This window comes from Bartonella sp. AP3QHHD (genome assembly GCF_042195765.1).
GTDB lineage: Bacteria > Pseudomonadota > Alphaproteobacteria > Rhizobiales > Rhizobiaceae > Bartonella.
Map to the genome: position 1 here is coordinate 1 of NZ_JBHIPC010000103.1, position 42,202 is coordinate 42,202.

A 42,202-nucleotide genomic window follows, 5' to 3' on the forward strand; every position below is an offset into this window, starting at 1 on the left:
TATCATAGCCGGTGTTGAACGGCGCAAAGAAACACCAGCAATGGCTAGAGACTTTCTACAATCCCTAAATGGGCTTTTTAAATGGGCAATTGAACAAGGACTTTTGGAAAGCAACCCTACTTTAGGTATCACAAGTCCTCCTCTTAAAAATAAAGAGGGCTTTCCCGTTTGGACAGAAGAAGATGTTGAAAAATATTACCAACGCTGGTCACATGGTACCCATGAACGTGTTTGGATTGATGTTCTTCTTTACACGGGTCTGCGTCGTGGTGATGCGGTCCGCATTGGCTGGAAAGACGTCAAAGATAATATCATTCACATCAAAACAGAAAAGAGCCAATTTAAAACAGATATCTTTCTACCTATTTTACCGGAATTAGCCAAAACGCTTGAAGTTGGTCCTATTGGAGAAGAAACATTCATTTGTGGTAAACGCGGGAAAAAAATACCCAAAAAAAGCTTCGGAATTACATTTTATAATGTGTGTACCAAAGCAGGTATCAAAAAATCGGCGCATGAATTGAGAAAATTAGCAGCAAAACGTGGCCGCTAATTCTGGTGCAACAGTATCACAACTCAAAGCAATTTTTGGCTGGACAAATGATGCTATGGCATCTCTTTACACAAAGAGCACAGACCGTAAAAAACTCGCTCTTGCAACCATAAAAAAGCTTCAAAAAGATGAGGGATAGAGGCAAAAAAACTCAATAGAATCAAGATTCACCTATTCCCTTATATTAGACATAAATATTTTATTTTACTTGCTTTTTATTTGCCTAATGAATACACTAACAACTTCATAACATTGGTAAAATTATCCGGCGGGCTATTATTAAAAGAATCAGAAAGTTTTTTGTAAAATTCTTTCCACAAACATTTATTTTCAATAAAGCCACCTAATTCATCAGCCTTAACTTTAGCAAAGATATAACCAAAGTCTTCTAAAGCTTTAATGCAATAAAGAGTGAGATTATAAAATACATGCGTTTCATTTATTAAAGCAAATTCTTTTCTTTAAAAAGGTTATAGCCTTCTATCTAACAGCGTTTTTGCTGTAAAATTCAAATTATCGATCTGCTCAACTAAAGAACTTTCATTGTTTAGCTTTTGTGCTTTTTTCAAAGAGATGTGGGCTTTCAAGAATAAGCTTTTCTCGTGCTTTTTGTAACTGTTTAATGACTTCATCAATCTTTGATGGAGAACAAAAAGATTCTTGGCTATTCAACAAATGCAGCCTCTCCTTTCCCTCATACAAACATTGCATCTGAGACTGAAGTATTCTAACTTCTTGGAAAAAAAGACGTCCTGTTTCCTTAAAACCATTATTAAGTGCAAAAAGTTGATCGGAAATGGATAGCAGAATTTGTTTTAAAAAACGCTCATTTTCTTGGCGTTTACGATATTCTAAAATAAGAGCATGGCTTATCTCATCTAACTGTTTTTTTGTAGAATCAATTTGACGCAATAAATTTGGTTTTTCCCCCATATCACCTTTTCTCACCTTCACAAGCATAGCATGAATGTCTAATAACTTAATTGCGGAATGAGATAAATAATCAACAACTGTAGGCGTATTAACATAGCGTTTCCGTGCAATCATCACAAACTCACCTAATGACTGTTTTTTACATTCATCCCGCCATTTATTTTTCATTTTACAAGACCATTCTAAAGAAAGTGCTAAAAAATATTACCTCCAATACATTATTCGATGGAGCCTCTTCTCTCTTTTCACGATCAACGTGGAATCCGTGGAGAGAGAAAACGTACAGGTGTATAAAGGATAAGATGTGTTGTTTTTTCCAACACACTACTACCATCAGCAAGAAGGGCTTGACTAGGTGACAATTCTGTACCTTGCATAATTGTGGAAGCCAAAGAACCTTCTCGAGAAAGAGCCATCAATGTTGGCGAAGATGCAAAGACATTGTGTGCCCCCCCATCCACATGAGAGAAATCAAGAACAGCTATTCCATTTTTACGCAACATTTCAATATCTGAGCCATCGCCCACACGATGATGTCCACCCGTAAGACGTCCTGAAACCGCAAGAGCTTTATCCGCTCTGGATACTAAAATAGCGGTTGGCTGCGGGAGTTTTTTTATATCATTAAGTTGGCGCTCAAATACATCAACATCAATATCTGGTGCAGCCATTAATAAACTTGTAATACGACGAATAGGCCTATATTTTCCCTGTAACGCTAACGTTCTAAATGCTTCCATTATAACAAAATTGCCCATAGAATGTGCAATAACCGAAATTTGATCAGCATTGGTTTCACTAATAAGTGTTAAAAGCTCTATCAATCCGTCACGGGCAAAATTAGCACTGTCACGATCATAAATATAAAGAGGAACTGATCCGGCCGAAGGCCAAGAATAATGCACAGCGACAACATTTAAAGAATAATCGTGTGTAAACTGTGCTGTACGAAATGTACCATCTGCAAAATTATTATTATACCCATGGATAAAAAGAAAAATTTCTCTTTTTCCTTTTGGCTTTTTTGCTAAAGCAGCATTTAATCGCTGTTTAAACTGTTCTTTATTATCGTATTTTTGCAATGCTACTGCTGCAAAATACTTATCATGCGTAGGTTTATAGGCATTTATTTCAACAACTCCCTTTACATGTTGCTGAGGAATTCCTACGTCAACACGATTATAATGAACTTTATTTGATCGCTCTGCACCATAAGGTTGAGCGTAATTATTTTGCATCATACGACTCGTTGCAACATACACTGGAACGATGGCTTTTGGAGAAACTGGTTTCCCTTCAACTTCCCTTTCTACGGCAGTCATAGAAGGTGTTGCATGCACCCCATGCCAAAGTACAGCACGTGAATCACTACACGCTGATAATAAAGAAATACAAATAAGAAGTGTTAAATATCTCAGAATCATTATACTTCTCACTGCAACTTCACCCCACCTTATAAAAATATAACATTTCAAATGCATAGATAAAGTAATAAAAACGAAACATTATTGGCAACACACCAACAAATAACATACAAAAAAGATTTTTCTATAATGCCTATAAATCCCCTCTCTCTAACATAACTTCATCTCATTATGGAGAGACTCACTGCTAACTGGTGCGGTCGAGAAGACTCGAACTTCCACGGGTTGCCCCACAGCGACCTCAACGCTGCGCGTCTACCAATTCCGCCACGACCGCACGTGGAAAGAAAAAATCTCGGTTTTTAGCCTTTAACAAATCATAAAGAAAGGTACAAGCCAATTTTCTTTTTCTCATAATTTATTTTATCCGGATGCTTTATAACTTAATAAAGATTACGAGAAATATGGGCTTTACTATGACCTTTGAACCATCATCATAAAATGTGCTTGTGCCGCTTGATCTTTTTCATAATAACCATGAAAGTTTTTTGTAATTGTTGTAGAGCCCTGTTTTTGGATTCCTCTCATAGCCATACACATGTGCTCAGCCTCAATCAATACTGCTACACCATGAGGCTTCAGATACGTTTTTAACGCGTGAGCCACTTGCGCTGTCATAGCTTCTTGAGTTTGTAAACGACGAGAAAAAATATCTACAACACGTACAATTTTTGAAAGACCAACAATTTTTGCATTAGGAAGATATGCTATATGTGCTTTCCCAATAATTGGGATCATGTGATGCTCACAGTGTGAATAAAAAGGTATATTCTTTACGATTACGGCTTCATTGTATCCTGAAACCTCTTCAAAAACTGTACCTAAGGTTTCTTTAACCGATTGACTATAACCATTAAAAAGCTCGCGATATGCCTTGGCTATACGTTTTGGAGTATCTAAAAGCCCTTCTCTATTTGGATTTTCCCCTATCCATAAGAGTAATGTACGAATCGCCTCTTCCACCTCTTCAATACTCGGACGCTTTTCTTCAGATAAATTTGTGTCTTCTTTAACAACATTACGCATTCAAAAACTCCAAGCTTACTCTATACAAAGCATTTGCTCCATACCTATCTCATTTTGTATAATCTCTATATAAGCGAATTAAAAGTTTAAACAATCACGACTCTCAAAATTTCAGGCAATAGCGCATGATTGATAATATCTATAATGATAAAATACTTAAATATGCTGCACATATAGGCAAAATTGGGCGTCTTAATAATCCTGATGCAACATCAAGAAAACATGCACACCTTTGTGGTTCGACAATCACTGTAGATTTAAAAGTGGAAAATGGTATTATTACCGATTTTGCTCACGAAATACATGTATGTGTGCTAGGGCAAGCTTCAGCTTCACTTTTAGCATCTCATATCATCGGACAAACAACTCAAGATCTTAAAATATTGCGTGAAGTTATCTACCAAATGCTAACGCAAAATGGTCCTTCTCCTCAAGCTCCATTTGAGGATTTTTCTTGCTTACAGCCCATTAAAGACTATAAAGTGCGCCATGCAGCAACACTACTACCCTTTGATGCAACGATAGACTGCATTCAAAAAATTGAAGAAAAATAAATGTTCAAATCACAATCTAGACAAAAAAAGTTGACTCGGAATTACACAGGCACTTGGCAAAAAACGCCCGGACGATTATTGGGTGTTTTCTTAATACGTTTCTATCAAATAACACTTTCGAGCCTTATAGGTAATCAGTGCCGCCATGCCCCGACTTGTTCAGAATATACATATGAAGCGATTGCACGCCATGGGCTTTGGGCTGGTGCATGGATGGGACTCTTTCGTATCATGCGTTGTGGACCCTTTGGAACAGATGGCTTTGATCCAGTCCCTCCATCGCTTGGAAATTCTTGCTGTTTTTATAAACCTTGGTGTTACTGGAAAATTTCTGACAAACACAACAAATAATCCTTTTCTTTTTTCACATGTATTGATAAAAAAATTAGTCTATAAGCTTTTTACTCAATTTTCACGAAACCATCCGCAATCGTTAGCGGAATTGGATTAAAAGGGTGTTTTTATGTCTTGCTCTATTTCTCTTTTTTTTCCCGATGGTTCAAAACGTAATTACCCCGCCGAAATGACAGGCTTGGAATTAGCAGAATCTATTTCTAAATCACTTGCAAAAAAAGCAGTCGCCTATAGTCTTGATGGTATCACGCGAGACTTATCGGATCCATTGGGACAATCTGGTCAAGTAGAGATTATTACCCGAGAAGATTCACGCGCTCTTGAGCTCATAAGGCATGATTGCGCCCATGTCCTTGCTGAAGCAGTGCAAGAGCTCTTTCCTGAAACGCAAGTAACAATAGGTCCTGTCATTGAGAATGGATTCTATTATGATTTTGCACGCCAACAACCTTTTACATTAGATGATCTCACCGTCATTGAACAGAAAATGCGTGAAATTATCCAACGCAATAAACCTTTTAGAAAAGAAATTTGGTCTCGTGAAAAAGCAAGAAAAGTTTTTTCTGAGAAAAAAGAATTTTATAAAGTTGAACTTATTGATAGCATTCCTGAAAATCAAGATTTAAAAGTTTATTATCAAGGGGAGTGGTTTGATCTTTGTCGCGGACCGCACATGCAATCTACAGGGCAAATTGGGAATGCTTTCAAATTAATGAAAGTTGCAGGAGCTTATTGGCGTGGCGATGCCAATAATCCAATGCTCACGAGAATTTATGGAACAGCATTTGCAAATGAAAATGACTTAAAAGCCTACCTCCATATGCTAGAAGAAGCTGAAAAACGTGATCATCGCCGCTTGGGACGTGAAATGGACTTATTTCACTTTCAAGAAGAAGGGCCAGGAATGATTTTTTGGCACAAAAAAGGTTGGAAAATGTTCCAAAATTTGATCAGCTATATGCGTAGACGCCTTGATGATCATCAATATGCTGAAGTTAATGCACCACAAGTTCTCGATAGGTCACTCTGGGAAATATCTGGCCATTGGGGTTGGTATAAGGAGAATATGTTCAAAGTAATTTCAGCAGCAGAAGATTCAGATCATGGGAATGTTTATGCCCTTAAACCAATGAATTGCCCTGGTCATGTGCAAATTTTTAAACATGGTTTAAAATCTTATCGTGATTTGCCTATTAGACTTGCTGAATTTGGACTTGTTCATCGTTATGAGCCTTCAGGCTCTTTACATGGTCTTATGCGTGTGCGTGGTTTTACACAAGATGATGCGCATATTTTTTGTACTGATGAACAATTAGCCGATGAATGTCTCAGTATTAATGATCTTATTTTATCAACTTATGCTGATTTTGGTTTTAAAGAAATTAGTCTTAAGCTTTCAACACGTCCAGAAAAACGAGTTGGATCTGATGCATTATGGGATCATGCAGAAAGTATCATGGAATCTGTCCTTAAAACGATTGAAACAAAATTTGCAGGACAAATCAAAACAAGCATCCTTCCAGGTGAAGGAGCATTTTATGGTCCAAAATTTGAATATACATTAAAGGATGCTATCGGTCGTGAATGGCAATGTGGAACAACACAAATAGACTTTAATCTCCCTGAACGTTTTGGTGCATTCTATATTGATAAAGATTCAGAAAAACGTCAACCTGTTATGATCCACCGTGCTATTTTGGGATCAATGGAGCGTTTTTTTGGTATATTAATCGAAAATTTTGCTGGACATATGCCACTTTGGCTTGCTCCTGAACAAATTGTTGTTGTAACAATTACATCCGAAGCAAATGAATATGCCCAAAAAATAACAGCAAAACTTAAAGCTGTTGGGCTTTCCGCAACAATAGATCTCCGCAATGAAAAAATTAACTATAAAATACGAGAACATTCTTTACAAAAAGTCCCCGTAATTTTGGTATGTGGCAAACGTGAAGCTGAAACAAACAGCGTAAATATACGCCGCTTAGGAAGTACAAATCAAACCCTTTTATCTGTAGAAGATGTGATTAAACAACTCTCAAATGAAGCAACACCTCCAGATTTGCAACGTGTCATAAATGCATAATATCACAGAAGATGGTAATACGTTAATTTTTTACTATAAATCTTCAGTTTTTGTACAAAATGAAATAATTTGATATTGTAGTGTGTTTTTGTTTCATGCACAATGACCTATCATCAGAAAGAGTAACGTGCTCTCTCTCTACAAGGTGGATTGGTGAAAAAGTTGAATGTAAGCTATGAGCTGTTTAAATGCAAAAATCATAGACAATTGAATATTAATAATAACATTAATCTTTTACCTTTATAATGAAAAGATTCTGCTACTATCATGGATAGATCATTACAATAATTATAGCAACATCAAGCAAGAAAACTGAAAACAAGATTATATTTATTAATAAAAAATATGTAAAATTAGCTGAACAATGATATTTCTTATTCGTAAGATAAGCCCTTATAAAAAAGGACAAGATATTGATTTATAATGATAATATATCGTTATTCATATTAAATAAGGTTTCGAATATCATAGGCTTCTCTTATTTTTAATATGTTTATGTTGAATCTATCAAAATCATTTGCTTGCACGAAACAAGCGGAATGAGTGTATGGATAAAAATTATTGAGAAAGGACTTTTAAAATGCCTACAATGAGCCGCCTAAAGTGCTAAGGATTGTTGCAGTCATTGAGAACAGGCTATAACTATAATGATGATGCCGACTTGAACCTTCATAAGTATAAAAATAGCGGTACTCAACGAGTTTACCATTAATCATTCACGAGGCATTATGGTAAAATAAGATTAAGAAGCCTTAAGAAACATCTCTTTAAAACAAGCACATGAATTGGTAAGCTAATGGCATTCTACATCCCGCAATCTACACTGATGAGATATTGCCTTAATTTTTATAAAGCCAAATCAAAAAAATGGCAAAACTCAGCGTTTATTCTTTCTCTTCTTCATGTTTTACCAAATGAAAAACTCTTATAAAAAACTCGTTAAATATACACATACGATATATGACTACTCGTTGAACGTATAAAATTCTGGGCACATCCATAAAACATCTAAATATCTACGAAACACATATAAAACAAAAAAATATTATTATCGTGCTCTATCAAGAACACGCTTACATTCAATGAGTTCAAACAGAATTTCTTGTAACAATGCTTTATCAGTTTTATCTTTGTAAAGATTCACAGAACCGACAGATGTTTCTCCTTCACTCCTCATGAAACTCAAAAGCCCAAAAGAAGATTTCTTAGGCTTATTGCTAGCATTTTCAGAAGTTTGTCCTGCATGTTTCTTCTCTATGACCACATTCATAGCATCAAGATCACCATTACCCAATGCAGTTACAAAAGCAACACCATTTTCTTTCAAAAGGCGTTGCACACCTTTTATCGTATAACCTTGATCATATAGTAACTGCTTAATACCATTGAGCAAATCAACATCGACCGGACGATAATAGCGCCTTCCTCCCCCACGTTTCATTGGTTTAATCTGCCTAAAACGTGTTTCCCAAAATCTTAAGACATGCTGCGGAAGCTCCAATAACTCCGCTACTTCGCTAATTGTGCGAAAAGCATCAGAGCTTTTATCCATTTTGTAACACCTTATTTAAAACAAAATAAATTACTTTACAATGACTCATTCTGTCTCAATTTCTCAACAAGATTAGTCAAAAATAAGACCATCATTGACACCTTACTCACCAGTCTTTTTCTAAAAAACAAAGACCCTTATTTTATACATTTCTTTAACAAATACCAAACATACCATGGCATTTATTTATGAGATATCATTTTTTCTGTTTTGCACGATACGAATCTAAAATTCTCTGTTTAAGAACATTGGCAGCCTTAAACGTCACAACACGTCGCGGCGGAATAGGTGCTTCAACACCTGTTTTTGGATTGCGTCCAACACGTTCATTTTTACTGCGAACCTGAAAAGTTGCAAAAGAAGATAATTTAACCGCTTCACCTCTTACAAGTGAGTTGCAAATCTCATCCAAAACCAATTCGACTAAAGCTGCTGATTCAGTATGTGACAAGCCCACTCTTTTACAAACTACGCTCGCTAAATCTGCACGCGTTACTGTCTTACTTGTCATTATAACCACCTATTAAAATATTAAAAATTACAAAATGACTTATACGTTTTCTTGAAATATGGTCAAGTAGCCATAATTTACCAACGAATAAGAATTGCTCCCCATGTAAATCCACCTCCCATGGCTTCTAACATGATAAGATCTCCTTCTTTTATTTTTCCATCGCAAACAGCTGTTGTTAAAGCCAACGGAACTGATGCAGCAGACGTATTACCATGTTGATCAACGGTAATCACAACTTTATCTAGTGAAATTCCTAGCTTTTTAGCAGATGCTTCAATAATGCGCTTATTAGCCTGATGAGGTACAAACCAATCTAGTTGTGAAGAATCCATACCTGCAGCTGCAAAACAATCATCAACCACATCCGTTATCATACCAACAGCATATTTAAAAACTTCTCGTCCTTCCATACGCAAATAGCCTGTCGTTTGTGTTGTTGAAGGTCCACCATCAACATATAGCTTATCTATATAAGCACCATTAGAGCGCAATTTCGCAGACAATATACCACGCTCAAAAGCAATATCCCCCTCAGTTTCTTGTGCTTCCAAAATAACAGCACCCGCACCATCACCAAACAAAACACATGTCGTACGATCTTCCCAATCTAAAATTCGAGAAAATGTATCGGATCCAATAACTAAAATTCTTTTAGCTCCCCCACACCGTAAATAAGAATCTCCTGTTGTTAAAGCAAAAATAAAACCAGAGCAAACAGCTTGAATATCAAAAGCAAATCCATGGCTCATTCCCAAAGCATGCTGAATTTCAACAGCAGAAGCAGGAAAAGTACGATTCGGGGTAGACGTTGCTAAAATAATACAATCGATGTCTTTTATTGTTAAACCAGCATTTGTAAGTGCTGCTTGCGCAGCCTCAACTCCTAAAGAAACAGTTGTTTCATTTTCACTGGCAATATAACGTTGGCGTATTCCTGTACGCTGAACAATCCATGAATCTGACGTTTCAACAAACTTTGCAATCTCATCATTTGATAAACTTCTTTTCGGCAAAGCACTTCCTACACCACGTATAATTGACCGAATCATTCAGCTCTTACCTTTTCTTCAAATTTTTCATTTCTATTATAAGAGCTTATCATAAGGACTCTCCATTCATCACCGCTTCATCTTCTTGGTCAAAAAGTGTTTCTTTATTTTCATGAAATCGCCGTAAATCAGCCGTTATTTTTTGTAAAAGTCCATTATTAACCATTTTATAACCAACGCGGATAGCAGAAGCAAAGCCATTAGCATTAGCACTGCCATGACTTTTTATAACAACACCATTCAAACCTAAAAGCACTCCTCCATTCACCCTATCAGGATCCATTTTATGTTTCAGTATACGAAAAGCACCCCGTGATAAAAAATAACCAAGAGATGTTAAAAAAGAACTGCGCATTGCAGAGTTTAAAATCTCTCCTATCTGTCGCGCGGTTCCTTCTGCGGTTTTTAAAGCAATATTACCAGAAAACCCCTCTGTCACAACAACATCGACTGTTCCTTTTCCAATGTCATTGCCCTCAACAAATCCTTTATATTCCAATCCTTCTAATTGCACTTCACGCAATATCATTCCTGCTTTTTTTATTTCATAAAGTCCTTTAACCTCTTCCACCCCCACATTTAAAAGCCCAACACTTGGTCTTTCAGTGTGATATAAAGCGCGAAACATACCTGCTCCCATAACCGCCAAATCAACCAACTGACTAGCAGAGGCACCAATTGTTGCTCCAATATCTAAAACAATACTCTCACTGCGCAGTGTTGGCCAGATACCCGCAATACCAGGACGTTCAGCCTCTGCAAGCATTTTCAAACAAAAATAAGACATGGCCATGAGTGCACCCGTATTACCAGCAGAAATGCAAGCATCAGCTTCACCATTTTTTACCGCTTCAATGGCGTACCACATTGATGATTTACCACGTCCATTACGAAGTGCTTGGCTTGGCTTTTCATCCATGCGTGTATAACTTTCTGTAGGGCAAAAGCGCGATACAGAATCCAAACAGGGATATTTTTTTAAAACCGGACGAACAGCCTCCTCTACTCCATAAAATAGAAAATAAATATTTGATAAATATTTTTGTACAATTGCTGCTCCTGCAATAGCTGCTTCTGGACCGTAATCACCGCCCATGACATCCACAGAAATTCTAATCACGCTTGCATATCCCACATCTTTTCATTTACATCTTTAAATACATATTATGATTTTTGGCTCCTGAATACTCACACAGCACATCTTGCGAAAATCGCTTCGCAGAAAATACCGTTTAGCATACAATAGATATTTTTTGTATGTTTTTACAATCACTTCCAATTTTTCAAAACAGAAAATGGAGAGAATTTTCGCTCTGCTTCTTCTAAATTTTCACCCATATTCATCTTTATCCCTTCTTTACGTGGATAATGATTAATAGACAACTCAAAAAACTCTTCCATGATTGCGCCAATATCAATTTTATCATCATAAAATACTTCAGGAGTATCAAGCCCCTCCACATCTAAAAACAATTCCCCTGTATCCTCTGATATTTTGGGCTTCATCAAATTTGAATCTTCAGGAACAAAAACAACCTCAATATTTTCACAAAGGATATTTTCTAATGGTTCTAATGTAACAACACATAACTGTAGTATACGCGCTTGCAACAGACCTTTTATACGCACTCCGCGTTTTTTCCACGGGAAAATATGGAATTTTCCCTCACAAGATTTTACTTCAATTAAATCATGGTTCTGGGCTAAATGTGTACATTCTTTTTTGTTTGCACAAAAATGAACCCTTATACCTTTAGCAGGTAGAGAACGTACAGATATTGGATAAGCCAAAGCAAATGTCATTTGAGGAACATTTTGAACATTCATTGACAACTCCCAAACATAAAAACGCGTAAAGCACTATGTTTTTATTTATCTCAAGTATTTATGCATTTTTTTCTTTTCTAAAGAAATTCTATATGGCATAATTTGCTTTATAACAGGGAAACTCAGTGTAAGCTACGGTAGATTAAGTTAAAATTAGAAAAAACTTGAGGTTGCCTTCTTGTCCTACATCTCAGTATAAAAAGGAGATACTATTGTTTCAAATGCCTCACATAATAGCCTTAATCAAACGTAAATTATTGATTGGTCTATCAATAGCAAGCATAGGAATGCTTTCTGGGTGTAGCCTTCTTGATTCTTCAGGTTCGAGCCAAATTTATAGAGAAGGCTATGTTCTTGATAAAAATGCTCTAAGTTCTATCTCTATTGGCTCAAGTCAAGAGCAAGTTCTTTTAACTTTAGGGACCCCCTCATTAAAAACAAAATATGATAATGAAGTTTTTTATTACATCTCACAGACACGTTATCGTGGGATGCAGTTTATGAAAACAAAGATTATTGATCGCAAAGTTTTAGCCATTTACTTCAATAAAAATAATCAGGTTGCAAAAGTTGCAAATTACGGATTACAAGACGGTCAAGTGTTTGATTTTATTACACAAACAACGCCAACTGTAACAAAAGAACATCCTTTCTTAATTCAAATTATAAAAGGCCCTGCGAATTTGCCACCCCATAACTGAATTATATAGTCTGCATACCGTTTCAATATTATAGGTCTGATAATATCAGATCTATAATAGGGGGATTTGTAACTCTTAGAGGCGAACTTTTTTTGCCATACTGTCAAGAACTGCATTAACAAGTTTTGGCTCATCACCTTCAAAAAACGCCTTTGCTATGTCAACATACTCATTCATGACAACCGCAACGGGAACATCTTTACGGTTGATCAACTCCCATAAACCTGCTCGTAAAATTGCTCGCAATATAGAATCAAGACGTGAAAGAGACCACTCTGCAGAAAGCTGTTGATGAAGCAGAGGATCAAGCTGCTTTTGATCTTTTACAACACCCGTTATAATAGCCAAAAACCATTGAAAATCAGCTTCAAGATATTGGTCTCCATCAATATCTTTTCCCAAACGATAAGCCTCATACTCAGCTGCCGTTTCCATCACCCCCGAACCCACGATATCCATTTGATAGAGTGCTTGAACTGCAGCGAGTCTTGCTGCTCCACGTTTATTGGCTGAACGCGGAAAATGTCTGCTTTTTATATCAGCCATATTTAACGATTATCTCCAAATCTCTTTTTTAGAGCGATCATACATAAAGCAGCTTCAGCCGCAAAACCACCTTTATTTTTGTCATCTAATTTTGCACGCACCCATGCTTGTTCTTCGTTTTCAACAGTCAAAATACCATTTCCAATAGCCAAGTGCTGATGAACAGTTAAATCCATCAATGCACGACAAGAATCATTAGCAACAATTTCAAAGTGATATGTTTCACCTCGAATAACACAACCAAGAGCAACATAACCATCATACGATATCTTGTTTTGTTCAGCAAAAGCTATTGCACTTGGTATTTCTAATGCTCCAGGAACCGTTACAACATCATAACTTGCTTCAGCTTTTTGCAAAGTATTCACTGCACCTCTCAAAAGTGCATCAGAAATCCCCTCATAAAAACGTGCCTCAACAATCAATACGTGAGGCTTTTTACCTATCTCTTTCATCATAATGGAATTCCACAAAAAACGAATCAAAAAAATCAAAGTTATAAAGCATAAAATTCTGAAAACGATCAATAGAGTGTTGGCTTATTCATCTTCTCTTTTTAAAGCAAAAAGTTTTGCAGCATAACGAGCAAGTTGATCAATTTCCAAATTGACCCGATCTCCAATTTTAGCTTGTCCCCACGTTGTCATTTCAAGTGTATGGCGAATAATAAGAACATCAAAAACACAATCCTCAACACCATTAACAGTCAAAGATGTCCCATTAAGTGCAATAGATCCCTTATTAACAATGAAAGGCATAAATTGTCTTGAAACTTTTAAATAAAAACGAATTGCATCCCCTTCATTTTTTTGATCAATGATTTCAGCCAAACCATCAATATGACCAGAAACTAAATGTCCTCCCATTTCATCACCCAATCGAAGCGAACGTTCCAAATTAACAAAAGTTCCTTTTATCCATTGTGCAAGATTCGTTAAACGTAATGTTTCTTCCCACGCCTCAACAACAAACCAATTGGTATCTTCTTGCTTTAATCCTCGCTCTACAATTGTCAGACAAATTCCTGAACAAGCAATTGACGCGCCAATTGCTAAGCTTTCTATAGCATAGCGGGTAGAAATCTTTAAACGCATCCCCTGCTTTAAAGGTTGAACATCTTCAACACAACCAATATCCGTTATAATTCCTGTGAACATAATGTCTTACGTCTCCACTTATAAAAACGGTCATTTCCAAACATTCTTGTCTCAATCTCATGAAACTGCGAGAGATAATTTCCAAAATGAGGGGCTTCAATACGATTTTTGCCTAAAACAATAGGGGTATGAAAACATATCAAATGATCAACACAACCAGCATTCAAAAATTTTTCCCCTGTCTTGACGCCCCCTTCCAATAAAACACTATTAATCCCATGTTTATAAAGCATCTGTAAAAGAGCAAAGGGTTCTACACAACCATTGTTCATCTCGACCGAATAAACAGACACACCATATTGCTCCAATGCATTTTTTTTGCTTTTCTTTGAAAGATCCACATCACAAATAACCCATGTAGGAATTTTTATGGCTGTTTGGACAACTTTTGCATCAAGGGGGATAGATAAATCTGCATCCAAAATAATACGAATTGGTGAGCGCATTTCCATCCCTGGCAAGCGGCAATTGAGTTGTGGATCATCTGCTAATATAGTACCAATACCAACGAGGATAGCATTATTTTGAGCACGTAGAATATGCGTATGAGCATGAGAAAGTGTTCCACTAATTTTTACGCTGCCCTTCTCTCTTTTTCCAACACCATTATCGGCAGAAATTGCCATTTTAAAAGTGACCGCACAGCGTTGTATCTTCCTTATGCACCAATGCGTCCATAAGGATTCAAAAGCCTCTTCAGCTAAAATGCCCTCAACCACTTCAATACCCGCTGCTCGCAAAAGAGCAATACCATGACCATCAACACGCTTGTCACAATCAGTCAGCGCAACAACAACTCGAGAAACACCTGAATCAATAAGCGCATTCACACACGGCGAAGTTTTTCCATAATGCGCACAAGGTTCTAAAGTAACATAAGCAGTCGCTCCTTGAGCCAAAGAACCTGCCATGTGTAAAGCTTGCACTTCCGCATGAGGACTCCCATGAATAGCTGTTACGCCATAGCCAACAATAAAAGCCCCCACAGCACCATTATCGTTTCGCACAATTAACGTACCAACGGAAGGATTCTCACCTGTAAGACCGACATGACGTTCTGCTAAACGAATAGCTGCAGCCATAAACCGTTCATCTTGCACTTTTTTATTCATCAAAACGAGATTCTGTATCCGCGATACCCTTTGACAATTCATCTATAACATCGTGAAAATCGCTTGCATTACGAAAATCTCGATACACAGAAGCAAAACGAATATAAGCAATATCATCAATTCTTTTCAATGCTTCCATCACAAGATGCCCAATTTTTTCTGAAGCAATCTCTGGTTCTCCCAAACTTTCAAGCTGGCGTACAATGCCAGAAATTGCTCGTTCAATATGATCAGGATCAATATTGCGCTTACGTACAGCCACATCAACTGATCGCATTAACTTATCACGATCGAAGAGTTCACATCGTCCACTTTTTTTAGCAACCAAGAGCTCACGCAACTGAACACGTTCAAAAGTTGTAAAACGACCACCACAAACGGAACACACACGGCGGCGGCGAATCACTGCCCCCTCTTCTGCTGGACGTGAGTCTTTGACCTGTGTATCCTCATATTGGCAGTAAGGACAGCGCATCCTTTGTATCCTTAACGAGTGGTAAGATAAGAGTAAAGAGGAAATTGATTCGTTATATCTTTTACCTTTTTCTCAACAGCCATTTCAACGACATGATTATCTTCATCACTTTTTGCACTCCGAAGACCATCAAGAACTTCTGAAATCAGATGACCAACTTGAATAAACTCTTTTTCTAAAAAACCACGCGTCGTGGCAGCAGGTGATCCCAAACGAATTCCTGATGTTATAGATGGCGTTTCAGAATCAAAAGGAATGCCATTTTTATTGCAGGTAATATGAGCGCGTCCCAAAGCCAATTCAGCACGTTTACCTGTTAGATTTTTGGAACGTAAATCAACCAACAACAAATGATTATCTGTACCACCAGAAACAATATTAAAACCATTACCCTGTAATGTTTTTGCTAAAGTTTTCGCATTAGCGACAACATTAGCACTATAACTCTTGAAAGAGGGACGCAAAGCCTCCTCAAACGCAACAGCCTTTGCGGCAATCACATGCATTAAAGGACCACCTTGAAGACCAGGAAAAATTGCAGAATTAATTTTTCTGGATAAAGCCTCATCATTTGTCAATATTAAACCACCACGTGGACCTCGAAGCGATTTATGTGTTGTTGTTGTTACAATATGCGCATGTGGAACAGGTGAAGGATGCACGCCACCAGCAACAAGACCAGCAATATGAGACATATCAACGAGTAAATGAGCACCGATTTCATCTGCAATTTCACGGAATCTTTCCCAATCCCATAGCCGTGGATAAGATGAGCCCCCTGCTATAATAAGTTTTGGCTTACGTTCTTTTGCAAGCTGCTCAACCTCATCCATATCAATAATCTGATCTTCTTGACGCACACCATAGGAAACAACATCAAACCATTTTCCTGACATATTAACAGGTGAACCATGCGTAAGGTGACCACCAGCATTTAAATCCAACCCCATAAATGTATCACCAGGCTGAAGTAAAGCTAAAAAGACAGCTTGATTCATTTGGCTACCAGAATTAGGCTGTACATTCGCAAACGCAGCACCGAAAAGCTGTTTTGCCCTTTCAATAGCTAAATCTTCAACGACATCAACAAATTGACACCCACCATAGTAGCGCTTTCTTGGATAACCTTCTGCATACTTATTGGTTAAAACAGACCCCTGCGCTTCAAGGACCGCTCTTGAAACAATATTCTCTGAAGCAATCAGCTCAATTTCATGTTGTTGACGCTCAAACTCCCCTCTAATTGCGTCAAAAATTGCACCATCAACAGTTTGTAAATTATCATTAAAAAAGCGCTTTTGTGCGTCATTTTCTTGCTGAGTCATAAAACACATTCCTAACATAAAAAAATAAAGTCAAGGAACGATAACACAGCAAACCATGCAAACCAAACATTTTAAACTACTTACACTCAAAAATAATGAGGTAAATATTTATCTTAGTTCTTTGTTATAAAAACAACGAAAAACTTCCCTCTCGAGAATGGTAAAAAATGAGATTACATTTCTTTTTTTACACTCTTATTTGTTTACACCTTTTACAAAAGGTATCTATAATCTAAAGAAATTCAATAATTTAATGATTAAAAATAATTTATAATGTGAAAAGCTGAATATAATAGGCAAAGTTAATACGAAGGCAAATAAGAATGCTAACCAAAGTTTTTATTGATGGTGAACATGGCACAACCGGACTACAAATACAAAAACGCTTAGAAAGGCGTACAGATTTAAAACTACTCTCTCTTGCTCATAAAGATCGCCATAATGTTCATCTGCGACAAGACTATCTTAATCAAGCCGATATTGCTATTTTGTGTCTTCCAGATGATACTGCACGCGAAACAGTTCATTGGCTTAAAAAAAATAAAAACATTAGGATTATTGATAGCTCGACAGCCCACCGTGTTGCACCAGACTGGGTTTACGGTTTTCCTGAAATGACAGCAGGACAAAGAAAGCGCATCCAAGCAGCACATTATATAACCAATCCCGGATGCTATCCTACCGGTGCCATTAGTTTGATTCGCCCACTCCGTGAAGCAGGACTGCTAGACGCCGATTATCCCATCTCGATTAATGCAATCTCCGGCTATACCGGTGGTGGAAAACAGTTGATTTTACAAATGGAAAATCAATCTCAACAAAATATTCAGGACAATTATTTTATCTATGGTCTTAATCTTGAACACAAACATGTGCCAGAAATTAAAATCTATGGACAAATCAATCAAACCCCAGTTTTTATACCAAGTGTGAGTCGTTTTCCCCAAGGAATGATTGTGAATCTTCCTCTGCATCGCCATTTATTCACAAAATCAGCAAACTGTTCTGATTTGCGCGAAATTCTCGCAAACCATTACGAAGGACAAAATACCATTTTAGTCGCATCACAAGAAGAAACTGTTTCACTTGAAAGACTTAATCCAGAGTATTTAGCCAATAAAGATGGTATGAAACTGTTCGTATTTGGAAATGATCGTGAAGGTATTTTCAATCTCAGCGCCCTATTCGATAATTTAGGAAAAGGCGCATCAGCTGCAGCTATCCAAAACCTCGATTTAATGCTTTCAGGCAACTAAACCTCCCTACTCACAAACTTTTATTCAACAACGGGATAAGCCCCTTTTGTTGCTCGCCAATGCGCAACAACAAAACACAACACGACTAATGCCATACTTTGATGAATGAGCCCCAAACTTATCGGAACCTCATGTAACAGTGTCAAAATACCTAAAAGTGCTTGGATAATAATCATACCACAGATAAGAAATGCACGACGAGAGTGGGTTGAACGGGGAACATTTTTTTGTACATAGAAAGCATGAATAGCCGAGGCAATCAATAAAAAATAAGCAAAAAATCTATGAATAAACTGAACCGTTAAGGGATTTTCGAATAAATTGAGCCAAACAGGACGATGCTGTAACAATCCATCAGGAATAATCTGACCATCCATAAGGGGCCATGTATTATAGACTTTTCCTGCATGAAGCCCTGCAACCAAAGCACCCCAATAAATCTCTATCAAGACGAGAATAACAAGCCAAGCCGCAAAATATTGCACCTTTTGATTTGCTGGCTTTTCTGAATATTCTGCAAGCCCTCGAGATAAATAAGTAACAAAAACAATAACAAAACATGCCGTTATAAGATGAAATGCCAAACGATATTGGCTCACACTTGTTAAACTACTTTGCCCAATCCCTGAAGCAACCATCCACCAACCAATAAAGCCTTGAAAGGCGATAAGAATAGGTACAACAATAAGCGGGAGTAAGATATTTTTTTCAACACGCTTAGTCGCCCAAAACCAAATGAGCCCCAATAAAGCGACAAGACCAACAAGACGCCCAAGAACACGATGCGCCCATTCCCACCAAAAAATGACCTTAAAAGCACTTAAGGTCATATCAGGATTAAGCAGCTTATATTGTGCTATCTGTTGATATTTTAAAAATTCCTCTTGCCATTGATCCACACCAATCGGTGGAATAACGCCGTGTATTGGCTTCCATTCCGTTATAGATAATCCTGATCCCGTCAAACGAGTAGCGCCACCCACTAAGACAATTGCCAAACACAGCAATAAAATAGAGTAAAGCCACACCTGTATATGTTTTCTATTTTCCTTTTGCACAGGCGTTAAAATGCTATTGTTTAATCTCTTTACTACCATCTCTGATTGCCCCACGCTTCTCTCCAACTAAAATGCATTTTAAAATTTAAACATTAACTCTTTGTCTATTTTAGTATGTACTACAACTTTAGCAAAAAACAAGCGTACCACTATAACATGCGATACATATTTCTTTTTTACTTTACGAAGCTTATGATGCTACAACGCGATAAACAGTCTTTGGAAAGCTGTCTACCATCCGCATCATCCATTCTTGTTCATTAAGAACAGTATTACAAATATAATAGTCTGTTAGCTCTGCAAATTGCTCAAACCCATATTTTGGTTCGCTTGCCATCTCTAGGATGATAAAATCATATTCTTTTTTAAATTCTTGTAATATATGAAAAATATCATTTGAAAAATCTTGTGCTGAAATGGCACTTGTTACCCCCTGAGGAAGAATATCAACCCCCGTATCATAATCACGGTAAATAACATCATGCAACTTGGCATTGCCCGTTAAAATATCACTCAGTCCGCGATGTGGACCAATGACTTTCTCTATTTGTTGACCAGAAATATCGACCAACAAAATTGTTTTGTTCTCTTTTGTGAGATGAAGTGAAAGCTTTGCCGCTGTCCGTGCAGCCTCTGGTCCAATGATTGAAATAATGGTTGAAGCACGCCATTTCAAAACATCAGATAATCCCTCTATCGTAATAAAAGCTTCAAAATTTTTCATTTCTTGAGAGACTAAAATATTCTCATTCTTCTTAAGAGAATTTTCTTTTGATCTCAAATCCTCTTCTGAGATTTGGTCTTTTTTCCTTTTAAAGCACGGATAGAATAACAAGATTCCTAGCAAAAGAGTAAGGAAGCTGGCCAATGCACTCACAAGAATATTTTTTCCATAAAGAGCCATAAAAGAAATTGGTGCTAACGTTATTGGCATAACCACGTGGATATTTGTATTTTGTAAGAGAAGAGGATTATCACTCAATCCCCAATATGAACCAATGACTTTTTCTCTTCGTTGAACAGACTTGCTCATCGCTTTATTTTGGACATCGATCGCTGCTTTTATTTTATTTTCAAATTCATTAAATATTTCATTCAAAGATTGGGATTGATCTCTTATAAAAAAACTCACCCTTTTTTGAAGCTGTTTTTCCAATTCCGTTGCAATAAACTCATCTGAATGAACTTGATAAACAATCTGTAAAATTTTATTTTTTAATTGATGAGAAACTGTCTCTAATTCTGCAGTCATCGCTTTAATTTGAGGATGTGTCCACCCTAATTGTGCAGCCATATGTGCTCTTTGCGTTTCCAAGAGATCACGTTTAGATTCCAGAGAAACAATTGCTGAATTGCCTGCAATAAACGATAAAGACAGTAAAGACTGCCCATTTTCACGCATCATGTTAATCGTTGAATTCAAACTTGTTAAATGAATACGCTTTAAAGTTGCTTGCGTTAATTGCATCGAAAGATTATGAAGTTCTGTTTGTTTTACACCACGCTGAATAAAAGAATCAATAGATTTACGAAATTCCTGCACGATATTAAGGATTGCAATATTATCATATTGTTTGTCTTCTAATTTATCATTTAACAAGAATTGTTTCTGTTTTATGATTGCTTGTGAAAATGCGGAAAACCAAGTTTCCAACCCACGTTGAGCTGCTTCAAGTGTCTCGGCTTCAAAAATAAGATCGATAAAATCACCATGACGCGATAAACGGATATTTTCATGATTTTTTTTCTTATAAGAAGCACTTAAAGAAAAATTCGAATCATTGAAGAACATAGGCTGTGAAAACAAAAAAGCGATAACATTGTCTTGCTTTTTAATTGGTAATGGCTTTCCTACAGAATCAGATAATGAAAATGTTAAAGTTGCTTGGTAACCACGGGGCTGGACAAAATAATACAACCAAATCAAAGATACACATAGAATTTGTAATAGCAAAACAATCAAAATGCTTCGCCATACGGTACGTACGAATAGTCTTTTATTACATGTAAGACTCATCTTTATTTTAACCAGCAAAATACTTCTTCATATTGTTTTATTAAGAGAAAGTAGTAACTATCCTCTTAACTTGCTGTCATATTATTTTGAGATAATAAAAATATAAAATTTAAGCACAAATGTTCAAAAATATTTTTAAAGAACTTAATTCATATTTTTTTGAGGCTCTCTAGTTGTTTTTTTGCTTCAGAAGTAACAACCGCTCTAATGGTAATAGACCCATCATCATGCCCTTCTTGCACTATTTCCGCAGAGTTTTCATAAAACCAATCAATAAGCGACATTTCATGAGGTTGTAAAAGATATTCAATGCTTTGCACCTCTCCAAAAATTAGCTTTTCAATGGCTCTTAATAATTGATCGAGTCCATCCCCTTTAAGTGCTGATACCATGAGAGCAGGATTTAATCGCGTCTTTGCGCTTGTTTGTAAAACATTCAATGCTTGCTCATCTAACATATCAATCTTATTCCAAACTTCTATGATGTGCTCCATATCATCAATATCGATATCAAGACTTGAAAGCACTTCTAAAACATCTTGGGCATGTGCTCGATGATCAAGATCTGACATATCTCTTACATGAAGAATGAGATCCGCTTCAACCACTTCTTCAAGGGTTGCTCTAAAAGCTGCAATCAAATTCGTTGGCAAGTTAGAAATAAACCCTACAGTATCAGACAAAAGAACAGTTTTTCCATGGGGAAGAACAACTTTGCGCAAAGTCGGATCAAGCGTTGCAAATAACATATTCTTTGCTAAAACATCTGCACCGCTTAAACGGTTAAAGAGAGTTGACTTTCCTGTATTCGTATATCCTACCAGTGCCACAACAGGATAAGATGTTTTTTTCCTTTTTGCTCTATGAAGTGCACGCGTTTTAATAACCGTTTGCAATTCGCGGCGAATACGAATAATTTTTTCTTGTAAAAGACGCCTATCTGCTTCAATTTGCGTCTCACCAGGTCCACCTAGGAAGCCACGCCCCCCCCGTTGCCTTTCCAAGTGCGTCCAACTCCGCACAAGCCTCCCTTTTTGATAGGACAAACGCGCTAACTCTACTTGCAAAACTCCTTCTTTTGTTCGTGCACGGTCCCCAAAAATTTCAAGAATCAAAGCCGTTCTATCGATAACTTTGCAATTCCACAATTTTTCTAAATTACGCTGCTGTACTGGCGTTAAAAAGTGATCTACAATCGCAAGCTCAATAGAATATTCATCTATATAACAGGTTAACGCATCTACTTTACCTTTTCCAAAGAGAGTCGCAGAGCGAGGCGTTGCAATATTAATCGTTTCATAATTAACAACTTCTAACCTTATAGCACGTGCTAACCCCAATGATTCTTTAACACGAGAAGATATAGAACACTCTCTCAAAGAGCTTTCACTTCTATTTTCTTGAAAAATCGGTATCAAAACAAGTGCGCGCACCTGTCCTGTATTCTGCGAAAATACCCCTCCTAATCTCTCATTTTCATTTATCATAGCAATCTAAGTACTTTTAAATGGGATAAGAGGTCTATCTTAAAATGATATGTTTACTCAGGACTTTCACCCTCAAACATCTGTACAGGCTGTCCAGGCATAATCGTAGAAATAGCATGCTTATAAACTAATTGCGCGTGTCCATCTCGGCGCAAAAGAACACAAAAATTATCAAATGAAGTTACAATACCCGTGAGTTTAACGCCATTGACAAGAAAAATTGTAAGGGAAATTTTTTGCTTACGCACCGTATTTAAAAACACATCTTGCAGGTGTTGTGATCGCTCTGCCATTATTCTTACACCTTTATCTAGATTGCATAAAATATTCGTGCATGCATATCGACTGAAAAATATCCAATTGTCAACGTAGAAGCTTAAAAATTCAGCAACAAACAACTGAAATTAGAGAAAAAACGGCTCTTTAACACAATAATAAAGTACAACTTACGAAAAGCTATATTAAATTAAAAATTTTTCCACGTTTACTTTTTTATGAGCTTACAATTCAAAGGCATACTTTTATACATCCTAAGCTATTACAGACTATATGTGATGATGAATCTGCTTCGTTTAGAATCAATAAAAGTAAGCGGACAACAACATTTATTAACGATTATCGATATTAAAGAGAGGCATTTGCACCTTACTGTATATATAACCGCTATTAAAGTCCTTATTTCAAAGACTGCCGGCTTATAAAGCTTTCTATAAACACAAGTTGTAAACAGTATTTTTGTTTTAGTTAGATTTAAATAATAAATTGTTTTCACTATATTTTATAACATTTTTAAACAGGGTATAAGAAACCGCGTTAACTTTATCTTGATAAGTTTTTAAAATTTTTCCCTAAGCATATTCCTTTCTAAATAATTAACAGCTAGTATGTAGAAATTATGTGGAAGAGGACGTATCCCTTTTCCGGCTGTAAGAGTACGAGGCGAGTATGGCACGCAGAACAAAATTGCAAACATTTGAAGTTGAAGTTGAAGAAGCCCTCACAAAAGCTATGAACTTTGATTTCGATGACACAGGATTTGAAACAATATCATCCAATAATTCTGAAAATGTTGTTAATGTCGATGATCTGATTCAAAAAATTGCAATGGCAGAAGAAGAATTTTTTGCTGAAAACGGTACGTCAACTTTTGTTTCTAATATTCATGATGAAGCTGTTATTGATAAATCCGTTGTTGAACAGCTTTTTGCTCCAAAACCTTCACCTGATATTTCAGGTGGAACTGTTCATAATACATTATTGCCTACAAAACTTCTTCCCGCAAATGATGATATAACAACCCCTGTAAATTTTGGACCATTCAAGCAGCGTTCTTCCTCTCGAGTCTACTGGTATACAACAGCGCTTAGTGCTTTATGGGCAACGGGAGGAGCTTTTATTGCGCATAAGCTCGCACCTACCGGACTCAGCTCCTTATCCAATATCAGCACTTTTGTTACATCCCCAACAGGACTTGCTGTAGCAGCCGGAACAGCAATTCCTATCCTTATATCTTGGGGCGTTGCTCAATTAACAAAACGTTCAAACGACTTGCATAATATTGCGCTTCTTATGACCAATGCTGCACAGCGCCTTAGTGAACCACAACATCTATCTGAAAAACAAGCTATTGCTATAGGGCAAACCATTCGTGAAGAAGTAGCAGCAATGAACGAAGGTATTGAACGTACCCTCGGACGTGCTGTTGAACTTGAAGCAATCATACAAGGTGAAGTTCATAATCTAGAACAAGCCTATGCTGAAAATGAATCACGCATTCACACATTAATCAAAGAATTGAGTAATGAACGCATAGCCATTTTGAATCATGCAGATCGCGTACAATCAACAATTAAAGGAACCCAAGAACAACTGAGTGATGAATTTGGTTTGGTTACCTCTAACATTGTAACCAATGTTGAAAAGCTTGCACAAACCCTTTCTCAAACTTTACAAAAACAAGGCGAAGACCTCGTTGAAAAACTTTCCTATGCTGGTGATGGCGTAACAAATCAGCTTGTTGAAAAATTTAACAAAACAACAACACAAATTCAGCAGAAAAACACGGAATTTTTTCATGAATTAGGAAAAAACTTCGATGGCTTTGCAAAACGATTTGATCATAATGAAAAACAAATAGAAAAAACTTTTAATGAAACAGCTGAAAAAGCAGAAGTACATGTTGCTAAAATTGCAACACATATACAAGCAGTAACAGATCAAACTTTGCACGCTGTCGATGAAAAGTTTAAAGCCTTGGATAAAGCTCTTATTGATCGTAATAATCAATCTCTACAGAATTTTGATGAGAAGATCTTAAAGCTCGACGACCAAGCACATAAACTCTCTTCTAAATTTGATAACGTAACCTCGCAAGCAATTGGAGCTTTTGAACAACGTTTAGCAACGGTTGATCTTTCTCTTAAAGAACATAGTGATTCCATCATTGATTCCTTTATAGAACGCAGTCAGGCTTTAGAGGATAATGCTGAAAAACTTGGTAACTTCTTGGAAGCTCATGTCTTGAAAATAAATGAGAACCTCCAAGAAAAAACAGCAGACATTACCCATGCATTTACAAATGGACGTGAAGCTATTCTTTCTGCAATTGATAAAAGTAAAGAAAGTCTGAGAGAAGAAATTCAATATGTCGACAATGCCATTGTTGATATCATACAAGAACGTTCACAAGATTTTAAAATACAACTTTCTGATCAACGAGCTCTTATGGCAGACATGCTCGATAACGAGAAGAATAAAATTGCGGATACATTAAGAAATCAAATTGATGTTTTATCCCAAAATACTTCTCATATTGAAAAAGTTTTGGCTGACAATATTCAAGTCGTTGATAAACAAGCTGAAAATCATATTACAAACATCATTCAATGCACTGAAAAGTTACAAGATGTCATTGTACAAAGTTGTAATACAACCCAAGATGCTTTAGAAGCACAAGCGAGAAATATTGATATCCGTGCCGATGCTCTGCGCGATTCTTTAGCGATTAATAGTTTTTCTCTCAATGAAGTTCTTGCCGATCAAGCACGTACACTTGAACAACGCATGGAAACAATCCATAACCTCATTGCAAAAAGTGATATACGTGTCGATGTTGCATTGAAACAACAAATAGATTTAGTTGAGAGTGCAATTGTCGCCAATAATAAAAACATTACTGAAACGGTTCAAGATCATATCAAAAACCTTGAAAGCCATGCCGAAATTTTAAAGAATACGCTCTCTCAATCGAGTGGTGTTTTCTTTGAAACCCTTGAAACACGTATGGAATCATTCGATACAGATCTAGAAGATCGTGCACACAAAATTTTTGAACGGACAACAACGCTAGAGGAAACATTATCTGAAAAATTTAGCCAAATCTGTGAAGCCATTGATATGCAAACATCTGTTATTGAGAAACGTTCTGACACATTAAAAACGTCTCTCATGATTAATAATGAGCAAAGTCAGATAATTCAACAAGCGCTGGAAAGCAGTGTTGACAATATGCGTGTAACCTTAGAAGACTCTGTTAATACAGTGACAGATAACCTGCATAATAAGATTATAAAAGCTTCTGATATTCTTTCTTCTACGAGTGAACAAATTCTTTCATCTGTTACAAATGTTACTGCACAAGCAGAAAATATTCTCTCAGAATCAGGCAATCGCATTGTATCAAATGTCAAAAAAACTGTTTATGATACCAGTGAAAAAGTTCTGTCCGTTCTGTCTGAACAAACAGCGCATACTGTCGAAGCTTTCGCAACAGCCAGTCATAATGCACAAGCATTATTGAATGAAACTATTCACACATCAACAACAGCAATAGAACAAGTTCTTAATGAACGCTGTGATGTTCTTCATCACTCTATGCAAAATCTTAAAAATAATTTAGGATATCAACTCTCTGATGTAACGAGCCGTCTGGAAGATGCTGGAAATCAAACAACAACACAAATTTCAAAACATGTTGGAAAAATAACAGAGCTTACAAATCACTTAAATCAAGCAGCGCAAAATACGACAGAATCAATTGATTCTTTAACACAGCATATCGGTGAACAACTCTCTCTTTCCACACAAGATGCTGAACAAAGAATTTATGCACATAATGAATCTTTAGTGAATAGCTTAACCAAAGCTAACTCTGAAACACTTCAAACAATAACGATTATGAAGGAAGAGCTTGTTAATAATGTCTCATCCATCTTAACACAGTTGAATCAATCAATTTACAATTTTCAGGAAAATAGTAATGTTTTATTATCGGCTGTTCAAAATATTGATGGGCAGTTTAATGAGAGTACGAATAATTTTTTCCGCAACACGGACCAAGTAGCAGAGCGTTTGTCAGCCTCAAATCAAGCGCTCAATACTAATGTTGAAATTCTGCAAGGACTTTCAAAGAGTACCTTTGAACAAATTAATCATATAACGAGTAGTTTTGGTGAACATGCAAAGACACTTTCCCAAACTATTCATGTTCTTGAACAGTCTGAAAATTCACTTAGTGCAACACTTGAAGAAAAACATAATACGCTTTCTGTATTAAGCGATGCTCTTGTTTCAAAGTCTCATGAAATTAATCAAATGATTGGGCATTATGAAAAAATCTTCAACTTAGCACTTGAACGCTCTGATAAGAATGCGCGTAACTCCACAAATTCATTCCAACAATCACTTAATAAGCTTGTTAGTGAAGCATCAACGCGTTTTTCAGAAGCAGCAGAAGATATACGTCGCTCCGCTGATGAAGTTCGTTTAGAGCTTTCAAAGATTAATAATGATATCAATGAAAATGTAAAAAAACTTCCAGAAAAAACAAAAGAAACAACGCAAACAATTCGCACAGCTTTGAATGAACAGATTACAGCGTTACAAGATTTAGTCAGTGTTATACAAAATGATCAAAAGAGCGCACAAAAACAGCTAATATCAGCATTTCCTACATCATCAATGTTTAATCAAAAAAGTGACAGTTCCACTGAGTCTGTTAAAAAGATTGTGCCACCTAAGCCTATTTTGCAACAAGATCAAAGCAAAAAAAGACCAAATAAATGGGTATCAAATCTCTTAGAAAGAGCTTCACGTGAAGAAACATTTTATGATGCTCCCCCTAGTGATGATGTTTTAACATCAGTGCAAACAAAACCATCTCCTGCAAACTGCTCTCTTAATTCATTAGCTTCTGGTATAGTGCAAGCTATTAATCACAATGCCATTGTTGAGCTATGGGATCATTATCAACGTGGACAAAAAAACATCGTAACAGAACGCCTTTATACCTTAAATGGACAAAAAATATTTGAAATGATTAAGAAAAAATATATGAGCGATTTTGGGTTTAAACGTTCAGTGAATCAATATGTTACGGATTTCGAAAAGCTCTTACGTGATATATCGCGCAGTTCTGGCTCTTCCAACTCAGTTCGCAAGTACTTGATATCAGATACCGGAAAAGTTTATACTATGCTTGCTCATGCAAGTGGTCGAATCCAATAACAAATAAGAAAGTGGAAAAAGATATTTTTCCACTTTCTCTCTCCAGTTGTTTTAATGGCTCATCATAGAATGCTTTTTTTTCAACTGTAGCTTTGTACTTCAAAGGTTGGGATAATTGGCATGCGGTTTTCTTTGACATCCTAAGCAATAACCCTAAAGAAGCGTAATGGCTTATCAAACAACGTATCATTCTAAGAATGATAAAGCATGTCTTCTATTTCCTTATCTTTTTCTTAACTCCTTTATTTTTCATAGTTTCATAAAGGTACAAAATCGGTAATAATTATTTTTATTAATTGTGAAAAAAATTCATGCTTTTGTATTAAAATAGCTCATAGAAACACTTCTATTTATTTTTTTTAATGTTTTTTATCCACATATTACTCTCGTTGAATTATCTAAGTAAATATTTTTTATTATATTAGGTGAATTTGAGCTAAAAGAATCTTATTGTATTCAAATTTCTCATTCAACATACGAGATGATTCATTATAAATTATAAAGTTCGCATTATTAAGAGTTCAATTGAATAATAAATAAAACAACTCCCATTTTTAAAGTTCCAATTTCCTTTTAAATAGCTGCAAAAATAATTTATAAATTGCAAATTGTTATTTAAAATTTCTTCTACCTCCCTATAGAAATTTAAATAAAGAAGATGAAGTTAATAGAAAGCACTCTTCTTTTCTTTCCTTAAGTTGTAAGCATTGCAAAAAAAATAATGGCTTGGTAATGTAATTATTAGTAATATTTTATTCGTTTGTAGACTAATCAATTTTTACGGGTTTTATTAAGGAAAGAAAAAACTAATCGTGCTGCTATCAATGAAATTATTCATGCACACAAACAAAAAGAATTATCAAACTGGTTTTACGATCCAGAAGAGTTTTCTCATACTCATACATTTTGATATTCAGAGAAATGAGGATTTATTAGTGGACAAAACCTTATCGTAGATGGAACATCTCATATACACATACGCTAACTTGGATATCATAAAAATGTCTAGAGAACAAAATAGTGATTTCAGTTCACCAAAAGCTGAACTTGACAGTGCCGCACTTTTTTATCACCAACACCCAAAACCTGGAAAATTGGAAATACAAGCAACAAAACCTCTTGATAATCAACGTGATTTAGCTCTTGCTTATTCTCCAGGCGTTGCAGCACCATGTCTTGCGATTCATGAAGATCCCAATCTTGCTGCTCAATATACCTCCCGTGCTAATTTAGTCGCTGTTATATCCAATGGAACTGCTGTTCTTGGTTTAGGGAACATTGGTCCACTCGCTTCCAAGCCAGTTATGGAAGGCAAGGCCGTTTTATTTAAAAAATTTGCGAATATTGATGTTTTTGATATTGAAATTGATGCATCCGATATAGAACAAATGGTACAAACAATATCGACCTTAGAACCTACATTTGGTGGTATTAATCTTGAAGACATTAAGGCTCCTGAATGTTTTGACATCGAAGAAAAACTTCGTGCTAAAATGAAAATTCCAGTTTTTCATGATGACCAACATGGAACTGCCATTATCGTTTCTGCGGCTGTATTAAATGCCTTAAATCTTTCAGGAAAAAAAATTGAAAATGCAAAAATAGTTACCTCAGGTGCAGGTGCTGCTGCCCTCGCTTGCCTTAATCTTTTGGTTCGTCTTGGGGCAAAAGTTGAAAATATTTGGCTTAGTGACTTAGAGGGAGTTGTTTATGAAGGTCGCAAGACCCTTATGGATCGTTGGAAAATCAATTACGCACAAAAAACGGACGCACGAACTTTATCTGATATTATTGATGATGCGGATATTTTTCTAGGCCTATCTGCGGGTGGTGTTTTAAAGCCTGAATATCTTAAAAGAATGGCTCAAAATCCACTCATTTTAGCACTGGCTAATCCAGTACCAGAAATTATGCCTGAAGAAGCACGCTCTATACGACCAGATGCAATGATCTGCACAGGACGCTCTGATTATCCCAATCAAGTTAATAATGTCCTTTGTTTTCCCTATATCTTCCGTGGTGCATTAGACGTAGGTGCTAGTGCAATTAATGAAGAAATGAAAATGGCCGCTGTTCATGCGATTGCTGCCCTTGCACGTGAAGAAACTTCAGATGTTGTAGCACGTGCATACTCGAAAGAACCACCCAATTTTGGACCAGACTATCTGATCCCCTCTCCTTTTGATCCGCGTTTAATACTGCGTATTGCTCCCGCTGTTGCTAAAGCAGCAATGACAACTGGTGTCGCCATTCGTCCCATTGAAGATATGGAGGCCTACTATGATATCCTCAATCGATTTGTCTTTCTTTCTGGTTTAACAATGAAACCTGTTTTTGCTGCAGCAAAAACAGCAAAACGTAAACGCGTCATCTATGCCAATGGTGAAGATGAACGCGTCCTTCGTGCAGCACAAGTTGTCATTGAAGAACAAACAGCAACGCCCCTCCTTATCGGCCGTCCACATGTCGTAGAAGCAAGATTAAAACGCTTTGGTTTAAGAATTCGTCCTGGTATAGATTTTGAATTAACAAACCCTGAAGATGATCCACGTTTTCGTGATTATGTTAATTTATTTTTTCATTATACAGGGAGGCGTGGTGTTACGCCTGAAATGGCAAAAACAGTAGTGAGAACATCAACAACGGCTATTGCTGCCCTTGCCGTTATGCGTGAAGAAGCAGATGCAATGATTTGCGGCTTAGAAGGACGCTTTGAACGTCAACTTGAATTGATTGAACAAATTATCGGTCTTGATCCTCATGTTCACCGTTTTTCTGCTATGAGTTTGCTTATCTCTCAACAACGTACTCTTTTCCTCACAGATACTTACGTCAATGAAAATCCTTCTGCAGAAGAAATCGCTGAAATGACTGTGTTGGCAGCTCAAGAAGTTGAAGCATTTGGAATAACACCAAAAGCAGCCTTATTATCACACTCAAACTTTGGTTCTAAAAACACAGAAAGTGCGCGTAAAATGCGACGTGCAACAGAAATTCTTGCCAAATTACACCCTGATTTAGAAGCAGATGGTGAAATGCATGCTGATGCTGCCCTTTCCAAAGTTTTTCGTGATCGTGTTTTTCCTAATTCTCGTCTTAAAAGTGAAGCTAATTTGCTTGTCTTTCCAACACTTGATTCAGCCAATATCACGCTCAACACTGTTAAAAGCCTCACAAATGCACTCCATGTTGGTCCTATTCTAATCGGGGCAGCACGTCCCGCCCATATCTTAACGCCTTCAGTAACTTCCCGGGGAGTTGTTAATATAACAGCCCTTGCTGTCCTTGCTGCCAATAGAAAAAATAGTCTTGTAAAATAAATGCGCAATAAAATTTCAAAGTTTTTTAAATATTGAGATATAGTATTTCATGTACTGTAAACCTCTTTTCTCTATAGATAAAGACAGCTATATTCTGGATTAAGTCTTTTTTTTAAAGAGAAAAAAGGCTAGAAGAACAATATTAAATGTATTTTGAATTTACTAACTCTATAATAAGGAATCCGTACATTGCCTTCCACGTTTGATAAAGTTGCTGATATCATTGCAGAAATCAGTGAAATTGATCGCAATACAATTACACCTGAGAGTCATACAATTGACGATTTAGGAATCGACAGTCTTGATTTTCTTGATATTGTTTTCGCTATTGATAAAGCTTTCGGAATAAAAGTCCCTCTAGAACAATGGACACAAGAAGTCAACGAAGGTACCGTTGCAACAGAAGAATACTTTGTTCTTAAAAACCTTTGTGCAAAAATTGATGATCTCGTTGCCTTAAAACAGGCGGAGTAGTTTTTTCGCCATGCTTGATCAATCTGTATTCATTACTGGTATAGGTCTCATAAGCTCTCTGGGGGCAGGAACTGATCAACATTGGAATCTCTTAAATGATCCAATCCGTACACCAAACCTAGATTATACAACTTTTTCACCTTACACGGTTCATAAATTGCCCGAAATTGATTGGAGTTTACAAATTCCTAAAAAAAGTGATCAACGGCAAATGGGAACATGGCAGCGTCTTGGTACCTATGCGGCTGGTCTTGCTCTTGATGATGCCGGCATAAAAAATAATGAACAACTCACTTCAACAATGGATATGATCGTAGCGGCAAGTGGGGGAGAACGTGATATTACTGTTGATACACAGATTCTTTCTAAAGCGCGCGCAGTTGCCGATCATGCTTCTATGTTAAATGTTGCTCTTTCAACTGAACTTCGTCCAACATTATTTTTGGCACAACTTTCAAACCTTTTGGCAGGAAACATTTCAATTGTTCATAAAGTCACTGGATCATCTCGTACATTTATGGGAGAAGAAGGCAGTGGTCTTTCTGCACTTCAAATTGCTGTAGCTCGTATTAAATCAGGTCAAAGTACCCATGCTCTTGTAGGAAGTTCCTATAATGCACAAAGTTATGATATGTTGTTGGCGCATGAGCTTGGTGGTCTTTTAACCCATAATGGATGGAGCCCAGTGTGGGATCGTGGAATCTATCCAGGCGGCGGTGTCATAGCAGGTTCTGGTGGGATCTTCCTAGTTATTGAAAGTGGAGAACATGCCAAAAAACGCAACGCACGTGCTTATGCTGAAATTAGCCAAATTATTACAGACCAAACAGATAGAACCAAAATTCCACTTAGAGATTCAATTGCAACAATGTTAAAAACTGCGGGCGCTAAATCTGCCTTAGCCATTTCAGCAGCCTCAGGAGCTCACGAAGCAACAAAAGCAGAACAAAATGCTCTTGATAATGCTGATCTATTTTACCGTGGCATTACAACATTATTTGGTTATATGCGGGAAGCACAATTTCCTCTAGCTCTAGCTCTTGCAGCACTTTCAATTGAAAAAAAACGCGGTTTTCCAGTGTTAAGTCCTCATGAAAAACCTTTTTCTAAAGAAGTACGTGAAATATTTGTTACAACGATTGGTATAAAAAGAGCTGAAGGTATTGTGCGTCTTACTGCTGTTTGAAGGGGAATTTCTATAGTGAAATATCATGATCATTTTGGGCGTCCACTTGTAGCAATAACTGGTGCAGGCATTGTCACATCACTGGGACAAGGGAAACATGAAAATTGGCAAAAATTAACTAGCGGTGTAAGTGGTATCCACAAAATAACACGTTTTCCCGTTGAGGGATTAAATACATATATTGCTGGAACAATTGATTTTCTTAAAGAAAGTACACTTGGTGCTTCAGCTCTCTCTGAGAAGCTTGCACATCTTTCTGCTGAAGAAGCTTTAGAACAAGCTACTATTGATAAAAAAAATTTTAATGGACCACTCTTTCTAGCTGCTCCTCCTGTTGAACTTGAATGGAAAGCACGTTTTAGTCTTGATCAAGAGGAAGAATTCAATAATGAGCCTTCTTATGCACATCTTCTTAAAGTCTGTAAGGATAAACTCCATGAGACGCTTTTTGAATCCACACAATTTGGTGCAATTGCAGAAAAACTTCAAAAAACATTTGGCACAAAAGGACTTCCTGTTACACTTTCCACTGCCTGTGCATCTGGTGCAACAGCAATTCAATTAGGTGTTGAGTCTATTAGACGGAGAGAGACAAATAGAGCTCTCATAATTGCGACAGATGGATCAGTTTCAGCAGAATCTCTTATTCGTTTTTCGCTACTATCTGCTCTTTCAACTCAGAATGAGCCTCCAGAAAAAGCAGCAAAACCCTTTAGCCGTGATCGAGATGGTTTTGTTATGGCAGAAGGCTCAGGCGCTCTTGTTCTTGAATCTCTTCAAAGCGCATTAAACCGTAATGCTACAGTTTTAGGAATTTTAGCTGGCTGTGGAGAAACCGCCGATGACTTTCACCGTACACGTTCAAAACCCGATGCATCACCAGCAATTGAATCCGTTCGCAAAGCTTTAGACGATGCAAAAATAACCATCAATGAAATTGACTATATTAATGCCCACGGAACTTCAACACCTGAAAATGAGAAAATGGAATATCTTGCATTATCAACAGTATTCGGTGATCTTTTAGAGCATATTCCTGTCTCTTCTAATAAATCAATGATTGGGCATACATTAACTGCTGCTGGTGCAATAGAAGCGGTTTTTTCGCTTTTAACCATTCAATCGGGAATACTTCCACCGACAATAAATTATGATAATCCTGACCCTACTATCCCTTTAGATGTTGTTCCTCATCATAGCCGTAAGTCCTGTGTCAATGCGGTTTTGTCAAACTCATTTGGATTTGGTGGTCAAAATATGAGTCTTGTTATCACTGCATATAAAGGATAATCCTTTAATAATAAAATTTTATAACGCTAACCAATAATATATTTAAGGGGGATGATAATGCGTGCACTGAAACTCTTCGATGATCGTCGGCTTGAAATCACCAATATTTCCCCGCCATCTTCACCTAGTATAGGTGAAGTAACTGTGCGGATAAAAGCCGTTGCTCTTAATCATATTGATGTATGGGGATGGCGTGGCATGGCTTTTGCGAAAAGAAAAATGCCACTCATCATTGGTGCAGAAGCCTCTGGTGAGGTTATACAAATAGGAGATGGCGTTGAACATCTCCAACTTGGACAGATTGTCTCAATTTATGGTGCACAAACCTGCGGAGTATGCCAAGCTTGTCATGAAGGACGGGATAATCTTTGCAGTAATGTAAAGGGAGTCTATGGTTTTCACCTTGATGGATTTGCGTGTGAGCTTGTCAATTTGCCAGCACGTTTATTAGTTCCATCACCTCCCCAATGTGATGAATTGCAAGCAGCAGTTGCTCCAATTACTTTTGGTACCGTAGAACATATGCTTTTCGATAACGCAAAACTACAAGCAGGAGAAACAATCCTGGTACAGGCTGGTGGCTCAGGTATTGGTTCTGCAGCCATTCAACTTGCAAAACACATGGGCTGTACAGTTATCACAACTGTAGGTTCAGATGAAAAAATTGCAAAAGCGCACTCTCTTGGGGCAGATCATGTGATTAATTATCGTAAAGATCGTTTTGAAGGTGTAGTGCGTAAATTAACCCAAAAAAAAGGTGTTGATGTTGTTTTTGAGCATGTTGGTGTCGATACATGGAACGGTTCTCTGTTATGTATGAAAAAAGGAGCACGCTTAGTGACTTGCGGTTCTACCTCTGGTGTTTCAGCACCAATAAATCTCATGCAATTATTCCAGCAACAGCTCAAGATATTCGGTTCATTTGGCTGCCGTATGGAAAATATGAAAAATGCCATGCAAAAAATGGCACAAAAAGCCGTACACCCTGTCATTGATACAATTGTTGGGCTGGATGAAATTGATACAGCTTTAAAACGAATGGAGAGTCGTGATGTTTTTGGTAAAATTATCCTTAAAATCGATTAAATCATGATGAAGCTTTCTCTTAAAAATCTCATATATCGTATTAAAATTATAGCTAAAAAAATATCCTACTTGTTATGGGCATATCTACTCTTTGGTTCTTTATTTATTCTAAAATGTTTTCCAGCCAAAATGGGAATTTCTTTTTTTGCTTGGTTAGCAAAAAAAATTGGTCCCCTTGTACATCGTCATCAAATCACACTTGCAAACCTTAGGAGTGCATATCCAGAAAAAACAGAGCAAGAACTCCGTGCGATTGCAATAGAAATGTGGGAAAATATAGGACGTTTCCTAGCTGAATATATTTTTCTTGATAAAATTTTTGATTTTGATCCTCATGCAGACGAGCCAGGTTTCATTGAGGTTAAAGGCATTGAAATATTTGAGCGATTAAAAAATGAAAAAAAACCACATATTTTTTTCACCGCACATACTGGCAATTTTGAACTTCTGCCTATTTGTGCACAAAGTTTTGATCTTAATGTTACGGTATTATTTAGACCACCCAATAATCCCTATGTTGCCAAACGAATCCTTAAAGCACGACAAACTTCTATGGGACATCTTGTTCCCTCCAAGGCCGGTGCAGCATGGGCATTAGCAGCCAAATTAGAAGAAGGTGAAAATGTTGGTATGCTCGTTGATCAAAAATTTCGCCGCGGTATCATGGGAACATTTTTTAACAGACCTCTTAAAACAAACCCCTTAATTATAAAACTTGCTCGACAATATGACTGTGATATTTATCCAGCACGTTGTATTCGTTTGCCTAGTGGACGTCATCGTTTAGAGTTATATGAACATGTAGAACTTCCACGTGATGAAAAAAATGATATCGATATAGCTGCTTCTACGCAAAAATTAAATGATATTGTTGAATCTTGGGTCCGTGAATATCCTGGACAATGGATGTGGTTACATAGACGTTGGGACATCTAACATAAGCTCTATTGCTTACAAAGGAAGTGCAAAATGTTAGCCTCAAAAGATATCAGAGATCTCACTACAATTATCACTGCATTACGAAACTCTGATAATGGTTGTATCTGGCATAAAAAACAAACTTTTGAATCCCTCATACCCTATATGCTCGAAGAAGTTTACGAAGTCATCGATGCCATTGAACGAAAAAATCGAAAGGATCTCTGTGAAGAACTTGGGGATCTTCTTTTACAAGTTGTCTATCATGCTACCATAGCACAAGAAGAAGGCAGCTTTACTTTTGAAGATGTTGTTTATGCAATCACGGAAAAAATGATTCGACGCCATCCTCATGTTTTTGGAAATGCCGAGCAAAAAAAACGAGGATTTATAAAAGAGGAGTGGGAATATATAAAAAAAAGAGAACAGGTTGAACAAAAAAGAATGTGCGAAGAAAAAAACAACAATTCCTCCACAAGCATACTCGCAACAGTAAAACAAATCCAGCCAGCAAACCAAGAGGCACTTGCTTTACAAGAAGCAGCAGCTAAAGTAGGTTTTGATTGGCAAAAAAGTGATAAAGTTTTTGAAAAAATAGAAGAAGAACTGGAAGAGCTCAAAGAAGCCATCAAAAGTAAACAAAACTCAGAAATAGAAGCAGAGTTTGGAGATCTCTACTTTATACTTCTTAATCTCGCGCGCCACTTAGCGATTGATTCACAAAAAGCATTAAAAAAAACGAATATAAAATTTCGAAATCGTTTCGCCTATATTGAAGAAAAGCTATCCACTCAATCTAAAACACTCACTGACGCATCCTTGAATGAAATGGAAGCACTTTGGAAGCAAGCTAAAAATGAACGATAAAAAATAGTAGATTTCTTCTACCTAAAAGAACAAGCCCCTCTAAAATTACTAAATTATAATTTAGCTCAGCTCAATTTGTTTTATATTGATCCTGCGTAGCAGGACGAAGTTCCACCGATTCGCCACACCCGCATGCTGAAACTTGATTAGGATTTTTAAAGACAAAACCAGACCGCAACGTTGTCACTTCATAATCCATCTGCGTTCCTAATAAAAATAATACCGCATCATGTGCTACAAAAACACGGGCACCATTCACTTCAACAACATCCGCAGCTATCCCCTTTTCTTTGACAAGAGTAATTGTATACTCCATCCCTGCACAACCACCTTTTTTGATACCAACAAGAATACCCTGTGCATCTTTTGCATCCATAATCGCTTTAACACGATCCACTGCTGCTTGCGTCAAATTTATTACCGAAAAACGGCTCATAGTTTACTCTTTTCTTAGTTCAATAGACACTTTGAAAGTTTTTCCTCTATAATATTTTATCTGATCTTTTAGAAAAAAAACGAAACATAAATTAAAGCATTCTGACCTTGTTTATTTGGATAAAAATACATACCCGTAAAATGAGATTTGTAATTATACAATCCAGAACTTACAATTTTTTATCCACATAAAATGCAAAATACCTCATCTATAAAACTCTAAAAAAACGAAACTTTTCAAAACCATACATTCACTCCTCTTCTTTTGAAAATCCTTATCTTTTTAGAAAAGTAACGATTAGGTAAGAAAACAATATACCTTCCGCACTCATTTGCTCCAATTCATACCCCTAAAGTCACCAATCTTACCCCCCTCCTCACAATCTCAAAAGTAATTAAATGCATACATCTATTAACTATAAAGCTAAAAATTTAATGATCACAAAGAATTTTACAAATTCGTTATTTATCTTGAATTAACAACAAAATATTGATGTCCAAAATTTTTACTTTCAAAAGCTCTAAGTGCAAAAGCATTTTAGATTTTATTCTGTTTATTTTTTCTCTTGCCTTTAAAGAAACAGTCATTTAATCGTTTTACACGAACTCGGAGCGTAGCGCAGCTTGGTAGCGCACTTGACTGGGGGTCAAGGGGTCGTGGGTTCAAATCCCGCCGCTCCGACCATTTTTAAAATGCTATAAAATAAGCTTACTTAAAAAGTGAATTATTATGCATTTCAATTGCACACACATGATTTTTTTCTTCAACGTAGAATAATGTGCAATGATATTTTATCATAAATTCGAGATAAGCTGTTTTATTAAAATGCGCTTCGCTCTTAGGAAAACACATACGAAACGCGAGACCTTTTGCCTCGCGTTTTTTATTCTTCAGAAAAATTTATAATTATCCGATCTCATATTTTCTAAATTTTCTTTACACGATAACGTCGCTGTTATCATTTTTTGTAATGGATGGTGACATCTGTACGGTTATCTTTTTGGGTTTTAATTCAGCTGGCATTTCCCTTTTAAGCTGAATATGAAGAAGCCCATCTCCAAGTTCTGCCCCAATAACCTTAACATGATCAGCCAAATGAAAACGCCGTTCAAAAGCACGCGAAGCAATACCTCGATAAAGGAATTCTCGCTCTTCATCATCATTTTTAGACTTTCTGTCTCCCTTAACGATCAGCTGGTTACAATGCGTTTCAATATCAATTTCATCTTGAGAAAAACCAGCAACAGCCATAGAAATTCTATAAGAATCTTCAGTTAAACGCTCGATATTATAAGGGGGATAAGAAGAAACTTCGTCTGGTTGTGTTCTAGAATCAAACCAGTTAAAAAGATGATCAAAACCTACTGTGGAACGATAAAATGGTGAAAAATCTACTTGACGCATAATATTGCCCTCCTCTAGAGCGACTATAATTTATAATTAATTCACAAAGTTCCCACATGGCAAACTTACTTGTGAACCTGCGGCCCCATCATGGCAACCGCACTATATTATCTAGTAATCGTTTTTCTTTATTTCAACTCTTTGGGACCTAAATTGATAAAAACTATCTAAAAAGCAATATACCCCTTTTTTAATCCTCTTTCTTCATTACATAAATATCAAAGCACTAAACGGCAAATACACTGTAAAAAGGATTTCAATTGGAAACACCTCTTTATCCCATAGACTGGGGTTCCACTTCTCTTAATATCCATCATGATACTCTTAAAATAGCAATAGATCACGAAATTCGTTTTGCTATAACATATCCTGAGGTGAAAAAATCTAAGGGAACAATTGTTATTCTCAAAAGCTACGCAAATACTTTAGAAAAATATTTTTTATTAATAAATGAAATTTCTAAACGCGGTTTTCATACAGCAATATTTGACTGCTTTGATCAAAAAAAAATATCCTTCAAGATAAGAAAACAAAGACGATATCATTGTTTTGATATAAATAATGATATTAATGACTTATATAAATTTCTTAAAAATATTGTTTATCCTAATTGTCCGCCGCCTTACTCTATGCTCACCTATGGCATAGGTGGATTGATAGCACTTAGCGGATTAGATCTCATTAATCATCAGTTTAATAGATTGCTCTGTGTTTCTCCTCTTTTTGCTCCATTCGGCAATAAAACGAATAGTTTTCAACATAAATTAACACAATTTCTTTCTGATATAGGTCTTGGCTTTATATCAGTGAACGATAGGAAAAAATTAAACAAGACAAAACAAAAAAATATACAATTGGGACACATACATAAAGTGCCGCTCCCTTCCATTAAGCCCCCAACATCCCAATGGATGGCTTCAGTATTTAATGCGATTGATTCTATGAAGAGAAATGTACTTCATGGAAATTTACGAATCCCAACACTCTTTATTCTTGCCAATCAAAACAATATTGCAAACAACATTGAAGTGCGGCAATTATGCCAACACACACGTCTAACAGAAAGTATTACTATTACAGGCGCTGAACTGGATACAATTATGGTTAACGAAGATTATAAAAAACAATTTTGGGCTGCATTTGATGCCTTTATTCCCGATAATGTATCTGTAAAATAACACTAAACCTTAATTTCCGCTCCACCCCATCAAAAAAGAAAATTTCTACGAGCATTGGATCTACAAACACTTTATAAATATAATAGATTTTTCTTTCCAACCACTCATATGATTCGTTTTCTAGCCTTTACAGGCAAGCCATGACCTAAATATTCACCACGCATTCTAATAAAAAACTAATATACAAAGTATATCATTACATTAAATAATATTATTTTACATCATAAAAAATAACTTAATAAAAAAACTATTTATATAAATAAAAATAATAAATATATCTTAATATAACATGATACATATTTACAAATAAAGCATCAAAATACTATTTTTGATCTTTTATTAAGTGATAATTTAATATTATATCTAGGAAAACAATAGTTTTCATCTATTTAAGAAAAAAATTGAAATAAAGCGCATTTATAATATTTATTACAAATCTCTATAAAAACAAATAACTATAAAATTTCTATTTCTTAGGAGAACTTTTTAAAAACAATAAATTAACATAATATTCTTCTAATTTCTCGATATATGAAAACCCTACAATAACGGTTTTCATAAGTTTTTTAATGGAATTCTGATAATAATCAGTAACTTTAAAAGAAAAGATAGTAATGAATCATCTTAGTAGTTTTAGAGAACCCCTTCTTTTTTCAAAATCACATATATTTCGAATTTAACCAACTCACAACGAATATGCTGTATTTTGAATCAGAATGTAAGAATTAACCATTTTGCCATTCATTTCAATTATGAGCATTTTACCATCTTTTTTATAAATACTCTATATTGTATAATTGATGCGGCAAAACTCTGACAAATGGAGCCATTGGAATATAATCATGAAACGAATCCTGCTCGCAGAAGATGATAACGATATGCGTCGCTTTCTCGTAAAAGCCCTAGAACGTGCAGGCTACGAAGTCGCCGATTTCGATAATGGTATTAGCGCATATGAACGTTTACAAGAAGAGCCATTTTCCCTTCTCCTGACTGATATTGTGATGCCAGAGATGGACGGAATCGAACTTGCACGACGTGCGACTGAGATTGACCCCGATTTACGAGTAATGTTCATTACGGGTTTTGCAGCGGTAGCACTCAATTCAAATAGTGATGCCCCTCCTGATGCAAAGGTTCTCTCTAAGCCATTTCACTTACGTGAACTCGTCAATGAAGTTGAAAAGATCCTTATCGCTGCTTAAAAAGTATTTTTTAAAGTTATTTGCATCTGTTGAAAGAGAAAATAAAATTAGGCATTGACGTTTGGCATTCTATATGGTGTATGCAACATCAATGAATGGGCGTGTAGCTCAGCGGGAGAGCACTACGTTGACATCGTAGGGGTCACAGGTTCAATCCCTGTCACGCCCACCATTGCATTTTATATCAACAATAATTTATTGATTTTACATATGTTTTTTTAAGTGAGGGATACCTTAATAAAGTTAAGGGAATAGGATTTTCTAACATTTGTCTACAACAGTAGCATTTTCTTTTCTTTGCGCTTCGCTAATCATCTCTAATAATGT

The 42,202-nt window shown here is 36.4% G+C and carries 35 protein-coding genes, 3 tRNA genes and 1 pseudogene; 18 read left to right on the forward strand and 21 right to left on the reverse strand.

Going from position 1 to position 42,202, the window contains the following annotated elements:
* Positions 1–692: pseudogene (locus tag ACFIL7_RS08630) on the forward strand (tyrosine-type recombinase/integrase); the annotation flags it as partial.
* Positions 693–1,093: 401 nt separating this feature from the next.
* On the opposite strand, the gene ACFIL7_RS08635 reads toward ACFIL7_RS08630, so the two are convergent.
* The 4 genes from ACFIL7_RS08635 to folE all read right to left on the reverse strand — a co-directional run bounded on the left by ACFIL7_RS08635 (position 1,094) and on the right by folE (position 3,936).
* Positions 1,094–1,600, reverse strand: a complete 507-nt coding sequence (locus ACFIL7_RS08635) for a hypothetical protein (protein WP_015856440.1) — start codon at positions 1,598–1,600, stop codon at positions 1,094–1,096.
* A gap of 137 nt (positions 1,601–1,737) precedes the next feature.
* Positions 1,738–2,910 (reverse strand): alpha/beta hydrolase, encoded by a 1,173-nt coding sequence (locus ACFIL7_RS08640; protein ID WP_375618498.1) that lies wholly within the window; start codon positions 2,908–2,910, stop codon positions 1,738–1,740.
* A gap of 192 nt (positions 2,911–3,102) precedes the next feature.
* Positions 3,103–3,187 (reverse strand) — tRNA-Leu (locus tag ACFIL7_RS08645).
* 137 nt (positions 3,188–3,324) lie between these two features.
* A complete protein-coding gene (gene folE / locus ACFIL7_RS08650; protein ID WP_375633139.1) occupies positions 3,325–3,936 on the reverse strand; it encodes a GTP cyclohydrolase I FolE in 612 nt (203 codons plus the stop codon).
* A 125-nt stretch (positions 3,937–4,061) separates the two neighbouring features.
* Between folE and ACFIL7_RS08655 the strand changes: the two genes are divergently transcribed.
* From ACFIL7_RS08655 to thrS, 3 genes are all read left to right on the forward strand, one after another.
* Positions 4,062–4,490, forward strand: coding sequence for an iron-sulfur cluster assembly scaffold protein (locus ACFIL7_RS08655; protein WP_375634486.1), 429 nt, complete (start codon positions 4,062–4,064; stop codon positions 4,488–4,490).
* The gene (yidD, locus tag ACFIL7_RS08660; RefSeq protein ID WP_375633141.1) at positions 4,491–4,841 is read left to right on the forward strand and encodes a membrane protein insertion efficiency factor YidD; all 351 of its coding nucleotides are present in this window, start codon (positions 4,491–4,493) and stop codon (positions 4,839–4,841) included.
* A gap of 112 nt (positions 4,842–4,953) precedes the next feature.
* Positions 4,954–6,930, forward strand: a complete 1,977-nt coding sequence (gene thrS, locus ACFIL7_RS08665; RefSeq protein WP_375633142.1) for a threonine--tRNA ligase — start codon at positions 4,954–4,956, stop codon at positions 6,928–6,930.
* A 1,048-nt stretch (positions 6,931–7,978) separates the two neighbouring features.
* On the opposite strand, the gene ACFIL7_RS08670 is transcribed toward thrS, so the two are convergent.
* From ACFIL7_RS08670 to ACFIL7_RS08690, 5 genes are all read right to left on the reverse strand, one after another.
* A complete protein-coding gene (locus ACFIL7_RS08670) occupies positions 7,979–8,482 on the reverse strand; it encodes a MerR family transcriptional regulator (RefSeq protein ID WP_375633143.1) in 504 nt (167 codons plus the stop codon).
* Between the two features lie 196 nt (positions 8,483–8,678).
* Positions 8,679–8,993: an integration host factor subunit alpha gene (locus ACFIL7_RS08675; protein ID WP_375633144.1), complete on the reverse strand. Its 315-nt coding sequence runs from the start codon at positions 8,991–8,993 to the stop codon at positions 8,679–8,681.
* Between the two features lie 77 nt (positions 8,994–9,070).
* Positions 9,071–10,045, reverse strand: a complete 975-nt coding sequence (locus ACFIL7_RS08680) for a beta-ketoacyl-ACP synthase III (protein ID WP_375607115.1) — start codon at positions 10,043–10,045, stop codon at positions 9,071–9,073.
* Positions 10,046–10,094: 49 nt separating this feature from the next.
* A complete protein-coding gene (plsX, locus tag ACFIL7_RS08685; protein WP_375618503.1) occupies positions 10,095–11,165 on the reverse strand; it encodes a phosphate acyltransferase PlsX in 1,071 nt (356 codons plus the stop codon).
* A gap of 149 nt (positions 11,166–11,314) precedes the next feature.
* Positions 11,315–11,872 (reverse strand): DUF177 domain-containing protein, encoded by a 558-nt coding sequence (locus tag ACFIL7_RS08690; RefSeq protein ID WP_375618504.1) that lies wholly within the window; start codon positions 11,870–11,872, stop codon positions 11,315–11,317.
* A 221-nt stretch (positions 11,873–12,093) separates the two neighbouring features.
* Here ACFIL7_RS08690 and ACFIL7_RS08695 point away from each other — a divergent pair, with 221 nt between their 5' ends.
* Positions 12,094–12,573 (forward strand): outer membrane protein assembly factor BamE, encoded by a 480-nt coding sequence (locus tag ACFIL7_RS08695; RefSeq protein WP_375618522.1) that lies wholly within the window; start codon positions 12,094–12,096, stop codon positions 12,571–12,573.
* A 75-nt stretch (positions 12,574–12,648) separates the two neighbouring features.
* On the opposite strand, the gene nusB is transcribed toward ACFIL7_RS08695, so the two are convergent.
* The 6 genes from nusB to glyA form a co-directional block, all read right to left on the reverse strand.
* Positions 12,649–13,119, reverse strand: coding sequence for a transcription antitermination factor NusB (nusB, locus tag ACFIL7_RS08700; protein WP_015856452.1), 471 nt, complete (start codon positions 13,117–13,119; stop codon positions 12,649–12,651).
* A 2-nt stretch (positions 13,120–13,121) separates the two neighbouring features.
* Complete coding sequence (locus ACFIL7_RS08705) at positions 13,122–13,577, reverse strand: 6,7-dimethyl-8-ribityllumazine synthase (protein ID WP_375611572.1); 456 nt, start codon at positions 13,575–13,577, stop codon at positions 13,122–13,124.
* A gap of 81 nt (positions 13,578–13,658) precedes the next feature.
* Positions 13,659–14,276 carry a riboflavin synthase gene (locus ACFIL7_RS08710; RefSeq protein ID WP_375633147.1) on the reverse strand — a complete coding sequence of 206 codons (618 nt, stop codon included), beginning with the start codon at positions 14,274–14,276 and terminating at the stop codon, positions 13,659–13,661.
* On the reverse strand, positions 14,258–15,388 hold the full coding sequence (gene ribD, locus ACFIL7_RS08715) for a bifunctional diaminohydroxyphosphoribosylaminopyrimidine deaminase/5-amino-6-(5-phosphoribosylamino)uracil reductase RibD (protein WP_375633148.1): 1,131 nt from the start codon (positions 15,386–15,388) through the stop codon (positions 14,258–14,260). The genes ACFIL7_RS08710 and ribD overlap by 19 nt, the downstream gene beginning before the upstream one ends.
* On the reverse strand, positions 15,381–15,863 hold the full coding sequence (nrdR, locus tag ACFIL7_RS08720; protein WP_375633149.1) for a transcriptional regulator NrdR: 483 nt from the start codon (positions 15,861–15,863) through the stop codon (positions 15,381–15,383). The genes ribD and nrdR overlap by 8 nt, the downstream gene beginning before the upstream one ends.
* Positions 15,864–15,874: 11 nt before the next feature.
* Positions 15,875–17,188 (reverse strand): serine hydroxymethyltransferase, encoded by a 1,314-nt coding sequence (glyA, locus tag ACFIL7_RS08725; protein WP_375634485.1) that lies wholly within the window; start codon positions 17,186–17,188, stop codon positions 15,875–15,877.
* A gap of 323 nt (positions 17,189–17,511) precedes the next feature.
* Here glyA and argC point away from each other — a divergent pair, with 323 nt between their 5' ends.
* The gene (gene argC / locus ACFIL7_RS08730; protein WP_375633151.1) at positions 17,512–18,444 is read left to right on the forward strand and encodes an N-acetyl-gamma-glutamyl-phosphate reductase; all 933 of its coding nucleotides are present in this window, start codon (positions 17,512–17,514) and stop codon (positions 18,442–18,444) included.
* 20 nt (positions 18,445–18,464) lie between these two features.
* Here the strand turns inward: argC and ACFIL7_RS08735 are convergent, their stop codons facing one another.
* The 4 genes from ACFIL7_RS08735 to hfq all read right to left on the reverse strand — a co-directional run bounded on the left by ACFIL7_RS08735 (position 18,465) and on the right by hfq (position 23,299).
* Positions 18,465–19,541: a COX15/CtaA family protein gene (locus tag ACFIL7_RS08735; RefSeq protein WP_375636981.1), complete on the reverse strand. Its 1,077-nt coding sequence runs from the start codon at positions 19,539–19,541 to the stop codon at positions 18,465–18,467.
* 151 nt (positions 19,542–19,692) lie between these two features.
* Positions 19,693–21,519 carry a hypothetical protein gene (locus ACFIL7_RS08740; RefSeq protein ID WP_375642967.1) on the reverse strand — a complete coding sequence of 609 codons (1,827 nt, stop codon included), beginning with the start codon at positions 21,517–21,519 and terminating at the stop codon, positions 19,693–19,695.
* A 149-nt stretch (positions 21,520–21,668) separates the two neighbouring features.
* Positions 21,669–23,006 carry a GTPase HflX gene (gene hflX / locus ACFIL7_RS08745; RefSeq protein WP_375642969.1) on the reverse strand — a complete coding sequence of 446 codons (1,338 nt, stop codon included), beginning with the start codon at positions 23,004–23,006 and terminating at the stop codon, positions 21,669–21,671.
* A 53-nt stretch (positions 23,007–23,059) separates the two neighbouring features.
* Complete coding sequence (hfq, locus tag ACFIL7_RS08750) at positions 23,060–23,299, reverse strand: RNA chaperone Hfq (protein WP_005773461.1); 240 nt, start codon at positions 23,297–23,299, stop codon at positions 23,060–23,062.
* A 652-nt stretch (positions 23,300–23,951) separates the two neighbouring features.
* Between hfq and ACFIL7_RS08755 the strand changes: the two genes are divergently transcribed.
* From ACFIL7_RS08755 to mazG, 8 genes are all read left to right on the forward strand, one after another.
* Positions 23,952–28,511 carry a hypothetical protein gene (locus ACFIL7_RS08755; protein ID WP_375642974.1) on the forward strand — a complete coding sequence of 1,520 codons (4,560 nt, stop codon included), beginning with the start codon at positions 23,952–23,954 and terminating at the stop codon, positions 28,509–28,511.
* A 1,001-nt stretch (positions 28,512–29,512) separates the two neighbouring features.
* Positions 29,513–31,831 (forward strand): NADP-dependent malic enzyme, encoded by a 2,319-nt coding sequence (locus ACFIL7_RS08760; protein WP_375618513.1) that lies wholly within the window; start codon positions 29,513–29,515, stop codon positions 31,829–31,831.
* Between the two features lie 189 nt (positions 31,832–32,020).
* On the forward strand, positions 32,021–32,305 hold the full coding sequence (locus tag ACFIL7_RS08765) for an acyl carrier protein (protein WP_005773457.1): 285 nt from the start codon (positions 32,021–32,023) through the stop codon (positions 32,303–32,305).
* A gap of 10 nt (positions 32,306–32,315) precedes the next feature.
* A complete protein-coding gene (locus ACFIL7_RS08770; protein WP_375634480.1) occupies positions 32,316–33,491 on the forward strand; it encodes a beta-ketoacyl-ACP synthase in 1,176 nt (391 codons plus the stop codon).
* A 15-nt stretch (positions 33,492–33,506) separates the two neighbouring features.
* On the forward strand, positions 33,507–34,781 hold the full coding sequence (locus tag ACFIL7_RS08775; protein ID WP_375633157.1) for a beta-ketoacyl-ACP synthase: 1,275 nt from the start codon (positions 33,507–33,509) through the stop codon (positions 34,779–34,781).
* A 57-nt stretch (positions 34,782–34,838) separates the two neighbouring features.
* On the forward strand, positions 34,839–35,867 hold the full coding sequence (locus ACFIL7_RS08780) for a zinc-binding dehydrogenase (protein ID WP_375633158.1): 1,029 nt from the start codon (positions 34,839–34,841) through the stop codon (positions 35,865–35,867).
* Between the two features lie 6 nt (positions 35,868–35,873).
* Complete coding sequence (locus tag ACFIL7_RS08785) at positions 35,874–36,803, forward strand: lipid A biosynthesis lauroyl acyltransferase (RefSeq protein WP_273791402.1); 930 nt, start codon at positions 35,874–35,876, stop codon at positions 36,801–36,803.
* 33 nt (positions 36,804–36,836) lie between these two features.
* Positions 36,837–37,652 carry a nucleoside triphosphate pyrophosphohydrolase gene (gene mazG / locus ACFIL7_RS08790; protein WP_375633159.1) on the forward strand — a complete coding sequence of 272 codons (816 nt, stop codon included), beginning with the start codon at positions 36,837–36,839 and terminating at the stop codon, positions 37,650–37,652.
* 70 nt (positions 37,653–37,722) lie between these two features.
* Here the strand turns inward: mazG and ACFIL7_RS08795 are convergent, their stop codons facing one another.
* A complete protein-coding gene (locus ACFIL7_RS08795) occupies positions 37,723–38,088 on the reverse strand; it encodes an iron-sulfur cluster assembly accessory protein (protein WP_375633160.1) in 366 nt (121 codons plus the stop codon).
* A 607-nt stretch (positions 38,089–38,695) separates the two neighbouring features.
* Here ACFIL7_RS08795 and ACFIL7_RS08800 point away from each other — a divergent pair.
* A tRNA-Pro gene (locus ACFIL7_RS08800) sits at positions 38,696–38,772 on the forward strand.
* 252 nt (positions 38,773–39,024) lie between these two features.
* On the opposite strand, the gene ACFIL7_RS08805 is transcribed toward ACFIL7_RS08800, so the two are convergent.
* On the reverse strand, positions 39,025–39,492 hold the full coding sequence (locus tag ACFIL7_RS08805) for an Hsp20 family protein (RefSeq protein WP_375613075.1): 468 nt from the start codon (positions 39,490–39,492) through the stop codon (positions 39,025–39,027).
* Positions 39,493–39,752: 260 nt separating this feature from the next.
* On the opposite strand from ACFIL7_RS08805, the gene ACFIL7_RS08810 reads away from it, so the two are divergent.
* The 3 genes from ACFIL7_RS08810 (at position 39,753) to ACFIL7_RS08820 (ending at position 42,047) form a co-directional block, all read left to right on the forward strand.
* Complete coding sequence (locus ACFIL7_RS08810; protein WP_375683523.1) at positions 39,753–40,670, forward strand: serine aminopeptidase domain-containing protein; 918 nt, start codon at positions 39,753–39,755, stop codon at positions 40,668–40,670.
* Between the two features lie 842 nt (positions 40,671–41,512).
* Positions 41,513–41,875, forward strand: a complete 363-nt coding sequence (gene cpdR / locus ACFIL7_RS08815) for a cell cycle two-component system response regulator CpdR (protein WP_005773448.1) — start codon at positions 41,513–41,515, stop codon at positions 41,873–41,875.
* 97 nt (positions 41,876–41,972) lie between these two features.
* Positions 41,973–42,047: transfer RNA gene (locus ACFIL7_RS08820), tRNA-Val, on the forward strand.
* The last annotated feature ends 155 nt before the right edge of the window (positions 42,048–42,202 follow it).

Bases quoted from the DNA above. Each gene is read 5' to 3' on its own strand.
- glyA (WP_375634485.1), bottom strand. From the start codon at position 17,188: ATGACTCAGCAAGAAAATGACGCACAAAAGCGCTTTTTTAATGATAAT.
- ACFIL7_RS08795 (WP_375633160.1), bottom strand. From the start codon at position 38,088: ATGAGCCGTTTTTCGGTAATAAATTTGACGCAAGCAGCAGTGGATCGT.
- ACFIL7_RS08760 (WP_375618513.1), top strand. From the start codon at position 29,513: ATGTCTAGAGAACAAAATAGTGATTTCAGTTCACCAAAAGCTGAACTT.
- ACFIL7_RS08705 (WP_375611572.1), bottom strand. From the start codon at position 13,577: ATGATGAAAGAGATAGGTAAAAAGCCTCACGTATTGATTGTTGAGGCA.
- nusB (WP_015856452.1), bottom strand. From the start codon at position 13,119: ATGGCTGATATAAAAAGCAGACATTTTCCGCGTTCAGCCAATAAACGT.
- ACFIL7_RS08655 (WP_375634486.1), top strand. From the start codon at position 4,062: ATGATTGATAATATCTATAATGATAAAATACTTAAATATGCTGCACAT.
- ACFIL7_RS08785 (WP_273791402.1), top strand. From the start codon at position 35,874: ATGAAGCTTTCTCTTAAAAATCTCATATATCGTATTAAAATTATAGCT.
- ACFIL7_RS08640 (WP_375618498.1), bottom strand. From the start codon at position 2,910: ATGATTCTGAGATATTTAACACTTCTTATTTGTATTTCTTTATTATCA.
- ACFIL7_RS08695 (WP_375618522.1), top strand. From the start codon at position 12,094: ATGCCTCACATAATAGCCTTAATCAAACGTAAATTATTGATTGGTCTA.
- ACFIL7_RS08780 (WP_375633158.1), top strand. From the start codon at position 34,839: ATGCGTGCACTGAAACTCTTCGATGATCGTCGGCTTGAAATCACCAAT.
- mazG (WP_375633159.1), top strand. From the start codon at position 36,837: ATGTTAGCCTCAAAAGATATCAGAGATCTCACTACAATTATCACTGCA.
- ACFIL7_RS08635 (WP_015856440.1), bottom strand. From the start codon at position 1,600: ATGATTGCACGGAAACGCTATGTTAATACGCCTACAGTTGTTGATTAT.
- cpdR (WP_005773448.1), top strand. From the start codon at position 41,513: ATGAAACGAATCCTGCTCGCAGAAGATGATAACGATATGCGTCGCTTT.
- ACFIL7_RS08680 (WP_375607115.1), bottom strand. From the start codon at position 10,045: ATGATTCGGTCAATTATACGTGGTGTAGGAAGTGCTTTGCCGAAAAGA.
- argC (WP_375633151.1), top strand. From the start codon at position 17,512: ATGCTAACCAAAGTTTTTATTGATGGTGAACATGGCACAACCGGACTA.
- nrdR (WP_375633149.1), bottom strand. From the start codon at position 15,863: ATGCGCTGTCCTTACTGCCAATATGAGGATACACAGGTCAAAGACTCA.
- thrS (WP_375633142.1), top strand. From the start codon at position 4,954: ATGTCTTGCTCTATTTCTCTTTTTTTTCCCGATGGTTCAAAACGTAAT.
- ACFIL7_RS08670 (WP_375633143.1), bottom strand. From the start codon at position 8,482: ATGGATAAAAGCTCTGATGCTTTTCGCACAATTAGCGAAGTAGCGGAG.
- ACFIL7_RS08710 (WP_375633147.1), bottom strand. From the start codon at position 14,276: ATGTTCACAGGAATTATAACGGATATTGGTTGTGTTGAAGATGTTCAA.
- ribD (WP_375633148.1), bottom strand. From the start codon at position 15,388: ATGAATAAAAAAGTGCAAGATGAACGGTTTATGGCTGCAGCTATTCGT.
- ACFIL7_RS08755 (WP_375642974.1), top strand. From the start codon at position 23,952: ATGGCACGCAGAACAAAATTGCAAACATTTGAAGTTGAAGTTGAAGAA.
- ACFIL7_RS08735 (WP_375636981.1), bottom strand. From the start codon at position 19,541: ATGGTAGTAAAGAGATTAAACAATAGCATTTTAACGCCTGTGCAAAAG.
- hfq (WP_005773461.1), bottom strand. From the start codon at position 23,299: ATGGCAGAGCGATCACAACACCTGCAAGATGTGTTTTTAAATACGGTG.
- ACFIL7_RS08675 (WP_375633144.1), bottom strand. From the start codon at position 8,993: ATGACAAGTAAGACAGTAACGCGTGCAGATTTAGCGAGCGTAGTTTGT.
- folE (WP_375633139.1), bottom strand. From the start codon at position 3,936: ATGCGTAATGTTGTTAAAGAAGACACAAATTTATCTGAAGAAAAGCGT.
- ACFIL7_RS08770 (WP_375634480.1), top strand. From the start codon at position 32,316: ATGCTTGATCAATCTGTATTCATTACTGGTATAGGTCTCATAAGCTCT.
- hflX (WP_375642969.1), bottom strand. From the start codon at position 23,006: ATGATAAATGAAAATGAGAGATTAGGAGGGGTATTTTCGCAGAATACA.
- yidD (WP_375633141.1), top strand. From the start codon at position 4,491: ATGTTCAAATCACAATCTAGACAAAAAAAGTTGACTCGGAATTACACA.
- ACFIL7_RS08805 (WP_375613075.1), bottom strand. From the start codon at position 39,492: ATGCGTCAAGTAGATTTTTCACCATTTTATCGTTCCACAGTAGGTTTT.
- ACFIL7_RS08740 (WP_375642967.1), bottom strand. From the start codon at position 21,519: ATGAGTCTTACATGTAATAAAAGACTATTCGTACGTACCGTATGGCGA.
- ACFIL7_RS08690 (WP_375618504.1), bottom strand. From the start codon at position 11,872: ATGAATGTTCAAAATGTTCCTCAAATGACATTTGCTTTGGCTTATCCA.